The organism is Empedobacter sp. GD03865, from assembly GCF_029840775.1.
GTDB lineage: Bacteria > Bacteroidota > Bacteroidia > Flavobacteriales > Weeksellaceae > Empedobacter > Empedobacter falsenii_B.
Window position 1 is genome coordinate 1 of record NZ_JAOCDF010000011.1, and the last position, 57,671, is coordinate 57,671.

A 57,671-nucleotide genomic window follows, 5' to 3' on the forward strand; every position below is an offset into this window, starting at 1 on the left:
TAATAAGTAAAGAAAAAAAAGATAAAAAAATTCCAGTTCTAGTAACAAATGTTAAAGGTTTATCTGAAAAACTAGTAATACCATCTATAGCAAAACTTAACATTTTACTTAATGGATATCCTGATTTTCCATATTTTCTTTTATCTCGGTTAAAATATACAGCAGTTTGATTAAATCCAATCCAAGATATTTGTCCTCTTAAGAATTTATTTTTTTCAGGCATTTGTTTTAAACATTCGACAATTTTTTTATCAATAAGTCTAAAGTCACCTGTATCTAAAGGAATATCTATAGAAGTTAACGAGCTTAATGTACGATAAAAAAATTTCGCTGATATTTTTTTAAATAAACTTTCACCTTCTCTATTTTCTCTCTTAGCGTAAACTACCTCGAAACCTTCTTTATGTTTTTTATAAAGCTCTGGAATTAATTCGGGAGGATCTTGTAGGTCTCCATCAATAATTACTACAGCATCACCTTTACAATTATCTAATCCTGCACTTACTGCAATCTGATGTCCAAAGTTTCTACTAAAATTAATATAAAAAGATTTTTTATGACTACTAGCTATTGATTGTAACTGAAAGATTGAATTATCCTTACTTCCATCATTCACAAAAATAATTTCATAATCATCTGTTATTACTTCGGCTGATTTGATTATCCTTCTGTGTAATTCAGGTATTATCTTTTCTTCGTTATAAATAGGAACAATTATTGATAGTTTCATTTATTTTATATTTATTATTTTGTATATTTTTATTCCCCAATGTTGCCAATCTGTTTGATTGTCTTCTAAGATTTCAGTAGAATATTTATTTTCAATATTGCTTTTGATTTCTCCAGATTGTCCAACAACAACAATATCTCCAGGAATTAAAGAGTTCCAATCCTTAAGTTTTATATTGAAATTATAATCTTTGTTTAATTGATTGATATAAAACATAGCATTGTATTGAGGAATATCTGCACAATAAAATAAATTATTATCAATAATTCTTTCCCCATATCTAACTTCTTGAAAAAAAAGAGATAAAAGATTCATATTTCGTTGATACTCATCTTGATTAGATGTAATTTTATTATATATATTATAATATGAAAAAGAACTAATTGTAAAACAAGATAACACTAATGAATACATCAATATTTTTTCAAACCTCTTGTTGTTTAAATACACATATATTGTATATACTCCTAAACCAATAATTAATGAAAATAATGGAAACCAAGGTGTATCATACCATTCATACTTTGTAGAAGCTTTTGTTAAAACTAGATAGTGTATTATAATTAATGAAGCTATATATAGAGAGAGTTTTAAAATTTTTTTATTGGGATTAAATAATGATATAATAAAACAAATAGGCAAAAAATAAATCCAATTTTTAAAGCGATCTACATCATTAAATAAATTCTCAAAATAATAAAAAGTGTTTTTTTCTTCTAAACCATCAAGTGTAGTGTTTAACCTTCCTCCAAGTTCATTTTCATATACAGCTTTTATATATCCAGGATTAAGAATCTCTCTTATTGAATAATATGATATGACTATAAATAAGAAAATAAAAATTGCGTAATAAAAATGCTTGTTCTTTAATAATTTGAATAATTGCTTTGTAAATATTATTAATATTAAATAAGCAGGAGTAAACAAAAGTCCAGCAATACCTTTTGTTAGAACAGATAAACTTAAAGAAACAAAAAAAATGTATAACCATTTATTTTGTTTTGTTTCAGTAAATAGAAAAATACTTAACGAAGATATTGTTACGAAAAGAGTTAATAAAGTATCATAATCTCCTGTTCGAGCTCCATGTATAGCTATATAACCATTGGTAGTAATTAATACAGTACTAACAAAGATAGATATCCATTCATTATTTAAAATTTTTTTTGAAAATACATATAATAGGATGCAAGTTAATAAAGCACTTATTATTGTAGGAATACGAATTGCGAGTTCATTAACTCCAACTAAATACATAAAGAAAGTTTGTAACCATATTAATAATGGAGGCTTAGTATTCCACATATCAGGTTCTCCGTTATAGTGTGTTACAATAAAATTATTGTTGTAATACATTTCTAATGCATTTAAAGAATTTCTTCCTTCATCCCAAAGAAAAATAGGATCTTTATTAATGTTAATTAAAGTTATAGGAAGTATTATAAATAAAAGTAATAAAAAGTGTTTCCAAGATATTTTAATATCCATAATTGTAAAGTGAATTAATTCTAATAATTTGATTTTATAAATAATATAAGTAATAAACTCGTATAGTTATTAAATATTGTTGATACTAAGTGTATTTATTCTCTTTAAGGATATGATATAGTAAATTATAAATAAATAACAACCTAGTTGTCTATGAAATACATTTTCAACCGAAAAAAATAAAATAAAAGAAACAATTATACTGAATGAAATAAAGTTACCTTTAGTTATTAATAGAGACATTATACAAAAAGTTGTGAAAATAAAGAGGGCTATATATCCTCCAAATAATAAATAATCATAAAATTGAGAGTGAGTATTAAATTTTTCATTTATAAAGTAATCTTTTTTTTCTTTTTTATTAATTATTTGCTCATAATTAATGACTAAATAATCTTCTATTAATTGATAATTTCCATATCCAATAATATTGTTAAAGTCTTGATTATTTTTAATATTATATACACTTTTCCAAATTACAAATCGAGGTTCTTGATCAATTAAGATTTCTAAATTATCATAATTAAGTCTTTCTTTTACATTCGGATTAGAGAGCACGAGAAAAGTTAAACCTAATGTAGCTAAAGCTCCTATTATAGACTTATTTACAAAATTTAAATTTAAATAAAAGATAATGTAGATAAGGGTAATAATTATAAAGCTAATAATAGATAATCTTGCAGAAATTAAAACTAAAAAAGCAAACATGAAGAGTATAATAATACTATAAATTATTTTTAATCTTTTTTGAAAAGAATTCAGAGTAAATTTAAAACATAATAGAATATTTAAAAGTACATAAAAACCTAAGTAAGGTCGATGAATTTTCAGAATATGCACCATTTCTCCTTCATTTGCAAAAGGAATAAAACTATTTTTATAATAAAATAAAGATGTTCTTATTACACAGATCAATACATAAAAGGCACAACTTATTATAGATATTTTTTCAATTCTATTGATAGGAAGATCCTTCTTTGTATAGATTAATAGACTTCCGATTAATAGAATTGGTAAAAATTTCCATAAACTTTTATTTGCGTCATATGATCCTTGAAATAAACCTATTATTGAGATGTAAAATAGAAAAAAAATAAAAATATAAAGAATATTATTTGATTTGTAAGATTCATTATTTAAAAAATATTCGATTATTGAAGTAGCACAAAAAATAGCAAAAAGAAGGTTACTTAATGCTGATGAAAATGGAAGAATGAGCACTAAACATACTAATGAATATGAATTAAAAATTTTTATAGTTTTTATCATTTTAAAATTATTTTTTTTAAAAAAATCACAAAACGATTTGGAGTATATAAAAGAATATAGCTTTTTAATAAACCTAATATGGAAACATATGAAAAAGTAAAATTCTCTTTAAGAATTCTAACTTTACTTTTTATTTGTCTATTTCTATTTTGTATAGAAATTCCTTTAGTATTAATTTCAATAATTACTAAAACTTGATCAATGTTTTTCCCCTTGTATTTCTTTAAAATATTAGTAAAAAAAGCAAAATCTTCTGCAGCCTTATAATCTGTAGGATACTTTCCTACTTCTTTTATAATATCAGCTTTGAACATTACACTTGGATGAATGAAAGAACATTTAGATTTCATTTCTTTTCTAATTTCTTTATCAATTATAGCAGGTTTAATGTTAAAAAGAAAATTTTTATTTTCATCGACTGCTTTTACATAACTACCTACTAAAGCATAATCGTTATTCTTATTAAGAAATTCTTCTTGTATTTTAAAACGGTTTTCAACACATAAATCACCACAATCTAGTCTAGAAATATATTTATATTTTTTTTCTAGAGCATAGTCTATTGCATCATTTAGAACATATTCAATGCCTCTGTTTCTTATACAATATTGAAAATGTATATCACCTTTGAATTTTTTAGAATTTAAAACTTTAGTTTCTTGTATATTCTGCTGATTACTACCATCATCGATAATCAAGACATCTAATTTTTCATTTTGACCTATCGATTTGATTGAATTAATTAACCCTTGAGGATTATTATAATGTGGAATGATTAATAAATTTTTATTCATTCTTTTGATAATTAATTTTTTGTTGTAAGTATATTAGTATTACAAAATTTAACCAAACACCATAAACTCTAAAAGTATCAATTTGTAACCAATTAATATATAAGCCTATTAGAGAAATAGAAATAGAAATAGATAAAACTCGGGTATGAAAATTATTTGACTTCAAAAATCTGTAGCATAAATGCAAACTATAAATAATTATTGATAACCAACAAATAAAGCCTAAAATACCCATTTCTGCTAAAATTCTTGTATAAATATTATATCCAGGAGGGAATGAAGGTTCTTTTTTATTATTGTATAGTTCTTTAAATTCCCAATTGTTAACTGTAGACCATCTAGGATAATGAAATCTTGAATAGTAAGCTTGTTGCCCAAAACCTACTCCAAAAATAGGATTTTCCTTAAATACTTGTAAAGATGCATATTGCATTCCAAATCTTGTTTTATTGGAAACATCAGTTTTGAGGTTACTAACGAAATCTAGACGTTCTATTTTTTCATTAATGGAATAAATTATTTTTTCGGCATTAAATGTCAAAAGAGATAAAACAGTTATTAATGAACTAAAAAATAAAATACTTAGTTGTTTACGATAGATGTTATTTTTATACAGATATAAAATAAATAAAATAAATATAGAAAATACAACAAGAAGGCCTGTTCTTGATCCCGAAAAGAATGTAAGAATTAATACTAAAATAGAAGGGGAAATTTTTTTTATTAAATTATTTTCCGTTAATACATAGCTGAACATCCAGCCAGATATAGTAATTAAATATATAGCATAAAAAGGAGGTTCATAAGCAAAAGTTGATATTCTACCCCCGCTATGATAAACTGGTTTAATAAAAGGGATAACATAACCTATAAAGTCAGTTATTAATCTTGCAGGATATATACCAAAATATGAATATAGAATTTCAAAGAAACCATATAAAGAAGAAAATAATAACGAACAGAAAAAAATTCTACGGATGGTTATAAAAACTTTTTTTACAGACCAATTTGAAATAACTCTCCAAAAAAAAGGAATGAAAATAAAGAAAGGTATTGATAAAGCAAATAATTGTCTTATTAATCTATTCAGGCCACTTGTTTTTTTGAAATAACTATTATAAATATTATCGATATTAATTAATGAGCAAATAATTGCTATAAAAAAAAATAATATTAATAACCTATAAAAGGTACTATTGACAGGAATATTTAATTTTCCTGTTTTTATTACTTCTAATAACATTAGAAAACCTCCTAAAATAAAAAAATGAGCACCAATTTCTCTTGTATATTCTCCAAGAAAAGGAAATATTTCTATTTGATTAAAAGAAAATAGGAACAATCCTATAGAAAATATCACTAAATATAATCTCTCCAAATTATTCATTGTAAAATGCTTTGTTTTTTAAAATAAGTAAATGTTGGGCAAATGTTCGTATAAACCATAAGAATATTAATGATAATAAAACAATGTTGATTGATACACTATTTAAGAAAATTAAAGTTGTAATGATCAATATTGTGCTAATAATCAATATTATATTGAAGTATTTTAACATCTTTAAATTTGTAGAAACTTCAAATGCAGGACTTATAACCGCTGAGTATAATCTTGTTATTCCTAAAATAATTAAAAGAAACATTTCATATTTGTATTTGAAAAACTTAAATGTCAAAATATTAAACTCTTCAATGAAAAATATTATCATCAATAAAAAAGAACCGAGTATAACACCTAGCAACAGGGATAAATAAACATTTTTGAAAAGAGTATTCAACTCGATGCCTTCCTTATATTTGACTAATTGTTTAAAACCTATATAATTTTGTAAAATTCCATAAGGAGCAATTAAAAAATTGCTTAAGAAGAAATATATTCCAACAGCTTCTAATCCATTTTTTTGTTCAATTATAAATCTGTCTCCAAAAGTTATTATAGAAAAGGATGTAATAGAAATAAAGAAAAATAAAAACGATTTAAGTATAGTTTTTTTATTAATAGATGAAGTATAACAAAATTTAAATTGCTTTATAGTATTTAAAATAATAATAGCAGTACATCCTATTATTAAAAAACATAATATATTAATTAATGATACTATAGAGTCTATTTTAAAAAACAAAAAATAAATACTAATTATTAAAAGTATAAATTTCCAATAATTTGCTATTAATTGAGCAATTTCAAATAGTCCTTTTAACCTTAGAATACTAAAAATAGGCATGCTAATAATTAAACAATAGGATGCAAAATAGAGTAAAATATTAGAATAAGATTTTAGATAAAATGAGTTGAATACTGTGTAGTATAATATGCTAGTTAATAATGAGACTAAAATAATTATTATTAAATTGATTCTAGGTGTCTGTATTATTCCTTTTTTTGTTACAAATGAATATCTTAAAAAAACTTGCTCGAAACCTAGTATACCATAGACATATATTAAGGAAAAATATGTTACTATTAATGAATATATTCCATAGTTAATATCATTTAATACTGTTTTAAATATGATATTAGAAATAAAGAAACACCCAGCTCCTAAAATAATTATTAATAGAGATGAGTGTGTTTTTAATAAATTTTTAAAATAATTAAACTTAATCATTTTTTTAATTACGCAATTAGAAAGCGGTATTTAAAACTTTTTGTAATTCAAGGATAAAATTGTGAGTTGTTGTTAAAAAAGGATCATAATTTTCCCCCTTCGAACTTAAACTTAATTTATTATTTGAATCGTTGTAATTAATAAATTCATTTGGTTGAAAATACTTTGTTAACTCATCGCCAAAAATGTAAAATTCTCGACCTTGATCAGCAATTTTAATAAAATTTATTTTAATTTCTTTTTGATCTTTATTACTACTAATATCTAAACGTAAGTCAGTAGGAATTACATTTTCAGGAAATTTAAATTCTATATTTTGGTGACCTTCAACATCAGAAGAACCTGCATAAATTGTTTTCTCTTCTGTAAACCAGCCTATACTTTTATCTTTCCAAAAAACGATTAGCTCATCACTTTTATTGAAGTCAGCGTTTATTGTAAGAACTAACCCTGTATTAGAATTAGTTATTCTATCTTTATCGTTTGATACATTTGAAATAGTTTGACCATCTTTAGTTCTTGGCTTTTTATCCTCTCCACAACTTTGGAAAATAATAAAGGAACAGAATAATAATAAAGTTAAATTTTTCATGAATAAAATTATTTTTGTTTAGTAAATATTAATCTAATGAATAAAAATATACCTATAAATAGAATTGGTAAAATTATCTTCAATAAATTTCCCTTTGTTTCTGCTTGTACATTGAGAGATTCACTGATTTTCTTTATGATATTTGTAGACAACAATTCGTTTAATTTAATATATTCGTTTTCTTTTATAAGTTCTCTTTTTGTTATTAATAAATCATTAAGTTGATTATTATCATTGACATAAACCAAATTTTTACTTGCTTCTGATTTTGTTGAGTTTTCAACTTTTGAAAAAACAGCATCTATTTGTTTAATAGTACCATCATTTATTCCTAAACGTTGTTTTTCATTTTCTATTCTTATTAAACGAACTTGATTATAATATTCATTTTTATTAAGAAATTTTAATAATTTATCAATATTTGATGTTTGTATGGATGATTTTTTTGTCGTTAGAATAATTTGATGTGTTTTATAATTTTTACTTGTTTTTTCGTCATCAGCTACTTTATTAATATCGCCATCTTCAGCAAAAAGTTTAAGTAAATCAAAATTACTTTCGCTCTCGCCAGCAAACTGATAGATATTAGTAATAGGTTTTATCTCTATTTTATTGATATTAGGGGTAATACCAATTTTATTAAGAAAGACAGTGTCTTTATCAGAAATTTTAGAATTGATTAATTCAATCTCATTGTATAAATAATCTACACTACCATAATTTGGAGTTACAATTACTTTACTTTCATAGTTTTTTAATATTGGGTTTATAAAATAAGCAACTATTAAACCTAAAGCAGCTAATAAGATAATAAATAGAAAGTTTTTTTGTAAAAAAGTTCTAAATTTTTGTAGGAAATTTTTAAATAAAGCTCCAATTTCAATTTCTGAAGATTGTGAATTCATGAGTTAGTTTTATAAAAAGAATTTAGATTTTACATCTTTTTTTAGATGACAACGAAAATATTGATTTTTTATTTCATTTTTACAATAATAATTATAAAAAAACCTCTTATAAACTTATAAGAGGTTTTTCGAATTACTTCGAAAATATATTTTATACAATATAAGATAAATTATCTTTCGTATCTTTTTTCATTTTCGGTTCCAAAGCTAGCGATTTTATATAACCACCATCCCATCAATGCGCATCCGATGAATGTAAATAACCATCCAAAGATAACACCAATTGGAGATAATAAGTTTTCAAAAGTCCATTTGAAAATATCACCAATCGCAAAAAATAAATCAGTTATAACTCCCATATTCTAGTTTATTGCTTAATTTGCATCAAAGTTAATAAAATGTTGGTTAATCTACTTGACAAAAGGAATTTTTTTATACAGATTTTTATCATTGTGCTGTTTACATTGCTTGGAGCAACGAATTTTAACAGTATTGATCTGAGTAATTTAGAAAAATTGGGCGTAGTCCTGACGATTTTGACGATTGCTTTTGTAGGGTATATCGACAATACGAATGATTTAATTTCGACTTCTTCCTATCCAACTTTTGTCTATATTTTATGGATCATGCCTTTTATTGAAGGTTTATCCGATTATCGAATTGCAGGAAGTTTGTTGCTTGTGACTTATGTAACAGTGCAATTACTCTATTTTGAGTCCGAAAAAAACGATACGTACAATGCATTTGATATAGGCGTTTTTATGAGTTTTGCAATTTTATTAAGTCCACCACTTATTTTCTTAGGAATCGTTGTTTTTGCTTATTTTTTAACTTTAAGAGTGGTAGAACCTAAAATTCCAATTCTTGCTTTCTTAGGATTTATTCTTCCAATATTAATCGTTGCTCAAGTTAGTTTTCTGCTCGATTATTACTTTATGTTCGATTTTTATAAAGAACAATTAATGTTTACAATGGTACATTTCGAATGGAAACAATTGTTTTTAGTTCCAATTGCAATTATTCTAATTTATTCAATTATCAATCATTTCAAGAATGTGAATAAATTGACAGCACAAAAGAAACGTATCTTTTTGTTGATGCATTTTATGTTTGGAACAATGCTGATTACGTATATTCTTTACGGAGGAAATAACGATGCTTATCTTGCTTTTTTAGGTTTTAGCATTATGTTGATGTTGACAAGATACTTTAGCGAAAGCAAACCCAAAATAGAATGGCTAAAAGAGGCATTTCTTTGGGTTTTTATGATTTGCTTGCTAATTTATAATTTTTATGATAGAATCCCGAGATTCTTCTCCTTGATTACGGAGGTAAGTTTTTAATTCGAATTCTTTTCCATCAAAAGCACCATAAGTAAAGTAGTTAATCCAATCGCCAAGATTGATGTGACGTGCTTTGCCTATCGCAATTTCCATTGGTAAATGTCGATGTCCGTAAACTAGATAATCGTAGTATTTTCGATGCAATTGCTTGCGGCTATACATGATTAACCATTCGTTGTCAACGCCTAAGAAATTAACATCTTCATCACCCGAAATCATTTTATTTTTTCGCGAAGCTGTAATTCCCAACCACATTGCCAAATCCGGATGAAGTAGATAAAAAAGAAATTGACAAACTTTGTTTGTAAAAACCTTTTTCATGCGTTTGTAGCCTTTATCACCAGGACCTTTTCCATCACCGTGAACAATAAAAAATTCTTTTCCATTGATGATAAAATCCTGCTTATCTCGGAAAACAATCGCATTGATTTGTTCTTCCAAATAATCTTTCATCCATAAATCATGGTTTCCAACAAAGAAATAAATAGGAATTCCACGATCAGAAATTTCGGCTAATTTTCCTAAAACACGCACAAATCCTTTCGGAACAACGTGTTTATATTCGAACCAAAAATCGAATAAATCGCCAATCAAAAATAAAACACCGCAATCGTCTTTTATTTCGTCAAGCCATTTTACAAACAATTTTTCGCGCACCAAACTATCTTTTTCATTCGGAGCACCAAAGTGATGATCCGAAGAAAAATAGGCTTTTTTACCAGCTTCTAACTGAATGTTTATTGGTTGTCCTCCGCTAACCATTCTGCATAAGAATTTTCAGTTTCGTGTAATTTCAAAGCAACCAAATCGATATTCGTTGGTAAAAGAGGTTTGATTTTATCCACAATCCACAAAATCATGTTTTCAGCAGACGGTTGATAATCTGTAAAAACAACATTGTGTCCTTCTGCTAATAATTTTTCACCTAATATTTTGTGAGGTGAATTTTCGTTCAATAAAATAGCGTGATCAAAAAGATTAACAATTTCTTTGTTCACAATTTTTTTCAAATCCCCAAAATCCATCACCATTCCAAGTTTCACATCGGTTGTGTCTTCAGAAGGTGTTCCTTTCACAGTTACAAATAATTTGTACGAATGTCCATGTATATTTTTACACTTTCCGTCATAACCATGCAAAGCATGTGCAGTTTCGAACGTAAAAGCTTTTGTAAGTCGAATGATTTTCATTAAATTTAGTACTAAACTTTAATTTGCAAAGGTAATGGAAATCAAAACAATCGTAAATTCTTTGGCTGATTTATTTTTTCCGATGCGTTGTTTGGATTGTCAAGACGTTATTCAACCTTCGCAATTTCTGTGTGTTTCGTGCTCAACCAAACTCGTTTTTACGCATTTTAATTTCGATCAAAATAATCGTGCTTATGATAAATTGAGAAATTTTTGCGAGGTCGAAAATGCATTTTCTTTGTTAGAATTTAAACATCATAATACCACGCAAGCCATTTTGCATGAAATGAAATACAGGAATCGTCCAGAAATTGGAATTGATTTAGCGCAGATGATTAAGTTTGATTTGAGTCATTATGACGGAATTATTCCGATTCCATTGCATTCAAAACGATTGAAAACAAGAGGCTACAATCAAGTAGAAAATTTTGCACGAACGTTGGCAGAAATCAACCAGATAAATTATTTTTCGGATGGATTAATCCGAACTAAATACAATTCATCTCAAGTAAATGAAGACAAAAAACACCGATTGGATAACTTGAAAGATGCGTTTGAAATCAATCCAAATCTTAAACCTGGACATTATATTTTGATTGATGATGTCTTAACAACTGGTGCAACAATTGCATCGGCAATAAAAAAGTTTAATCTTTCAGAAAATTTTAAGATAAGTGTAATTACCATTGCTTGTGCTTAATAACAAGCTTTTTCTTAACTTGCGCCCATGAATAAGACGACACGTTTTTCGCTTTTGATGTTAACCATTTTGACGGTTATTTCTTGTGCAAGACAAGGTTCACCAACGGGAGGACCTAAAGATGAAACTCCGCCAGTTTTCCTAAAAGCTGATCCAGATACATTGGCTACGAATGTAGATCTTAATTTGCAAGAGGCTACAATCAACTTTGATGAGTACATTCTTCTGAAAGAATACAGCAAAAATGTGGTTGTTTCGCCATCGTTTCAGATTCCCCCAATTGTGACGCCGCAAGCTTTAGCGAAGAAATATATTTCGATTAAATTTCAAGAACCCTTGTTACCAAATACGACGTATAGTTTCAATTTTGGAGATGCGATTCAAGATTTTAACGAAAATAATAAGTTATCAAACTTTCAATATGTTTTTTCGACAGGTAGTTTTATCGATTCGTTGAAGGTAACAGGTCGTGTAAATTCGTCTTATGATTTCAAATTACCAGAAAAGATATTGGTCGGGCTATATAAAGTAGATAGTACATACAAAGACAGTATCATTCTGCAAAAGAAACCATATTACATTGCGAGAGCCAATGATAAAGGAGAATATCAATTAAATTATTTGGCTTCGGGTAAGTATAAATTAATTGCTTTTGAGGATAAGGTAGAAAATGTGATGTACGATTATGGAAAAGAGCGTTTGGCTTTTCATAACGAACCAATTGAGCTGAATGCGAATCAACAAATCAACTTGAATTTATTCAATCAAAAACCAGCTTATCGTAAACCTGAAGCGAGTTTTAAACAAGAAGGTTTAATTGTTTTTAAAACGACTGGCGCAACGGATGATGTTACGATAGCGCCGGTTGGGAAAGAATTTAAAACGGCTTATATTCAGAAGTTTCCAAAACAAGATTCGATTAATTTTTGGTTCAATCCAAAAGTGGATACAATTGTAGGAAGAAGTGCAAAATTGAACTTCAAGGTTCAACATAAAGATCAAATTGATGAAGTAAGTGCATTATACTCAAAATCGAATACTGAACGAAAATTAGAATTTAAAGCAATAAATGATCAAAAATTAGCACCAAATAAACCGTTTAAAATTCAGGCAAATGCACCAATAAAATCATTGGATTTATCTAAAATTTATGTGTTTAAGGATACGGTTTCCATTCCATTCAAAGTTTCGATCGATACAGTGAATGCTCAGAATTTGAATTTTGCTTTTGAGAAAAATTTAGATGAAAAATTTGAAGTTAATATCTATCCAAATGCGTTGACAGACGTGTTAGGAGAGAAGAATGATACACTTGCTTATCCTATAAAAATGGGAACGCGTGGAGATTTTGGACATTTAAAATTAACGCTTCAAAATACACCATCAAAACCATTTATTTTACAGTTTTTAAAGACTGATAAAGATTTTACAGTAATTGAAGAAATTTATAATCCAGCAAATAAAAACTATTTTGAGTTCAATTTTATTGAGCCAGGAGAATATTTGTTCCGTTTATTGGTTGATGAAAACGAAAATGGAAAATGGGATACTGGCGATTATTTATCAGGTAAACAGCCCGAACCAATTTATTTGTATCCAGAGCCAATTAAAATTAGAGCGATGTGGGATGCGACCGAAACTTGGGTTTTAGGAGAGGCAAATCAACCAGTTTCTTTACCAAATGATGACAAAGATTCGGACAAAAATAGAATACGTCGAGGAGAATTGAAAGAAGGCGAGGAGCGTCAAAATCCACGAACAGCAAATAAGAAATCAGAGGAATAGTTCTCTGATTTTTTTAATTTAGTCAATTCGCAAATTTCTCGTAATACTTGCGTATGGTTGTATGTCATAAACTGGACAACCTATTCTGTCCAAAATAATACTTCCTACAATTAAATAAACTTGATATTGAGTTTTAGGTGTATTGTTATCAAAAAGATGTTTACAATTTGTAATTAAAATTGCATTGATAAACTCTTCAACAGTAAGTTCTTCCCATTTAATAAAATGATAATCTAAGAAAATATATTTTAAAATATTAGAATAATTTTTAATTTTTAGATTTAAAAAATTGCTTAAATCTTGAAAGTTATTTATTTGTAAGTAATTTGATATTTTATCTGCTAGTTGAATATGATTTCCAAAATAATCCTGAAATAAAGCATAAAGTGAATTAAATTCTTCTTTGTTTTCGGAAGTAATATCAATCATTTGACAAATTAGGTTTGAAATTTCCTCAACTCGACTTATTTGCTGAATATCTTCATCTTTAAAACGAATATTGAAATGATTTTCAAATTCCATGATTAATTCAACAGTATCTAATCCCATATTTTCTAACTTTCTGGTGCCAAATATATAAAAGGTGAAAGAGGAATGTTTCTCAAAATAGAATAAACCAAAAGGAAGATTAAGAAATTTCTAGCAAAACTTTCGGGAAGATGTAATTTGCCTGACATTGGTTTGCCTAAAAAAATATTTTCAATAATAGCATAATACAATTGTACACAAATGTAAAGTGCAAAAGGCAAAATAAGATTGTATCGTAACGATTGTAAAAAATGTCCGTGAACAAGTAAGGAAAAAGCACGTTGACCGCCACAGCCAGGACACCATAAACCTGTTATTTCATGAAACATACATTTGATAGAAAACGGACTTTGGTTGCTGTAATAACTATAAAAATAGACAATTACCAAAATGGGTAAAAGTGTTGATAGTCCATAAACCAAAATCCGTTTTATCATATGATTAATTTCCGTTAGAGCTTTCTAAAATACTTTTATATTGCTCCATATAAGCATCCATACCTCCTGTAATTAATATCACAACATTTATAATAACACCAATTACACCTAAGCCAATTGCAACGTAAGCTAATATTTTAGAATTTTTAGCTGCTTGTTCAGCTCCTGTAGAATCACCAATATTGTGTTTTGTATTCACTTGATTTGCAAAAACAATCGCGATAATACCCACAATAGTACCGATACAACAAGGAGAACAAAGACCTAAAATAGTTCCGATGATTGCTAAAACAAGGTTGTTTTCTGGTTTTGGTTTAATTTCTTCAAAAGAAGATTGTTGTGGTTGATTAAAATCTTGATTAGATTGGCTAGAATAATCCATAATAATGTTTTTTTAGTTTCGAATAAAAATAGAAAAAATGTTTAAATAAATTTAATAAAATATTTAATATTCTATTGAAATAACATTCGATATAAATCTTCTACTTTTGATATTCTGACGATTCTAATTCCAAAATCTGTATCTTTTATTTTATTGTATTTTGAAACAAAAATTGCATCAAAACCTAGTTTTTCAGCTTCTGTAATGCGTTGTTCAACACGATTCACTGCTCTTATTTCTCCACTTAAACCAACTTCTCCTGCAAAACAACAATTGTCTGGAACAGCAGAATCTTCGCTTGATGAAAGAATTGCTGCAATAACAGCTAAATCAATCGCAGGATCATCCACTCGAATTCCGCCTGTAATATTCAAGAAAACATCTTTCATATTCAATCGGAAACCAGCGCGTTTTTCTAAAACAGCCAGCAACATATTCAATCGCTTGGCATCAAAACCAGTCGCAGTACGTTGTGGAGTTCCATAAACAGCAGTAGAAACTAAAGCTTGAATTTCAATCAACATCGGGCGAACACCTTCCAAAGTTGCTGCAATTGCATTTCCGCTTAGTAATTCATCTTTTTTGGTAATTAATACTTCTGACGGATTTGTGACTTCACGCAAACCCGCTCCTTGCATTTCATAAATTCCGATTTCTGCAGTCGAGCCAAAACGGTTTTTGTTTGCACGTAAAATTCGGTAAATATGGTTGCGATCGCCTTCAAATTGCAACACAACATCTACCATATGTTCCAAAATTTTTGGTCCAGCAATTACACCTTCTTTCGTAATATGTCCAATTAAAATAATCGGTGTGTTGGTTTCTTTTGCGTACTGAATTAGCTCAAAAGTTGTTTCTCGAATTTGCGAAATACTTCCTGGAGAAGACTCTACATAAGTGGTTTGAAGCGTTTGTACAGAATCGACAACAATCAATTGAGGTTGAATTTCTTTGGCGTGAGCAAATATTTTTTGCGTATTAGTTTCGGGTAAAATAAAACATTGATCCGATTCAATTCCGATTCGTTCAGCACGAAGTTTTACTTGCGAAACAGATTCTTCTCCAGATACATATAAGATTTTAATCGTATCTAACTTTAAGGCAACTTGCAACATCAATGTCGATTTTCCAACACCAGGTTCTCCACCAACCAAAATCACTGATCCAGGAACAATTCCGCCTCCTAAAACCCTATCTAATTCTTGGTTTTTCGTTGAAATTCTTATTTCTCCTAATGGATTTATTTCGCGAATATTCAGGGCAAACGTTTTCTCTTTTTTGTCCGATTTATCTTTCCACGATTTTTTTTCGTCGCCTTTGTCTACAATTTCTTCAACAATGGTATTCCATTCGCCACAACTTTTGCATTGTCCCATCCATTGCGCGGTTTGCGTGCCACAGTTTTGGCAGAAATATGTAGTTTTTGTTTTAGCCATAGCTTCAAATTTAGACAAAAATAATGTTTTATCGCGACAAGATATGGAGTTATAAGTGTGAAAAATTTTAATACAATAATCAAAAAACGTTAACAATAATTTACTTTTTTAACAAATTATCAACTTTAGATAAAGTTGAGTTAAATATTGATTTTCAATTATTTTCTCGATTATTTTTAATCATATTTTAAAATGCCAATGAAAAGAACTTTATTTCTTAGCTTTTTTTATATTTTTTGTATTTCTGTCAATGCACAATCGACTTTAATTTCGGGGAAAATTATGGTAGATAATGCGGATGAAATCGTTAATCTTGATGATTTTGTAATCGAAAATTTAACGTCAAATGCACGAACAAAATCAAATGAAAAAGGTCTTTTTTCGATTCGAGTTCAGCCAAACGATGTTTTACTTTTTAAACAAATTGGAATTGAAGAACGTCAGCTTAAGATTTCTGAATCAATGATTAGAAAAGGTTTTATAGACGTTCATCTAAATGTTGAAGTGATAGAATTATCCGAAACGAAAATAAAACCGCTTAAAAAGAATTGGAAAGAAAATATTAGCAAAGAAGAAACGCAAAGCGAAAAAATCAATAAAAGTTTAGGTATTAATGAAGAATTTAAAAATGATATGGTGAAAGCCTATTTTGCTTCGGAATATCTTCGAAAATTAAGAGTTCCCATTCGTTATGAAAATGTGATGGGTTTGATAGAGCAATATTCGGACAAAGAAGTGCAGACGTATAAACATTTTCTGAAAAAGAAAAACCTTGATAAATACGATAAAATCATTCAGCTCAAAGATTATTTCACCGAATATTATTTTGCACATGATTTGAAAATTCCGAAAGGAAATATTCTTGATTTTATTCATTATTGCTTTGTTGAGTTTAAGTTAGAACCACTTTTTAAAGCAAATAATTATGATAAAATCACTTTAATTTTCGAAGAACAAGCACCAAATTATCTTTCTACTATCAACCAAAAAACAATCGAACATGAGTAAAATTTTATTCTTTTTATTCATCATTTCATCAACTTATCTTCAAGCACAAAGCACTTTAATCACAGGAAAAATTATTGTGGATGATGCAGAAGAGGTTATTGATTTGGAAGGAACTTCGATTGAAAATTTAACGACAAAAGCCAAAACAAAAACGAATAATGTTGGCTTATTTTCGATCAATGTGAACTTGAATGATGAATTGATAATCAAACATACGGGAATTGAAGAAAGAAGATTGAAAGTTTCGGAAACTATGATTACAAAAGGTTTTGTGACGATTCATGTAAATATTGAAGTGATTGAATTGAAAGAAGCGAATATCTCGAAATTAGATAAAAATTCGCTCAAAAATTTGGGAAAAGAAAAATCATTTCAAGAAAAATTGAATGATGAAGCGGGTTTTACTTCTCTAGAATTTAAAGCGGAACTGAATCTTAAACATGATGAAGAAAGAGTCAATAGAACGATTAAACAGGTTGGAGGAGTTAATCTAAAAGGGGTATTTGATTTGTTCAAAAACCCAAAAAAACGAATGAAAAATCCAGGTCCAATAAAAGTTGTGAAAGAAGATCAATTATCGGCGTTGCATAAATTTTTTACGACATATTATTTTGTGAATGATTTGAAAATTCCAGAAGGAAAAATAAACGAGTTTTTAGATTATTGTTATTCAAATTTTGATTTTCCGAAATTGTTGCGAGATAATAATTTTGATGAAATTCTTTTTATAATTGAAGAACAAGCGCCGATTTATTTAGCAAAAATGAAGAAAAATGAGTAGAATAAATTACATTATATTATTGAATTTGTTGAGCGTTTTTACATTTGCGCAAACAACCTTGATTACTGGAAAAGTAGTGATTGATGATGGAATTGCTGGGCAAGATGCGGTAGACAATATTTTGGTGACAAACGAATCGACGAATGCGAAAACGTTTACAAATGCGAGCGGAATGTTTTCAATTAAAGCTTCTGTGGGAGATGAATTGGTGATTACACATGATTTTTATATCGAACGAAAAATCAAAATTACATCGGATATTTTAGTAAAAGGAATGCTGACGATTCATTTGAATATTGAAACGATTGAACTTGCTGAAGCGCGAATTAATACGTTGGACAGAAATTTTAAGAATAACATCAAGTTAGAACACGGAAAAGTAGATGAATTGTATGATAATTTGAACTTGGGTTTTAATCCAAATTTGCGTTTCCGAAAGATAAATCCTAACATGACTTCTACAATTAATAATAATGGATTGTTGGATCCGTCGAATTGGATAGCAACTATTTCTGGACAAAAGAAGAAAGATAAAAAACAAAATGAATATTTCAAAAAGGTAGATAAAATCATAGATTTAGAGAATTATTTCACCATAAATTATTTCATCGAAACATTGAATATTCCCGAAAATAAAGTCACCGATTATGTGCGATATTGTTATGCGAATTTTGAATTAGAAAAACTTGTAAAAGAAAATAAATACGATAAAATCACAGAAATTTTAGAGGAACAAGCGCCTAAATATTTGGAAATGATAAAGAAATAAAATGTATATTTAATAAAACTTATTAGCTATGGAAGTACTTTTTGTATTGTTTGTTAATATTATTTTCTTTCTAATTATGAAAATAAGTTATAGAATAAATCCTTGGGAAATCAATAAAATGGTAAAGCTTTGGAATCGTAGTTTTGGAGGTATGAGATTATTGTGTAGAATCTCGTCGAATTCGTGCGATTTTGTAAATAGCAATCAATCCAAAACTAATCATCGATACAACTTGAGCTATATAAAGAATTAACCCAAAATAATCGCCAATTGCTCGTCCTTCGTGCTGATCTCCGCCTTTTGCTAAATAAACGGCCGAAAATGCAATCGACATAATATACGGATAAGCCAAACCTCCCGAAACAGGCAAAATCATTCCCAAAGATCCTGCAATCAATAGAAATAAACCTTCTGGTATACCAAAATTTTTGGTGTCTGGAAAAGCAAAGAAAACAAGGAAAGTCATTAGGAAATAACAAATCCAAAGTGCGAAAGAATAAAAAATGAATAAGCCTCTTTTTTCTAATTTCGAGATTGATTTTATACCTTCCCAAAGTCCAAATAGAAAGGTTTTGATTTTTTCAAAAAACTTTAATTGACTAATTTTTTTCCAGAAAATAGCGATTAATCCAATTCCTAAAACAAGAACTCCAATTGTGATGTAGTATTTTAAGAAAGAAGGTTCTGCTGTTGGTTGATGTGCTTTTTCTTTGTTTCCTAATTCTACAAATTTGATGAATGTTTCATAATTGAAAATAAGTGTTAAACCGAAAAATAATCCCAAAAATAAAACGTCAATTACACGCTCTAAAACTACTGTTCCGAAAGATTTCTCAAACGGGACTTTTTCCATTTTATAGAAACTTGTTGCACGAGCCACTTCGCCACTTCGAGGAATGGTCAAATTCATAAAATATGCAAATGCAATTGCCCAAAAACCAGATGAGGTTTGTGTGTTGTAGCCCATTGGCTTTAGAAGAAGATTCCAACGAGCGGCGCGTATCCAATACGTGAGAATACTGATTGCCATAGATGCAAAAATCCAAAAATAATTGGTTTGTTTTAAAACTTTTGCAACTCGTTCGAAATCAATTTGCTTCACTGTTACCACGACAAAAAATACGGCTAACAATGAAGCAGTGATTAAGAAGAGCGATTGTTTGATCTTACTCTTCATATAAATTGTTGAAAATTAATTTCTTAATCTAAACGATTGTTCTCGTTAGGGAAAACAATTGTTGGTTCGTATGTTTTGGCTTCCTCAAACTCCATCATCGCATACGTAATGATGATAACTGTGTCACCAACTTGTACTTTACGCGCTGCAGGTCCATTCAGACAGATTTCGCCACTTCCACGTTTACCTTTTATAATATAAGTTTCAAATCGTTCGCCATTCTCTTGTACCACGATTTGTACTTTCTGACCCACAACCATATTGGCAGCATCTATCAAATCTTCGTCGATTGTAATACTTCCGATGTAGTTTAATTTTGCGTCTGTTACCTTAACTCTATGTATCTTAGAGTGAAAAACTTCTACCATCATAATCTTGCAAAGTTACACTGAACTTATAAATTTCAAAACCTGTTTCAATATTTTTCTATTGATTTGAGAAATTTATTATATTTAATTAAAACTGAATATTATCGATTAAACGTACATCACCTGCATAGGCAACGACAAATCCACGAATATTATAGGCCTCAGAAAAATGTTCGATAGACAACAAGGTTTCTTCATCTGTTATTTCAAAATATTCTAATTCGAAGGGTGAATTTTTGAATTCATTTTCGACGAAAGCTTTTACTTCAGCAACATCTTTTCCTTCATTTTTTAGCGTTACAGCTTGCGATAAAATTGAATAAATTTGAGGGGCATCCGAAGTTTGTTGCGTTGATAAACGTGCATTTCTTGAACTAAATGCTAAACCAGAATCTGCTCTATGAATTGGCATTGGAACAATTTCGACATCTAAATTTTCTTGTTTTACCATTTCTTGAATGATACGAATTTGCTGAAAATCTTTCTCTCCAAAATATGCTCTTGTTGGTTGAACTGCTTTGAATAATTTGCAAACAATTGTAGCTACTCCATCAAAATGTCCAGGGCGAGAAGTGCCTTCCATCACTTGGTCTATTGTACCAAAATCGTAATGTTTTGCACCTTCATTTGTTTCATATAAATCTTCAACAGTAGGCATATAGACAAAATCACAGCCATTTTTCATTAACAATTCTTTATCATTTTCCTCAGTTCGAGGATATTTTGCTAAATCTTCTGCATTATTAAATTGTGTCGGATTGACAAAAATGCTGACGATTGTGTAGTCGTTTTGAGCTTTAGAAGCTTTGACCAAAGACATGTGACCTTCGTGTAAAGCGCCCATTGTAGGGATAAAGCCAATGGTTTTGTTTTGGTTTTTTAACTCGACGATTGCGGGAGTTAATTTTTCCTTTTCGTTAAATATAACCATAACACTGATTTGTTAAAAAAAAACTAATATCTCGCAAAGCTACTATAAGCAAATAATATATCAACATTTTTTTGTAAATTTGTGCCTTATTATTCATTAGGAAAAGAGAGTAGAAATTATGGAAGGAAAGCGCATATTGTATGTAACAACAGAAATGGTACCTTACGTTCCTGAAAATCCGATGTCTTCACAAGCATTAGATTTGCCAAAAATCATGCAAAGTAGTGGCGCAGATGTAAGAATCTTTATGCCAAGATTTGGAGCAATTAACGAAAGAAGACACCAATTACACGAAGTAATACGACTTTCAGGTATGAACATGATTATTAATGATTTGGATCAACCCTTAATCATTAAAGTCGCTTCTGTTCCAGGAGAAAGATTACAAGTGTATTTTATCGATAACGAAGAATATTTCAAGCGTAAAGAAGTTTATGGAGAAGTTAATGGATTATTTTCTGATAACGACGAGCGTTCTATTTTCTTCGCAAAAGGAGTTTTAGAGACAGTAAAAAAATTAAACTGGAAACCAGATGTTGTTCACGTAATGGGTTGGATGTCTAGTTTAGTACCATTGTATCTAAAAAAATATTATTCTGACGATCCTTTCTTTCAAGATGCAAAAGTTGTTGTTTCTTTATTTGACAACGGATTTGAAGGAGAATTAGATAACGAATTAGTTAAAAAGTTAGCTTTTGATAAAGTAGAAGCTGATGTACAAACATATTTAGAAAAACCTACACATTTGGGTATGATTCAAGCTTCTTTACAATATGCAGATGCAGTTGCGAAAGGGGAAGAGATGATTCCAGAAGATGTGAAAAACTATATCAACCAACAAAATATTCCTCTATTAGACTATTGTTCTAAAGAGCAAGCTAAAGAAGTTTACAACAACTTCTATCTTGAGGAAGTAATGAACTCTAATTAAAATCTGTTTAGATTAATGAAAAAATTTTTGAATGTCCTTTCTGTGTCTGTTGCAATGATGATTGGAATGGGAGCAATTGTTTCGTGTGAGGATGAAACACTAGGATTAGATAACAATGTGATTAGAGGTGAGGCAGAAGGAAATGTAAAATCCTTAGATGTTATTGCTTTTAATGCAAATTTTGATACGCTTCGTACAGATAAATTTGTACTTCAAAATGGAGCTTTTGGTGTGTACAACGAACCAATTTTTGGTTCTACATCCTCTAAGTTTTATACACAAATTAGACCTTCGTCTATTGGTGATCAGGATTTTGGAACAGAACCTAAAGTAGATTCTGTGAATTTGGTAATTCCAGTTTATTACAACACGACTAAAGATCCAATTTCTAAAGATACAATCAATCTTTCTAAACCAGGAGAGAAACCAAAAGATACAGATACAATCCAAATTACAACAAAGTATGCAGTAGATTCTTTGTATGGGAGTAAGGATTTAACAATGACGTTGAAAATTAAAGACATTAATACGGTTTTATACAAAGACACAAAATATTTTTCAACATTAAGTGGACTTGAGACGCCAATTTCTGTTAATTCGAGAGTAATTGGAAAAGCTACAATCGGAAAAACAGTAACAGGAAAAGTTGTTAAACAAAAAACTGAAACTTCTAATATTTCTGAGGTTGTTCCTGGTTACAAAGTTTCTTTAGATCCAGATTATTTTGACGAAAAAATTATTAAAAATGCTAAAACAGGATTACTTGATGATTACGCAACATTTATTCGTGAAAATATCAAAGGTTTAGAGTTTTCTGTTGAAGAATCAAATGGATTTATTGTCAATTTTAATCCAAATAAAATTGACTTGAATATGTATTATTCATACAAAAATCCGACAGCAAAAACAAGTTCAGACACAAGTTACAAAGAACGTTTGAGTGGAACTTATGCATTTGATATGACAAATCAATGGAATTCAGGTACTGCAAATAATGCAAATATTATTGCTTCTCAAATTGTGAATAATACAGTAGGTTCTCTTTATTCTACAATCAAACCTGATGAAGTGAATGGTGATGCAAGATTGTATTTAAGCGGAATGAGTGGAAATTATGCAAAATTAAGAATCAATCAAACGCAATTAGATGAATTAAAATCTGAGATGACAAAAAGTAATATTGTGATTCTTGGAGCAAAATTAAAATTCTATATTGATGGTTCAACTAGTTTTCCAAAACCGCCTTATTTAGTTGCTTGGAATAACTACAAAAAAGATGATAAAGTTATAAATGAATTGTATGCAGACGTTTTAGAATTCTATAATTCATATCCTACATCAGTTCACTTTAATCCTATTGTAAAAGGAGATACTGATTATTATACAATTGATATCACGAAACATCTAAAAAGCATGTTAGAGAAAGGAAATGAGTATAAAGATCAAACGATGTTTATTACAATGGGTAATTTTATAACATCTGTTAGCGATGCAACTACGATTAATAGTACAAATCCTTATCAAAATAATAGAGCTTATAATCCATACAGAATTGTTTTACACGGAAATAATTCGGAAGTAGCGGATAAAAAATTGAAATTATTGGTATATTACTCTCAAAAATAGGGCGTATTATATTTAACGAATTTAACTTAAAATACTATAAAATATTATGTGTGGAATTGTAGGATATATTGGACATCGCGAAGCGTACCCAATTATAATTAATGGACTAAAAAGACTAGAATATCGTGGATATGATAGTGCAGGTTTAGTTCTTTCTACTGGTACCGATTTTGAATTGGTAAAAACAAAAGGAAAAGTTTCAGATTTAGAAGATAAATCAGCAAATTTAGATAAAACACCTCATTTAGGAATTGGGCATACACGTTGGGCAACACATGGTGTTCCAAATGATGTAAACTCTCATCCACATATGTCTAATAATGGACGTTTGGTATTGGTTCATAACGGAATTATCGAAAATTATGAATCAATCAAACAATTATTAAAAGACAAAGGGTACGTTTTTCATAGTGATACAGATACAGAAGTTTTAGTAAACTTTATTCAATTGTTTCAAGAAGAACAAAATTTAAACTTAACTGACGCAGTTCGTTTAGCTTTGAATGAAGTGATTGGAGCATATGCGATAGCTGTTTTAGATAAAGAAGAAGCAAATACAATTGTTGTAGGTCGTTTAGGTTCTCCATTAGCAATTGGTATTGGAGAGAACGAATTTTTCGTTGCTTCTGATGCTTCTCCGTTTATCGAGTTTACAAAAGATGCGGTTTATTTGGAAGATGGTGACATGGCCACAATTACTTTAGATAAAGAAGTTGATGTACGTACAATCCAAAATAACGAAGCGGTTTCTTTAGATGTTCAAGAGTTACAATTAAATATCGAAGCGATTGAAAAAGGTGGTTACGAGCATTTCATGTTAAAAGAAATCAACGAACAACCTCGTTCTATTCGTGATACAATGCGTGGACGTTTATTAGTAGACGAAGGCGTTATTAAAATGGCTGGTATTTGGGATCATCAAGAAAAATTCTTGAATGCAAAACGTATCATCATTGTTGCTTGTGGAACTTCTTACCATGCAGGTTTGGTTGCAGAATACATGATCGAAGATTTCGCTCGTATTCCTGTAGAAGTAGAATATGCATCTGAATTCCGTTACCGCAATCCAATCATCAATAAACACGATGTCGTGATTGCAATTTCTCAATCTGGAGAAACAGCAGATACATTGGCAGCACTTAAATTAGCAAAAGAAAATGGTGCATTTATCTTTGGAATTAACAATGTTGTAGGTTCTTCTATTGCTCGTATTACAGATGCTGGTGCCTATACACATGCGGGACCAGAAATTGGTGTTGCATCAACAAAAGCATTTACAGCTCAGTTAACAATTTTAGCATTGATTGCCTTAAAATTAGGTAAACAAAACGGTGAATTATCAACAGAGAAATTTACATTGTTAACACGAGAATTAGAGCGTATTCCAGATTTAGTTCAACAAATTTTAGACAACTGTGAAGGTGTTGTTGATCAAATTGCAGAAAAATACAAAGATAACAGAAATGCAATTTACTTAGGACGTGGATACAACTATCCTTCGGCTTTAGAAGGAGCATTAAAATTGAAAGAAATTTCATATATCCATGCAGAAGGTTATCCAGCAGCAGAAATGAAGCACGGACCAATTGCCTTATTGGACGAAAATATGCCAGTTATTGTTATTGCAACGAAAAAAGGTTATTACGAAAAAGTAGTTTCTAATATTCAAGAAATTAAATCACGTAGTGCTAAAGTAATTGCAATTGTGAATGATGGTGATGATCAAGTAACTGCTATGGCAGATGATTACGTAGTAATTCCAGAAACAGCAGAAGAATTCTCTCCAATCCTAACAGCTATTCCATTACAATTATTATCGTACTGGATTGCCGTTAAATTAGGTAAGAATGTAGATCAGCCTCGTAATTTGGCAAAATCTGTTACTGTAGAGTAAAAAATTATTACAGCGTTTATATAATTAAGGGATGATGTTTTAAAATCATCCCTTTTTCATTTTATAAGTTTAATTTAATTATTAATTTCACCAAAAATAACATCATGTTTACAGGAATAGTAGAGGGAGTAGGAAAGCTTATTAAAGCGGAAAAAGATCAATCTAATTTACATTTATGGATTGAGGCTGATTTTTGTGAGGAATTAAAAATTGATCAAAGTGTTGCACATAATGGAGTTTGTTTAACGGTTGTTGATTTCAAAGATGGGCTTTATAAAGTTACTGCTATAGAGGAAACTTTGCGAAAAACAAATTTTAACACATTAAAAAACGGAGATTTAATTAATTTAGAACGATGTTTGCAATACAATGGTCGTATCGATGGTCACATTGTGCAAGGACATGTAGATCAAACCGGAAAAGTTGTTTCGATAGAAAACCAAAATGGTAGCTTTTTTGTTACTGTAGAATATGATGAAGTATCGTCTGGAAATGTTACAGTAGAAAAAGGTTCGATTTGTCTTAACGGAATTAGTTTAACAGTTGTAGACAGTAAAGTTGGACAGTTTTCGGTTGCAATTATTCCCTACACTTGGGAGTTTACAAACCTTAATCAAGTGAAAGTGGGCGATACAATGAATTTAGAATTTGATATCTTAGGAAAATACGTCAAAAGATTATTCCAACAATAAAAATGATTAGAAAAAAAAATAACCTATCGCTACCCGTTCGTATTATCATTTATATGGTAACGATTTTGTTATTTACAGCAGGTGCTATCTTGCTGATTACTGCCAATCATTTCAATGAACAAACTAAACAATATCACGAAGATATTCTCAAACGAAAAGTTAGAGCGGTAGAGTCTGCGATAGATTATGAAATGGATAATTATCCTGGAATTGCAACCAAAGATAATATTCACGAGATTTTAGAAGATGGTTTTCTTCGCATCGGTGATATCAATAAAACCGATATTGTAATTTATGATTTACGTGGTAATAAAATTTTAACCACTCAGCCGGTTTCAACGACTTATAATGTTTTGCCTCAAAAAATATTAGACAAACTACAAAAGTCAAATGATTTTATTGTAACGAATAAAGATACCGCTGATGATAACAATCTTTATTCGTCTTATAGTCATATCAAAAATTATTACAATGAAAACATTGCTATTCTCTGTCTACCTTATCAATCTAACCAAGATTTTTTACAACAAGACATGTTTACCTTAATTGGGAGTTATGGATTAGCTTTTGGAGTTATTCTTTTGTTTGGGACGTTAGCGGTTTATTTTGTTACAAAACGTACATTGAATAAACTTTGGTCGTTTGCAGATCGTATTCGAGAAACAGAAGTTATTGTAAACAATATGCCGATTCGTTACGATGGTAACGATGAAATAAAGGTTCTGGTAGATTCTTATAATGATATGTTGTACCGATTGCGGGAACAATCAGATTTATTAGCTAAGCAAGAACGTGAAGAAGCATGGCGAGATTTTGCGAAACAAGTTGCGCATGAAGTCAAGAATCCATTAACACCAATGCGATTAATGCTACAGAATTTTATGCGAAAATTTGATGTAAATGATCCAAATCTTGAAGAAAAGACGATGCGAACAACTAATATTTTATTGCAACAAATTGATACCATCTCTGCGATAGCCGAAGCTTTTTCAGATTTTGCTAAAATGCCTTCTCGTAACGATGAAAAAATCGATGTAGTTGATGTTATAAAAAACACGCTTTATGTTTTTCCAATGGAGTTCATCGAATTTAATTATTCTCCAAACATCATCATGATGCGTTTTGATAAACAATATTTGAATCGAATTATTACAAATATTACAAAAAATGCGTTTCAATCTATTCCACAATCTCGTATTGCGAAAGTTAAAGTAGATGTGTTTTTAGTAGGAGGTTTCTTACATCTAACCATTCAAGATAATGGGGATGGAATTCCTGTCGAATCACAAGATTCTATTTTTATTCCAAAGTTTACAACAAAGAATAGTGGAATGGGAATTGGTTTGCCAATGGTGAAAAAAATTATTGACGATTATGATGGAACCATTCGTTTTGAAACTGAAATTTCTGTTGGTACAACATTCTACATTTTGATTCCTTGCAATGAATAGAAAACCTTTTCGATTCAAACAATTCGAAATTTTTCAAGACAAAACCGCAATGAAAGTAGGCACAGATGGTGTTTTACTTGGTGCATGGGCTACTTTAAAAAGTGGAAATACTATTTTAGATATTGGTACAGGAACTGGATTAATTTCGTTGATGTTAGCGCAACGTTTTCCTCTTTCTATGATTGAGGCAATAGAAATTGATAACGATGCTTTTTTACAAGCAAAAGAAAATTTCGAGAATGCATCTTTTTCAGATCGATTAACCATTTTTAATTCATCGCTTCAAGATTATTCAACCAATAAAAAATATGATTTGATTGTCAGTAATCCACCTTTTTTTGTGGTGAATGATACTGTTGATTTTGATGCGCGTAAACAAGCACGCCAGCAAGAAACCTTGACTTTCGAAGAATTAATAAAAAAAACTGCCGAATTACTACAAAAAGACGGATTAGCGAGTTTTATAATTCCATACGATCAAATGGGTGATTTTTGTATGATAACGGCTCAAAACGCTTTAAAATTATCTAGAGTTGTTTATATCAAAGGGAATTCGACAACGGTTACAAAACGTGTGTTGTTAGAATTTAGTTTTCATGAAAAAGAAGTAGAAGAACAAGAACTAATCATTGAAGTCGATCGCCATCAGTACACAGAAGATTATATTCAGTTGACAAAGGATTTTTACTTGAAAATGTAATTTTCATCAAAGACGAAAAACGATGAGTAAACTACTGATTTTTTATCAAATAATCATCAATTTCTATGTGTCTATGTGGAAAATTATTCAAAGTATAAAAACATAAAAAAAACCGAGCAATTTGCTCGGTTTTGTATTTATTTCTGATTTTCAAAATGAGTTAAAAACTCATTCTCAACCTCAATCTTAACCTTAAATAGTTGGTCCACCAGCTAATAAATCAGCCGTTGCAAACTCTTCAAATTTCTTGAAGTTCGCTTTGAATTTATCTGCTAATTCTTTCGCATTTGCTTCGTATGCTGCTGTAGAATCAAAAGAAGTCGCTGGACTTAATTTTTCTGAAGCAACACCTTCGATTGCAACTGGAACTTCAAATCCGAAATAAGGATCTTTTTTGAAATCTACGTTGTTTAAATCTCCATTTAAAGCTGCATTGATAACGGCGCGAGTGTCTTTTAAAGACATGCGCTCTTTTTTACCATTCCAACCTGTATTGATTAACCAAACATTTACACCAGTTTTCTCAACTTTATCGCTCAACATTTCAGCATATTTTGTTGGATGTAATGGCATAAATGGTGCACCAAAACATGTAGAAAATGTAGTTTGAGGCTCTGTAACACCAGCTTCTGTACCAGCAACTTTAGATGTATATCCAGAGATAAACAAGTAAGCTGCTTGATCTGGGTTTAATTTTGCAATTGGAGGGAAAACTCCGTAAGCATCAAACGATAAGAAGAAAATATTTTTAGGATTCTTTCCTACAGAAGGAACTGCAATATTTTCGATATAATCAATTGGATAAGAAACACGTGTGTTTTCTGTGATAGATGTATCTGTAAAATCAACCTCGTTAGTTCCTGGAATTAATTTACAGTTTTCTAATAAAGCTCCGTCTTTGATTGCTGCAAAAATTTCTGGCTCACCTTCTGGAGATAAGTTGATAACTTTTGCGTAACAACCACCTTCAAAATTGAAAACCGTATTGTCTTCTGTCCATCCGTGTTCATCATCACCAATCAAACGTCTGTTTTTGTCTGCTGATAAAGTTGTTTTTCCTGTTCCAGATAAACCAAAGAACATTGCTGTATCTCCATTTTCACCAGAGTTTGCAGAACAGTGCATTGGTAAAGTATTTCTGAATACTGGCATGATGAAGTTTAAGGCAGAGAAAATACCCTTTTTCATTTCTCCTGTATAACCAGTTCCTCCGTTTAAAACGATTTTACGTTTAAAATTTAAGATAGAGAAATTGTGTTGTCTTGTACCATCTTCATTAGCGTCTGCAACAAAAGTTGGCGCATTGATAATTGTCCATTCAGCATCACCAAAGTTTTTTAATTCTTCTTCCGTTGGACGAATAAACATGTTATAGATAAATAAATTAGCAGCAGGAGTTTCTGTAATTGCTCTAATTTTTGTTTTGTAAGCATCATCAGCACAAGCAAAAGCATCGCGTACATAAATTTCGCGGTTGCTTAAATGCTCCACAACTTTATCATACAAAGCGTCAAATTTATCAGAATCAAAAGGAATATTGATGTTTCCATCCCACCAAACGTTTTCTGCAGTAATATCATCTTTTACAATAAAACGGTCTTTAGGCGAACGTCCTGTAAATTCTCCTGTTAACATATTTACTGCTCCAGAAGATGTAATTTCTCCTTGTCCTAGCTCTACCATTTTCTCCGTAAGCTCTTGAGGAGATAATTGATAGTTAATTTTGGAATTTTTTATTCCGTAAGATGCCAATTCTATGCTCATTTTTGTGATTTTTATAGTATTTTAAAATATTAAAGGTAAAAACTTTGCACAAAGTTACAATAAAAAGAAGCGTGAAAAATTTGACTTATGTCATTCACTTAAACGTTTTCGTGAATATTTATTCACCATATATTTGCAAGTTCTTATGCGTGCATATAAAAAAAAGCTTGTATTTAATATAAGTTTTATATTTTTGCACTAGTTTACAACAATTAAAATTAGAAAATTATGTCTGACATTACATCAAGAGTGAAAGCGATTATCGTAGATAAATTAGGAGTTGACGAAAGCGAAGTTACGCTAGAAGCAAGTTTCACTAACGATTTAGGAGCTGATTCATTAGACACAGTAGAATTAATCATGGAATTCGAAAAAGAATTTGATATCCAAATTCCAGACGATCAAGCAGAAAAAATTTCTACTGTAGGTCAAGCTGTAACATACATCGAAGACTTAAACAAGTAATAGTTCCTATTTTATGGAATTAAAAAGAGTAGTAGTAACAGGTTTAGGCGCGCTAACACCAATCGGAAATACATACCAAGAATATTGGAATGGATTAGTGAATGGTGTAAGTGGCGCTGCGCCTATTACGCTTTTTGACGCAACTCTTTTTAAGACACAATTTGCTTGTGAGATCAAGAACTTCAATATTGAAGATCATTTTGATCGTAAAGAGGCAAGAAAAATTGACCGTTGTGCCCAATTGGGAATTATTGCAGCTAGAGAGGCAATAAAACACAGTGGAATCTTAGAAGATACAAATGTAAACAAAGAGCGTATCGGCGTTATATGGGGATCTGGTATCGGTGGAATTAAAACTTTTGAAGAAGAAGTTTCGAATTACGCGACAGGAAATGGAACACCTCGTTTCAATCCTTTCTTTATCCCTAAGATGATTGCAGATATCACGCCTGGTCATATTTCAATGGAATTTGGTCTTATGGGACCTAATTATACAACTGTTTCGGCATGTGCCTCTTCAACAAATGCAATTATTGACGCTTATATGTTATTAAGACTTGGAAAAGCTGATGCAATTGTTGCAGGAGGGTCAGAAGCTGCGATTACAGCTGCAAGTATTGGAGGTTTCAATGCATTACATGCGTTATCTACACGAAACGATGATCCACAAACTGCTTCTCGTCCATTCGATAAAGACCGCGATGGTTTTGTAATGGGAGAGGGAGCTGGATGTATTGTGTTAGAAGAGTACGAACATGCAATTGCACGTGGAGCTACCATTTATGCTGAATTAGTAGGAACAGGAATGACAGCAGATGCACATCATATTACAGCACCACATCCAGAAGGATTAGGCGCACTTAATGTGATGAGAGAGGCTTTATTAGACGCAAATATCAATGTAGAAGACGTGGATCATATCAATATGCATGGAACATCTACACCATTAGGTGATATTGCAGAATCTAAAGCAATTCAAAAATTATTTGGAGAACATGCTTATAATATTCAAATCAATTCAACAAAATCTATGACTGGTCACTTATTAGGTGGTGCAGGAATTATTGAAGCGATTTCGGCTATTGGAGCAATCAATAACAGTATCGTTCCACCAACAATTAATCATTTTACGGATGATGAAAATCTTGATCCTAAAATTGATTATACATTTAATAAAGCAAAAGAGAAAAATGTAGATTATGCATTGAGTAATACTTTTGGTTTCGGTGGTCACAATGCTTGTGTGATATTTAAGAAGTATAAGTAATGTCTTTCTTAAAAAAATTATTTTCTTTTAAAAATCATCGTGATGATTCAAATTCATCTGATCCTTTTTTGAAATTTTTGAAGTCGATTTTGGGTTATACTCCTCGCAATGTTGAGGTTTTTAAAGAAGCATTTACCCACAGATCTGCACAGAAAAAAGATGAAAATGGAAACAGTATAAACTTTGAAAGATTAGAGTTTTTAGGAGATGCATTACTTGGTGCTTCTGCAGCAATGCACTTATACTACAAAGCGCCAGATCAACAAGAAGGTTATTTGACAAAAATGCGCTCTAAAATTGTTTCGCGTAAACAATTGAATGCCGTTTCCAAACAACTTGGCTTGTTGGATTATTTGGATCCAATGAACAATCACAACAATTTAGGTGAAGATGTAAATGGTGATATGTTGGAGGCGTTGGTTGGTGCAATTTATGTTGATGGAGGCATAGATGCTGTACAAAAATTTATTCAAGTCAAAATTATTGACCCTTATGCGGATTTAGACCGTTTGGAACACACGATTACAAGTCACAAATCGTTGATTTTGGAATGGAGTCAAAAAACGAGAAATACGATAAGATTCAATACATTTGAGGAGCAAAACGCAGAAGATTTGCAGGTTTTTGTATCCGTTATCCGTCTCAATGATAAAGTTATCTCGAAAGGGAGAGGAACTTCTAAAAAGAAAGCGGAGGAAAGTGCAGCAAAACGCGCCTACTATTCGCTACAAAAGAAAATAGAAAAAGTTTAGAAACATGGCAGAATTACTCTTATATGATGATTGGATAGATTTTCATCTCATAGGCGTAAATTCTAGTTTTAACACTTCTACACAATTTATTTTCCATCTCAACTCTACTTTTGATACGCGTTTTGAGCGTATTCAGGATTTGGATATTTGGTTAGATGAGCATACTTATTTTTTCGAAACCTATCAATGGTTAGACGAAGCAAATAAAATAGATTATCATATCATTAAAAATATTCCAAATCAATCCGATTTTAAAAAAAATGAAGTAGATTTATCCAATCTTTTCAAAGAGAGCGTTATTCTTGTGCCAAATTACAAGGATTGCAACTATGTAGTAAAAATCTCTGGTTGGGAAGATGAACTACAATATCTTCAACTACCATTTGTAGAAAAAGATTTTATAAGAACGATCAAAAAAATAGATATCGATTTGATTAGCAATGCAGATCAATTGGTTTTCTAACAAAATATTGTGCATAAAAAAAGGGAAAAATTATGATTTACGATAGACAATATCTTAAAAAGACAAAAATTGTCGCGACTTTAGGTCCGGCAACCGATAGTCCAGAGATTTTATTAGAAATGATGAGAAAAGGAACAGATGTGTTCCGTATCAACTTTTCGCACGCAGACTATGCGGATGTGAAACGTAAGATTGAAACAATTCATCAATTAAATAACGATCATGGCTACAATACAGCAATTTTAGCGGATTTACAAGGACCTAAGTTGCGTATTGGAAAAATGGAACACGAAGATTTCGTAATCAATCCAGGAGATATTTTAACTTTCACAAACGAGGATGTTGTAGGAACGAAAGAAAAAGTTTTTATGACGTACAAAAAGTTTGCGCAAGATGTGCAAGTGGGAGAAAATATTTTGATTGATGACGGAAAATTAATCTTCAAAGTAATCGAGACAAACGGAACAGATACTGTAAAAGCAGAAACGATTCAAGGAGGTCCATTACGTTCTAAAAAAGGAGTTAACTTACCAAATACCAATATTTCTTTACCTGCTCTAACAGAAAAAGATAAAGAAGATGCAAAATTCGCAATCGAAAATCGTGTCGATTGGTTTGCATTATCTTTTGTACGTTCTGGACAAGATGTAAAAGATTTATCAGAATTTATCAAAGAACATGGAACAGTAAAAATTCCAATTATCTCTAAAATTGAAAAACCTGAAGCATTAGAAAATATCGATGATATTTTAGAATTTTCGGATGGATTAATGGTTGCTCGTGGAGATTTAGGTGTTGAGGTTCCGTTTGAAATCGTTCCAAAAGCGCAAAAACAATTAATTGACAAAGCGAAATTAGCGCGTAAGCCAGTTATTGTTGCAACACAAATGATGGAAACAATGATTTCGAGTTTAACACCAACTCGTGCTGAGGTTTCTGACGTTGCAAATGCAGTTTTTGATGGTGCGGATGCGGTAATGTTATCTGGAGAAACTTCTGTAGGGCAATATCCTGTACAAGTTATCGAGAAAATGACGAAGATTCTTCAAACAGTCGAAGATGATGAGCACGTACATGTACCAGAACACAAACCAAAGATCAAAAACGAACGTTTTGTAACCGATATGGTTTGTTATAATGCAGCTAGAATGGCAGAAGATACAGGAGCGAAAGCAATTGCCACTTTAACATATTCTGGTTATACCGCTTTCCAAATTTCTTCTCATCGTCCAAATTCATTTATTTTGGTTTTCAATCCAAGTAAACGTATTAACCGTATGTTGAATTTGTTATGGGGTGTAAAAGCAATTAATTACGATCCTCGCGATACTTCTACCGATCAAACGGTTACTGAGGTCAATATCTTAGCGAAAAATGAGGGTTATGTAGAATATGGTGATTATATCATCAATCTGAATGCAATGCCAGCATTTGAGAAAGGAATTACCAATACACTACGTATTTCGATGATTTAATAAAATCAATACTAATACTTTAAAGCGTTCAATTTTGAACGCTTTTTTTGTGTTTAAAAGAAAAATCATAATAGCATGCTATGATATAGTAGTTTTTAATATCTTTACGAGTTCGAATTAGAAGAATTTATGTGTATTTATAATGTGATCTTATCTGGTGGTGTTGGGAGTAGACTTTGGCCACTTTCACGAAAAAGTCATCCAAAACAATATTTACCTCTGTTTAATGGGCAATCTTTATTTGAGTTAACGATTCAACGTAACCGTCCAATTGCTGATAAATTAATGGTGATTGGGAATAAAGATAATGACCATTTAAGTCAAGAAGTACTTGATAAAATGAATGTTGAATACACGAAAATTGTAGAAGCTGTTCCACGTAATACTGCAGCGGCAATTGCATTTGCAGCTTTAGCAGTTGAGGATGATGATATTCTAATTGTGACACCATCTGATCATTTGATCGAAGATATGGAAGCGTATCAAGTTGCAATGAAAAAAGCGATTGCGTTAGCCGAAAAAGATTATATCGTCACATTTGGAGTGCATCCAACACGACCAGAAACAGGGTATGGCTATATCGAACACAAAGAAGACACTGTGTTATCGTTTCGCGAAAAACCAAATCATATTACGGCGCAAGATTTTATCGAGCAAGGGAATTTTTTGTGGAACAGTGGAATGTTTTGTTTCAAAGCACGTGTTTTATTGAAAGAACTAAAGAAATTTGAGAAAGAAATTTACGAAGCTTCAAAAATTGCTTGGGCAGAAAATATAAACGGAGAATTGAACGAAGAACTTTCAATGAATATTCCATCAAATAGTATCGATTATGCTGTAATGGAACGAAGCAAGAAGATAAAAGTAGTTCCAGCAAAATTTGTTTGGAATGATTTAGGTTCTTTCGAATCCTTGTATGATTATTTTGTGATGAACGGACATTATGTCGATCGTAATGGAAACATGGTGATTGGAACAGATGTTTATACTTCTTTTGTCGGTTTGCAAAACACTATTTTTGTGAATACCCCAACCGCGAATTTAATTCTACAAAAAGAATATTCGCAGGAAGTAAAGAATGTTTATACGCATTTAGAAAAAAGAAATTCTGAATTAATTTAAATACCTAGCACTCGATTTGAGTGCTTTTTTTATGTCATAAAAGCTTACAATTAATTCAATATAAATCCCTAAATTTGTCGCTCCAACAATAGTATTATAAAATGACAACGGGAATTACATTCGGTATATTTGACTTGCTTCATGCAGGTCATGTGATGATGCTCGAAGAAGCCAAAAGACAATGCGACTACTTAATTGTAGGGCTTAATACAGATCCTGCAAGTGTAGATCCTTCAAAAAATAGTCCTACGCAATCCGTCGTAGAGCGCTATATTCAATTAGAAGGTTGTCGATATGTCGACGAAATTATTCCCTACGAAACCGAACAAGATTTGTTTGATATGTTAAGTGCTTTACCAATAAATGTTAGAGTTATTGGCGAAGAATATCGAAATATCGACTTTACGGGAAAACAATATTGTTTAGATAATAATATTCAAATTTACTACAATAAGCGTACACACCGCTTCTCTAGTTCTGGATTAAGAAAAGTAGTTGCGACTTCTGAAAAGGAGAAATAATGAAAACAGTATTAATAACTGGTGTAGCTGGTTTTATAGGTTACCATTTAGCTGAAAAATTAATCGAAAAAAATATCAAAGTTGTTGGAATTGATAATATTAACGATTATTACACTGTTCAGTTAAAATATGATCGATTAAAAGAATTAGGAATCAATCAAGAATTTGCTTCAAATTTTGATCAGAAAGTTCTTTCTTCTAAATACGAAGAAAAGATGATTTTCTATCGAATGAATTTAGAAGATAAAGAGTCATTGGCTCAAATTTTTAAAGAATATTCGTTTGATGCGGTTGTTAATATGGCAGCTCAGGCTGGTGTTCGTTATAGTATCGAAAATCCTGATGCCTATGGACAAAGTAATTTGGTCGGTTTTCTAAATATTTTAGAATGTTGCCGAAATTATAACGTCAAAAAATTATTGTACGCAAGTAGTTCAAGTATTTACGGAAACTCTTCAGATGTTCCTTTTTCAACAAATCAAAATGTTGATCATCCTATTAGTTTATACGCTGCAACCAAAAAAGCAAACGAGCTAATGGCGCATGCGTATAGCCATTTGTACGATTTCCAAACGATAGGTTTGCGCTTTTTCACTGTTTATGGACCTTGGGGACGACCAGATATGGCAATGTTTTTGTTTACAGATGCTATATTGAATCATCAACCTTTAAAAGTTTTTAATCACGGCGATTTATCACGCGATTTCACATATATTGATGATATTATTCAAGGAATTGAAAAAATTCTTGAAGATAAAAATACAAACGAAAAATACCAATTATACAATATTGGGAATAGTAAACCTGTTCAATTAATGGATTTTATCAAAGAAGTTGAGCTTTCGACAGGTGAAAAAGCTATTTTAGAAATGTATCCGATGCAAGCAGGAGATGTCAATCAAACATGGGCAGATGTCCAAGATTTGAAAGATAAATTTGGTTATAATCCTAATTATCCTGTTGACAAAGGAGTGTATAACTTTGTACAATGGTACAGAAAATATTATAATAAATGAATCAACAACATAAAATAGCAGTTATCGGTTTAGGTTACGTAGGTTTACCTTTGGCTCGATTATTTGCAACAAAATACCCTGTTGTCGGGTTTGATATTAATCAGCAACGTATTGCTGAATTAAATAATGGAGTAGATTCAACTTTAGAAGTTGAGAATAATGTTTTACAAAATGTTTTATCAACACAAAATCCTTTTATTCAAGTAGAAAATGGATTGTTTTGTTCATCAGATATGACGGATATTGAAGATGCGACAATTTATGTGGTAACCGTTCCTACGCCAGTGGACAAAAATAATCGACCAGACTTGACTCCTTTGAAAAAAGCTTCGGAAACGGTAGGTAAAGTGTTGAAACCACATGATATTGTTATTTACGAATCAACGGTTTATCCTGGTGTAACTGAGGAAGAATGTATTCCAGTATTGGAACAATTTTCGGGATTGAAGTTTAACCAAGATTTTTATGCGGGATATTCACCAGAGCGAATTAATCCAGGAGATAAAAAACATACGGTTGAGAAAATTTTAAAAGTAACATCAGGTTCAACTCCAGAAATTGGAAAAATAGTTGATGATTTATATAAATCTGTAATTGTTGCTGGGACTCATTTGGCACCGACAATCAAGGTTGCAGAAGCTTCAAAAGTGATCGAAAATTCGCAGCGTGATATCAATATTGCATTTATCAATGAATTATCGAAGATTTTTTCGCTAATGGATATTGATACAAACGATGTTTTGGAAGCAGCTGGAACAAAATGGAATTTTTTACCATTCAAACCAGGTCTTGTTGGAGGACATTGTATCGGTGTTGATCCATTTTATTTGGCTCAAAAAGCACAAGAAATTGGATATTATTCTGAATTAATTTTAGCAGCAAGACGATTAAACGATTCAATGGGAGCGTTTGTAGCTTCTCAGGTTGTTAAATTGTTAATAAATAACGATATCAAAGTAAAGGGCGCAAAAATTCTAAATTTAGGAATTACCTTTAAAGAAAATTGCCCCGATATACGAAATTCAAAAGCAATTGATGTGATTCATGCTTTAGAAGAATATGGAATAGAGGTGACAACGTTAGACCCTTGGGCTAACCCAGATGAGGTAAACCATGAATACGGAATAACTTTTTGTAATACATTGGATCAGGTTTTCCAGTTCACCAGTTCACCAGTTCACCAATTCGACGCCATTATTCTAACAGTATCACACGACGAATTTTTAAATCTTCAGTTAACTGATTATTTAAAAGAAAATGGAGTGATTTATGATGTAAAAGGGGCTTTGCCTAAAGAAGAAGTTGATAAACGACTGTAATGAAAGCAACAGAAACGAAATTAAAGGGTTGTTTTATTATAGAACCTACAGTTTTTGAAGATTCGAGAGGATATTTCTTCGAATCATATAATGAAAACAAAATGGAAGAAATTTTGGGTTACAAACCAACTTTTGTTCAAGATAATCAGTCCAATTCATCTTATGGCGTTGTGCGTGGTTTACATATGCAAGCAGGTGAACATGCACAAGCAAAATTAGTTCGTGTGGTAGAAGGTGCTGTAATTGATGTTGCAGTTGATGTTCGTCCAGGTTCTGAAACCTATGGTCAATCAGTTGCAGTAGAATTATCTGCTGAGAATAAACGTCAATTGTTTATTCCTAGAGGATTTTTACATGGTTTTTCGGTGATTTCAGAAACAGCAACATTTTTCTATAAATGCGATAATAGGTACAACAAAGCATCAGAAAATGGAGTTAATCCTTTAGATCAAGAATTGAATATTGATTGGCATATTCCAACAGATAAAATGATTATTTCTGAAAAAGATCAAGAAGCACAATCGTTTGAAGAGTTTAAAGTTAAGGGGGTAACAAGTGAACAAGTGAAGAAGTGAAGAGGTGAAGAAGTGAAGGAGTGAAGAAGTGAAGAAGTGAAGGAGTGAAAAAGTTAACAAGTGAAGGAGTGAAGGAGTTAACAAGTGAACAAGTGAAGAAGTGAAGAGGTGAACAAGTGAAGGAGTGAAGAGGTTAATAAGTGAACAAGTGAAGGAGTTAACAAGTGAAGAAGTGAAGGAGTGAAGAGGTGAAGAGGATAACAAGTGAAGGAGTGAAGAAGTGAACAAGTTAAGGAGTGAACAAGTGAACAAGTGAAGGAGTGAACAAGTGAACACGTTTCCCAAAATCACATAAAATATAATAGATGAAGAGCCATAAGGATTTATTAGTATATCAGAAATCATTAGATCTGGTCACAAATATTTATTCTATTACAGATTGCTTCCCAAAAGAAGAGCAATTTGGTTTGACAAATCAATTAAGAAGAGCATCAGTATCTGTCCCTTCTAATATTGCGGAAGGAGCTGGAAGAAAAAGTAAAAAAGAATTTATTCATTTTTTGTACATCGCTTTAGGCTCATTGAATGAAATTGAAACACAATTAGAAATATCTAAAAGATTAAATTATATAAGTAATTTAGATGATTTTGATACACAATTTTTACACATCAAAAGAATGCTCTTAAAATTAATCGAATCATTGAAAAGGGATATTGAAGAAGGTTAACAAGTGAAGAAGTGAAGGAGTGAAGAGGTTAACAAGTGAAGGAGTTAACAAGTGAAGAAGTAAAGAGGTGAAGAGGTTAACAAGTGAAGGAGTTAACAAGTGAAGAAGTTAACAAGTGAAGAGGTGAAGGAGTGAACAAGTGAAGGAGTGAAGAAGTTAACAAGTGAAGGAGTTAACAAGTTAACAAGTGAAGAAGTTTACATGATCACACGTTTACAAGTTTACAAGTTCACAATTTGACAAGTGAAGGAGTGAAGGAGTGAAGAAGTGAAGAAGTGAAGGAGTGAACAAGTGAAGAAGTGAAGGAGTGAAGAAGTGAAAGAGTTAACAAGTGAAGAAGTTTACATGATCACACGTTTACAAGTTTACAAGTTCACAATTTGACAAGTGAAGAAGTAAACAAGTGAAGAAGTGAAGAAGTAAAGAAGTGAAGGAGTGAAGGAGCTAACAAGTTCACAGGTTCACACGTTTACAATTTGACAAGTTCACACGTTTACAAGTTCACCCTTTAACCATCTAACCATATAACCATATAACCATATAACCGTTTTAACAACAAAAAAAAACATGAAAGGAATAATATTAGCAGGAGGCTCAGGAACAAGATTACACCCTTTAACGTTGGCTGTAAGTAAGCAATTGATGCCGGTGTATGATAAACCCATGATTTATTACCCTTTGTCAACGTTGATGTTGGCAGGGATTAATGAGATTTTGATTATATCTACTCCTCATGATTTACCACATTTTGAAAAATTATTAGGTGACGGTTCTCAAATCGGATGTAAATTTTCGTACAAAGAACAACCAAGTCCTGATGGTTTGGCACAAGCATTTATTTTGGGAGAGAAATTTATTGGAGACGATAAAGTAGCCTTAATTCTTGGAGATAATATATTTTATGCTTCTGGAATGTCAAAACTTTTACAAGATACTGCAGATCCAAATGGTGGCGTAGTTTTTGCTTATCAAGTGAGCGATCCCGAACGATATGGAGTGGTTGAGTTTAATCAGAACAATGAAGTGGTTTCGATTGAAGAAAAACCAAAAGAACCAAAATCAAATTATGCAGTTCCTGGGTTGTATTTTTATGATAATGATGTAGTAGAAATTGCTAAAAATATAAAACCTTCTCCACGAGGAGAATTAGAAATTACCGATATTAATGCGGAATATTTAAAGAGGGGAAAATTGAAAGTTGGCGTTTTTGACCGTGGTACCGCATGGTTAGATACAGGTACTGTTAATTCGTTGATGCAAGCTGGGCAGTTTGTACAAGTGATTGAAGAACGTCAAGGAATGAAGATTGGTGCGATAGAAGAAGTAGCTTACCGTATGGGATACATTAACAAAGAACAATTAATCAAAATAGCCGAACCATTGAAAAAAAGTGGGTATGGTGAATATTTGATGAAAATTATAAAATAATATTTAATTAATATAGAATATAAATAATTATATAATGAATAAACCACATAAAATTGCGTTAATAGGATTAGGGTACGTAGGTTTACCTTTAGCTCGATTATTCGCAACAAAATATCCTGTTGTTGGATTTGATATTAATCAAAAACGTATTGAAGAATTAAACCAAGGAGCAGATTTAACATTAGAGGTTTCTGATGAAGTATTACAATCAGTTTTAGTTACTGAGAATCCAATTAATCAATTAAACGATTCAACAGTACAACCAACCCATGGTTTATACTGTTCAGCAAATTTAGACGATATCAAAGACGCCAATATCTATATAGTAACGGTTCCTACACCAGTAGACAAAAATAATCGCCCAGATTTAACGCCTTTATACAAATCATCTGAAACAGTTGGTAAGGTTTTATCAAAAGGAGATATTGTCATCTATGAATCAACGGTTTATCCAGGTGTAACAGAAGAAGAATGTATTCCTGTATTGGAAAAAGTCTCTGGATTGAAGTTTAATCAAGATTTCTTTGCAGGTTATTCACCAGAACGTATTAATCCAGGAGATAAAAAGCATACCGTTGAAAAAATATTAAAGGTCACTTCAGGGTCTACACCTGAGATTGGAGAAGTTGTTGACAATTTATACAAATCAGTGATTAAAGCAGGTACGCATTTAGCTCCAACGATTAAAATCGCGGAAGCTTCTAAAGTGATTGAAAATGCACAACGCGACATCAACATAGCATTTGTAAATGAATTGGCTAAAATATTCTCATTAATGGATATTGACACGCATGAAGTTTTAAAAGCTGCTGGTACAAAATGGAATTTCTTACCCTTCAAACCAGGTTTAGTTGGCGGGCATTGTATTGGAGTAGATCCATTTTATTTAGCTCAAAAAGCACAGGAGATCGGATATTATTCAGAATTAATTTTAGCTGCTCGTCGTCTGAATGATTCAATGGGACCATTCGTAGCTTCGCAAGTCGTTAAGTTGATGATCAATAAAGACATCAAGATTAAAGGTGCCAAAGTGTTAAACTTAGGAATAACATTTAAAGAAGATTGTCCCGATGTTCGCAATACAAAAGCGGTAGATGTTATAAATTCTTTAAATGAATATGGTATTGATGTTACAACTTACGATCCTTGGGCAAATCCTGCGGAAGTACAGCATGAATATGGTATTACTTCTTATAATTCGTTAGATGATGTTCACAACTTCACAGCTTCACAGCTTCACGCTTTTGATGCCATCATTCTTACAGTTGCTCACAAAGAATTTGCAGACTTAGATCTAAACCAATACCTAAAAGAAGGTGGAGTCATTTACGATGTGAAAGGGATTTTGGAACAAGCAGATAATCGCTTATAAGATTAATATGAAAATAGCAATAGTAGGAACAGGCTATGTAGGTTTATCAAATGCCATATTACTTGCCCAACATCACGAAGTGGTGGCCTTAGACATTGTACCAGAAAAGGTAGAAATGTTGAACAATAAACAATCTCCAATAGAGGACAAAGAAATTACAGCTTTTTTAACAACGAAAGAGTTAAATTTCAAAGCAACTTTAAACAAAGAGGAGGCGTATAAAAATGCTGATTTTGTTATCATTGCAACCCCTACAGATTATGATTCACAAACAAACTATTTCAATACCAAAAGTGTTGAAGGAGTACTGAAAGAAGTCATTCAGTATAATCCGACTGCAGTTGCAGTTGTTAAATCAACGGTACCAGTTGGGTTCACTAAAAAGATTAAAGAAGAATTAGGAACAACTAATGTCTTATTTTCACCTGAATTTCTGAGAGAAGGAAAAGCGTTGTATGATAATTTATACCCCTCTCGTATTATTGTAGGAGAGCAAAGCGAAAGAGCAGAGAAATTTGCCAATTTGTTAAAAGAAGGAGCAATCAAAGAAGATATCCCCGTGTTGTTTACAGATTCTACAGAAGCAGAGGCAATCAAGTTATTTTCAAACACTTATCTTGCTATGCGTGTATCTTATTTTAATGAATTGGACAGTTATGCCCAAACATTTGGTTTAGACAGCAAACAAATTATAGAAGGTGTTGGCTTAGACCCTCGTATTGGATCGCATTACAACAATCCCTCATTCGGATATGGCGGATATTGCTTGCCAAAAGACACCAAACAGTTATTAGCAAATTATGATCAAGTACCAAATAACCTGATACAAGCCATTGTTGATTCTAATCGCACTCGAAAAGATTTCATCGCTGATTCTATTTTAGCGAAAAACCCTAAAAAAGTTGGGGTTTATCGTTTGATTATGAAATCAGGGTCAGATAACTTCCGCGCTTCTGCTATACAAGGAATCATGAAACGTATCAAAGCAAAAGGAGTCGAAGTAGTGGTGTATGAACCAGTGTTGAAAGAAGAAACATTTTTTGGTTCTACGGTGATGAAAGATTTTACACAATTCAAGCAAGAATGCGATGTAATCATCTCGAATAGAAATGCGCCTGAATTGGCCGATGTACAAGAGAAAATTTATACACGCGATTTGTTTGGAAACGATTAAAAAGAACAAACTATACTATGAAAACAATATTAATTACAGGTGGAGCTGGTTTTATCGGTTCGCATGTTGTAAGAGAATTTGTCTTAAAATACCCAGAAACAAAAATTATCAATCTTGATGCGTTGACATATGCTGGGAATTTGGAGAATTTGAAAGATATCGAATCTTATCCAAATTACGAATTTGTAAAAGCGGACATTGTTGATGCAAAACATATTTTAGAAATTTTTGAACACTATCAACCCGATGGTGTTATTCATTTAGCTGCCGAATCGCATGTGGATCGTTCGATTACGAATCCATTAGAATTTGTGATGACCAATGTGATTGGAACAGTTAATTTATTGAATGCTGCAAAACATATTTGGAAAGATAATTTCGAGGGGAAACGTTTTCATCATGTTTCGACAGATGAGGTGTTTGGTGCTTTGGGAGACGAAGGGTTTTTTACAGAAGAAACTTCTTATGATCCGCATTCACCTTATTCGGCATCCAAAGCGTCTTCAGATCATTTTGTAAGAGCGTACCATGATACCTATGGATTACCAATTGTGATGACGAATTGTTCAAACAATTATGGGCCAAATCATTTTCCAGAAAAATTGATTCCATTGTGTATTCACAACATCTTAAACGGAAATCCACTTCCAATATACGGAGATGGAAAATATACGCGTGATTGGTTGTTTGTGATTGATCATGCGAAAGCGATTGATTTGGTTTTCCACGAAGGTAAAAATGGAGAATCTTACAATGTAGGAGGTTTCAATGAGTGGCAAAACATCGACTTGGTGAAAGAATTGTGTAAGCAAATGGATGAAAAATTAGGGAAAGAAGCAGGAACTTCGGAGCAATTAATCACCTTTGTAAAAGACCGTCCAGGACATGATTTACGTTATGCGATTGATGCAACAAAAATCAACGAAGAGTTAGGATGGAAACCAAGTGTGACATTTGAACAAGGCTTATCCAAAACAATTGACTGGTTTTTAGAGAACCAAGAATGGTTGGATAATGTAACCTCTGGCGATTACCAGAATTATTATAAAAAACAATATAATTAAAATGAAGGGGATAATATTAGCAGGAGGATCAGGAACACGACTTTATCCTTTAACCATATCTGTAAGTAAGCAGTTAATGGCAGTCTATGATAAACCGATGATTTACTATCCTTTATCAACTTTATTATTAGCAGGAATTAGAGATATATTAATCATTACAACTCCTCATGACTCTGAACCGTTTCAACGGTTATTAGGAGATGGAACTCAAATAGGATGTAATATACAATATGCAGTACAACCAAGTCCTGATGGATTAGCTCAAGCATTTATAATTGGGGAAGAATTCATTGGTGATGATTCTGTTGCACTTGTTTTAGGAGATAATATTTTCTATGGAACAGGCTTAGAGCAATTATTAGAAAGTAAAACATCCGTGAAAGGAGGTTGTGTATTTGCTTATCAAGTTTCAGATCCTGAAAGATATGGTGTTGTAGATTTTGATGAGAATCAAAAAGCAATTTCTATTGAAGAGAAACCTTTAGAGCCAAAATCAAACTATGCAGTTCCAGGATTGTATTTTTACGATAATCAAGTCGTAGAAATAGCCAAAAATTTAAAACCATCTCAACGTGGTGAACTTGAAATTACAGACGTTAACAAAGTTTACCTTCAAAATGGTCAATTAGAAGTTGGTATCATGGATAGAGGAACAGCTTGGTTAGATACTGGAACTTTCGAGTCTCTTCATGAAGCTTCTGAATTTGTTCGTGTGATAGAAAAGCGTCAAGGAGTAAGTGTTTCTTGTATTGAAGAAATAGCATATAAAAAAGGATTTATTAATAAATATCAATTGTTGGAAGCTGCTGAAAAATACGGAAAAAGTGGATATGGTACTTATTTAAAATCAATAATTGATGTCACTGGGTAAACAAACTATATTTGGATTATTTTGGACTTTTGGTCAACAATTTGGTCAACAAATAGTTTCATTTATAGTGCAAATAGTTTTAGCAAGAATTTTATTACCAGAAGATTTTGGTACTATAGCTTTATTCACTGTACTAATATCAGTTGCTAACTCATTAGTTGATTCTGGATTAACTAATTCTCTCATCAGATCAAATGATATTGATAATGAAGATTATTCAACTGTATTTTATTTTAATATTGTAGCTAGTTTAATTATTTACGGAATTATCTTTTGTATATCTCCTTATGTGGCAAACTTCTATAATATTAAGATATTAGATAATATTATAAAAGTTTTTAGTGTAGTTATTATAATTAATTCATTATATGCTGTTCAAAAAACAAAGTATACTAAAGAATTAAAATTTAAAAATCAATTTTTAATTGAACTTCCTTCATTAATAATTGCTGGTTTAATAGGAGTTTGTTTTGCAAAGTTAGGGTTCGGAATTTGGAGTTTAGTATTTATGGGGTTAATACAGTCCTTTTTACAATGCATTCAATATTGGTTTTTTTCTGATTTTCGCCCTACTAAGCATTTTGATAGGAAAAAATTTAATTATCATTTCAATTTTGGATATAAAATAACATTATCGGGAGTTATAAACTCTATTTTTGATAATATTTACCCTATAATAATAGGTAAATTATTTAGTGTTAACCAATTAGGTTATTATAATAGAGCAGATAGTTTAAAACAATTACCAATATCTAATATATCTAAAGCCTTAAATAAAGTTACATTTCCCTTATTTGCAAAATATCAAGATAATAATGAAACTCTTAAAGATTTTTATAAAAATTTATTGGGATCAGTTTTATTTGTTATTTGTCCTGTAATGTTATTAGCTATAATTAATAGTAAAGAATTAATAGAGATACTTTTAACTGAAAAATGGTTGCCAATTGTACCATATTTTAAGATTATGTGTTTAATAGGTATTCTATATCCACTTCATTCTTATAATTTAAATATTCTGCAAGTAAAAGGAAGAAGCGACTTATTTCTACGTTTAGAAGTAATTAAAAAGATACTTTTAATCGGAATTATTTTTCTATCATTTCAATATGGGATTATGGGATTATTATGGGGTAATTTAATTCATTCAATACTATGTTTTTTTATTAATACCTACTATTCAGGTAAATTTTTAAATTATGGGTCTTTTCAACAAATAGCAGATTTAAAATTTATCATCATAATAAATTTAATAGCATTTATATCAACCTATTTATTATTTGATAATTTTGTAATGAATGCTTATTTAAAAATAGCAAGTTCAAGTTGTATGTTTGTAATAATCTATCTTGGAATAAGCTATGTTTTTAAAATCGAACAAATTAAATATATTAATAAAATATACAAAAAAATAATATGATACCAGTTACAAAACCTTTTTTACCTCCCTATGAAGAATATGAAAAATATTTAAAAGGTGTATGGAAAAGACAATGGCTTACAAATATGGGACCTTTAGCATCTGACTTAGAAATTCGGTTAAAGGAGTTTTTAAAAGTTGATCATTTATTATTTGTAACGAACGGAACTGTTGCTTTACAAATGGCAATTAAAGCTTTGGATTTAAAAGGTGAGATTATTACAACGCCATTTTCTTTTGTAGCGACAACGAGTACAATTGTGTGGGAAAATTGTCAACCGGTTTTTGTAGATATTGATCCTTATACACTAACGATTGATGTAAATAAAATAGAAGCATCAATTACAGAACATACTTCTGCAATTTTAGCAACACATGTATATGGAAATCCATGCGATGTTTTAGCTATAGAAAAAATTGCAAAGAAGCATAACCTTAAAGTAATCTATGATGGTGCCCACGCGTTTGGAGTTGAAATAAATGGTATACCTATCTTTGATTATGGTGATATTACAACTTGCTCATTACATGCTACAAAATTGTACCATAGTGTAGAAGGAGGATTAATAGCTACTAAAGATTCATCTCTTTTAAAAAAATTGGCAAGTATTCGAAATTTTGGTATTTCTGGGCATGATAGTTTTTCAGAATTAGGAATTAATGGAAAAAACTCAGAATTTCATGCTGCGATGGGGTTAGTTAATTTAAATTATATCATGTCTATACACAATAAAAGAAAAGAATTATCAGAATATTATGATGAAAAGTTAAAAAACTTTAAAGCATACAAACCGTCTTGGTATAATGGAGCAAGCATAAACTATTCTTATTACCCAATTGTTTTAGAATCAGAAGAATTATTATTAAAAATAAAGACAGAATTAGATTTGAATGAGATCTTTACAAGAAGATATTTCTATCCCTCTTTAGCCAGTGCTCTTCCTTATTTAGAAACAGAAATATTACCTGTAACAGAAGATGTATCCAAACGTGTTTTATGCTTACCTCTTTATTATGATTTAACTCTTGAGGAAGTGGATTTAATCACACGTTTAATGTTAAGAGTTCAAAATAACTAAAATATGTTAATAGTAGGAGCAAAAGGTTTTGCTAAAGAAATTTTAGAAATTTGTCATCAATTGGATCAATTAGAAGATCTCTATTTTTTTGATAATATTTCAACAGATATAGAAGATAAACTTTTTTCGACGTTTCCAATTTTAAAATCTTTTGAAGAAGCTAAAAATTATTTTAAAAATGTAAAGCCACAGTTTACTATAGGAATTGGTAATCCTATTTTAAGGCTTAAGCTTACAGAACAATTTTTACAACTTGGAGGTGAATTGACATCTGTTATCAGTAATAAAGCTGATATCGGATCCTATGATGTAAATATAGGTGTGGGAGCAAATATATTAGATGGGGTTAAAATTTCTAATAGTGTTAACATAGGTAAAGGAGTATTGATTTATTATAATTCAATTATTACCCATGATTGTGAAATTGGTGAATATGTTGAAATATCACCTAATGCAACTATTTTAGGACGTGTAAAGATTGGTAGCTATACACATATTGGAGCAAATGCTACAATACTTCCTAATCTTGTTATAGGTGATAATGTTGTTGTAGGAGCTGGTGCTGTTGTCACAAAAGATATACCAGATAACTGTATTGTAAAAGGAATACCTGCAAAATAAAATGATAAAATAATGAATGTTTTACATATTATAGATGACCAAAAGTTTATAAGTATTTGTCAAGATACTTTTAATATAGACGGCTTAAATAATACTTATATAAAAAGTTCTGAAATATCTGTAGATTATCTAAAACAGAATAATATTCAGATTATTTTTGTACATTTTTTAAGGATTCCAGAGATTAATTTTTTCTCTAATAATAATATTTCAATACCCAAGGTGTGGATGTTTTGGGGAGCTGATGGGTTTAGTTTACCGCTATTTTATAATAATTTTTTAGATAAGCAAACCCAAAAATCAAGACAGATTATTGAAAAAAAACAAGGATTAAAAAGACTTTTTGTACATAATGTAAAAATTTTATTTAAAGATTTTATTAATAAGATAACTACTACAAAAACTGTAAGAGTAATAAATTCTTTTGATTATATAGTCCCGATTGTCCCAGGTGATTATTATTTATTAAAAGAAAAATACAGTATAGTACCACCAATGTTTCATTTTAATTATGTAACAAAATTATTTAAAAATGATAATATTGAAAAAAATCGACAAAATATAATTTTAGGAAATTCTGCTACTTACTCAAATAATCATATATCGATTATCAATAATTTAAAAAATATAGACATTGGTAAAAGAAAAGTTTATATCCCTTTAAATTATGGAAATAAATTTTATACTGAATATATTTTGAATTATATAAAAGATGATAATCGATTTATTCCAATGACAGAATTCTTAAAACTAGAAGATTATAACAAAATAATTAATTCTTGTGAAATAATGATTATGAACCATGAAAGGCAGCAAGCGCTAGGTAATGTTATTCTTGGGTTAATGTCAGGTAATAAAATTTACTTAAACAATAAGTCAACATTATATACTTATTTAATCGAGTGTGGATTTAAAGTATTCGATGTTAATAATTTTAATATAAATATAGCCATGAGTAAAGAAATTATTGATAAGAATATTGCATTAGCCGAATACTATTTTGGAAAAGAATTACAAACGAATAAAATCAAAGAACTTTTATTATAATATTATGCGAAATATCGGTTTTAATTATTTGTTCTACACTCTTTTTTTTATTGGCTTTTGTTTACCAACAAATTCAAATTTTTACATCCCTTTGCCAGGGGTTTTACTTAAATTTAATGAGTTAGCTTTAGTTTTATTGCCAATTGTTAATGAGTTTTGCACTAGTAAATATTCATTTAAAATAAGAAATAAAAATTTAAGATTAAAATGTATATTATTAATTATAACAATCTTTATTTCAGAATTAATTTTTAAAAAAATAGTTTTTAATCAAAATATTGGTGATAGCATAAAATCAATAAGATTAGGGTTATCAATGATAACAACAATATATTTTATTTTCAGAGGAATAAATGTTGATGTCAAAAAATTATTTAATGTTTTTATTTGGACAATGTTGACTTCATATTTTTTGACTTTTATATCTATGTTTGTTTCTTTACCAATTTATTATAATCTTGATAGTACTGAAGATTCAATCTCTGGTTTTGGAGGTAGAATTATTAATTCTAATTTTACTTTTGGATTAATTGGTCTTTATTTAATTTTTAATAAAAAAGGAAGTTGGTTTAATTCTTCTAAAATTCATAGGATTACGTATATATTGAGTGTTCTAATTATGATATTATCATTTAATAGAACTTTATTGGCTGCAAGTAGTTTAATGTTGTTAATAATTTTATATAAACAATTTAATATAAAGTCAATATTAACCATACTATTTTGCGTAATTTCATTAATAAGTGTTATATCTTATTTGTATAATTCAAATGATAGCATTAAAAGACAATTAGATAAAAGAATTATAAATGTGGTTTTTGAAAATAAGTCTTTATCTGAAGAGGTAATTGAAAATAACCGTGATCAAATATATGAAGGAATAATATTAAAAATTACAGAAGGTAATTGGATGATAGGGATGGATTTTAAAGATAGTATATTTTCTATATATAATAATAATAATCTTTTATATTTAGCAAAAAAAACAGATATAAGTTTTATAAATGTATTATTACGGTATGGTTTTGTTCCGCTGTTATTATATGGGTCTATTATTATAACTATTTTTAAGAAAAATTATTTCTATAGGTTGGTCTTAATCTTCTATATTATTTGTTCATTAAATATAGATTTATTAATGAATCAAAATTCTATATTTTTTATAGGATTGTTTATAGCGTTTGAAAATTTAGAAAAAGTTTTCAATATGAAATATACTAAATGAATAAATAATGCATAGAATATTAGTCTTAACTTCTATTTTACCAATAGAAAAATTATCTCATAAAAAAGATGAGAACGATATATTATTAATTACAGAACAAAAAATTAAAGAATATCATAAAGACATAACTTTCGAATATGTTTATGTGCAAACCTATGCCAACGATTTTCTAGGATTATTTTCAAAACGATGGAAAGAATTTGCTTCAATTTGTAAATTAGATAAAATTACATTAAAAGATAAAATTGTAACTATATTTCCGATTATTCAAATACCAAAAAAAATCTCATTTAGAAATATATTATATCGTTTCTCTATATTTCAAAATAAAGAAAGATTAGATAAATTGATTAAAGAATTTAATCCAACGATTATACATGCTCAAAATGCTGATGAATCTGCTTATTTGGCAAAATATATTAAAGAAAAGTATGATATACCCTATATTATAACAGTACGAGGACTCAATCGCGGTATTGATAATATTATTCATAATAATTTAATTAATGCAAAAAGTTTAATTGCTATTTCTCCTACTCAAATAAAACAATTAAACAAAGTTGAGAAAAATGTAAATTTGATACCTCATGCTGTTGAGGATAAATTCTTTATAAAAAATATTAAAAACAATGATTCAAGTAAAATTAAATTAGTTATTATAGCTAGGTTGATAAAATTAAAGAATATAGATATTATAATTAATGTTTTAGTCAATTTTAAAAATTTTGAATTACATATTATAGGTGATGGACCAGAGAAGGAGAGTTTAAGTAAACTAGTAACAACTTTAGATATTGTACACCAAGTATTTTTTTTAGGAAGAAAATCTCATGATGAGATTTTAAATCTTTTACCTAATTATGATTTATTTGTAATGCCAAGTTTTCCAGAAACTTTAGGACGTGTGTACTTTGAAGTAATGGCTTCAAGTATTCCTATTGTTGCTGCGAAACATACAGGTATTGATGGTATTATTACTAATGGGAAGGAAGGTTTTCTTATTGATCATAAATCAACACAACAGCTAGCAAATTGTTTTTCAAAAATAGAAACAAATCCAGGATTATTATTAGACATGAGTAGGAATGCAAGAGAATTAGCAAAAAAATATAGATGGAATGAAACAGTTAAAAAATATTATAACATTTATACTGCTTAATATTATAACATTATTTGTTTATAAAGTAAGTGCTCAAAATTATTTCAATAAATACAATGATTTGGTATATAAATCATCCGAAAGAAATAGTTGGAACTCTATTATAGAAATTTCAAGAAAAGGAAATTCATTAGATTTTATTATTTTAAGTTTAAATATTGACAATAGAAATCAATTATATTGTGCTTTTAATGATACCAAATATTTAGAAGAAAATAGGTTGATAATTAGCAATATCATCAATGCCGGAGTAAAAGATGCGAAAGATAATTTAACTTGGATTACACGATCAAAAGATAAAGGTACTAATGGTAAACAAATACAACTTTATGAAGGGTATTTGATCAGGTATTTAGCTGAATTTTGTTACATTGCAGATCAGGCTAATCTTGATTATAAGAAGGAGTTGGATTTAGTTAAAAATATTTTTTTTAAATGGTATAATTCTTCTATTAATAAATATGGCGATAATACAGGTATGATTACTGGGAGACTTCACATGGGAAGCCATTGGAGCATTGCAGCTCAATATTTATTAAAATTAGATAAAAATATTACTAATCAAAATATTTATTCTCAACTAATTAATCAATACGACAAGCTTGTTCGTTTGAATCTTAAAAAAGTAGACAATTATTATAATTGGAATTCTACTTTTGATAACCTTGTAGGTAATATGGCTAAGAATAAAACAATTGAAAATCAGGATGTAGCACATGCGAATCATGTTGTACTATACATTATTACAGCATATAATTTAAAGAATAATTCTTTTTGGAAAAAATCAGATATTACAAGATTAGTAAATACAGTTAAATACAGCATTTATAACAAAAAAGATCATTATTTCTATGATCAAGTCAATCAAAAAAAATCCAATAGTTTAGAATTACAGAATACAGGGATAAGACAAAGTGATGGTTGGATGAAATTAATGCAATATGACAAATCTTTATATTCAATTTATGAAGATTTTTATACATACAATTCTAAAATAACGTATAAATCAATATACAACTCACAGTTTTATGTCCAAATGTTGATAAATAGACAATCATGATTCTGCATATAACAAATGACTATTCAGGTTCTACGGTTTACAAAAATTTAGTTGGTGAACTTGATAATCTTAATTTAGGACAAATTGTTTACAATCCAATTAGAGAAGCAAGTCGTATTGGGAAAAATAAAATAGATTTTAAAAATAAAAAATCTAAAATATTTTACAGTAAAATTTTAAATAAATACACCGATCGTATTTTATATAAAAAGAAGATAAATAAAATTGTAAAAGACATAGAGTCAAAAGTTGATTTAACAAAAATCACTTACATCCATGCGCATACCTGGTACAGTGATGGTGGTGCAGCATATATTTTATCACAAAAATATAACATACCATATATTGTAGCAATAAGAAATACAGATCTAAATTTATTTTTTAAGTATTTTATTCACGAACGAAATTTCGGTAAAAGAATATTAAAAAATGCACAAAAAATCATCACAATATCAGAAGTATACAAGAAACGTGTTTTAGAGTCCGATAAATTGACATCTCTAAAAAGTAGTTTACTTGATAAGGTAATGGTAATCCCAAATGGGGTAGATTCTTTTTGGATTGAAAATAATACTTCGAATAAAAATAATACTATCTCAAATGATGTTAATGCACTTTATATAGGAAAATTTGATAAAGGGAAGAATGTACTAAATTTGGTAAAAGCGGTAAAGAATATCAATCATAAAGGAAAACATAAAGTTCATTTAACTTTAGTTGGAGGAGGAGGATCTGATCATTTACAAATACTTGAAAATATTAAGGAATGTAATCTAATTTCTTTTACAGGAAAAATTACTGATAAACGAAAATTATTAGATATATATAGAAGTAATCAATTGTTTACAATGCCATCAAAAGCAGAAACATTTGGTTTAGTTTATGTAGAGGCAATGCTACAATGTTTACCAATTTTATATACTTCAAATGAAGGTATAGATGGTTTTTATGAAGAAAATATAGGAGAAAAAATAGAAAGCTTAGATGAAATTGAAATAGAAAATAAGATACTAAAATTAATAACTTGTTTTTCAGCATATCATATTCCTACAGAAAAATTAATAGTTAATCACGATTGGAAATTGATTGCAAAAAAATATAAAGAATTATATAACGCATAAGATGAATATTTTATACATACATCAATATTTTATAACACCAGATAAACCAGGTGGCACACGATCGTATTGGATTGCTCAAGAACTTATAAAAAATGGACATAAAGTCACGATGATTACAGCAGACCCCAAAGCAACCATGAAAAGAAAAGAAGTTATGGTTGATGGAATTAATGTAATCTATTTAAAAGAAGCTTACACACAAGATATGTCTATCATAGCAAGATTAAAAGCATTTTTAGGTTTTGTGTGGAAAAGTATAAATGAAGCTAAAAAACAAAAAAATATTGACTTAGTTATTGCAACTTCTACTCCTCTCACAGTTGGTATCACAGCTTTATATATGAAATGGCTGAAAAAAATACCTTATATTTTTGAAGTACGTGATTTATGGCCAGAAGTTCCTATACAAATGGGTGCTTTTAAAAATCCATTAATTGTAAAATCTACGCGTTGGTTTGAAAAAACCATCTATAAAAATGCGATACACGTTATCGCCTTGTCGCCAGGTATGCAAGACGGTGTGATAAAATATATTTCTAGAGATAAAACTACTATGATTTCTAATATGTCTAAAATAGATGAATTTTGGTCAAGAGAAAAGAATATAGATTTTGAAAAAGAATTAAAACTAAAGCCTTATAGTTTTAAAATAATACATTTTGGCTCTTTAGGTTTCGCTAACGGAGCAGAAACTATTATAGAATCTGCAAAATTAATGAAAGATATTGACGATGTCGAATTTCTATTCATTGGTGGTGGTTCAACTGAAGGTATTTTAATTGCAGAATGCCAGAAATATGGTTTGAAAAATGTTAAATTCTTAGGTAGATTTCCAATGAAAGAAACTTCTGAAATTGTAAATTTCTCTGATGTGTCAATAGTAAGTTTCAAAGACTTACCTATTCTATATACGAATTCACCCAACAAATTATTTGATTCGCTATCTGCCGGAAAACCAATTATAGTAAATTCAGCAGGTTGGACAAAGGATATGGTTGAAAAATATAATTGTGGTTATTATGTTAAGCCGAATAAACCCCAAGAATTAGTAGATAAAATATTATTCCTTAAAAATCACCCTGAAATAGTGAAAGAAATGGGACAAAAGTCAAGAAATTTAGCAGAAACAGTTTACGACAAGTCCATTTTAACGAAACAGTTTGTAGAAACAGTAGAAAATTCGTTTAAAAATATTTAGTTATGTATAAAAATTATATAAAACGTTTTTTTGATTTTGTCATTGCCTTTGTTGGATTGATTATTTTGTCGCCACTATTTATCGTTGTAACAATCGGTTTGTATATTGCAAATGATGGCAAACCTTTTTTCTTTCAGGCTCGACCAGGACTGAATGAAAAGATTTTTAAAATCATTAAGTTCAAAACAATGAATGATAAAAAAGATGCACAAGGAAATCTTTTGCCAGACGCCGAGCGTTTAACACCCATTGGAGCATTTGTACGTAAAACATCGTTGGATGAAATTCCTCAATTAATTAATGTATTGAAAGGGGATATGGCGATTATAGGTCCACGTCCACTTTTACCACAATATTTACCTTTGTATAACGAAAAACAAAAACGTAGACATAATGTAAGACCAGGGATTACAGGATGGGCACAAGTCAATGGACGAAATGCTATCTCTTGGACGAAAAAATTTGAGTTGGATGTAGAGTATGTAGATAATTTATCTTTTATGATGGATGTAAAAGTGTTTTTTATGACTTTCAAAAAAGTGTTTAAATCGGAGGGGATATCTCAAGTGGGGCAGGCAACTGCGGAAGCGTTTAATGGTAAAAATTAAAAAAATAATATGAAAAAAATTGCAATTTTTGGTGCTGGCGGTTTTGGTCGAGAAGTGAAGACTATAATTGATAAGATTAACATTGTCAATCCCAATACATACGATTTTATAGGGTTTTATGATGATGGTAAAGAAAAAGACTCTATTGTGAATGGATATCCTGTTTTAGGAGGAATTGAAGAGTTGAACGAAGTAAATGAAGAGTTGTGTTTGGTAATTTCCATTGGTGACCCAAAAATTAAACAAATTATATTAAATAAAATTACTAATCCTAATATTCACTATCCTTCTATTGTGCATCCTAATGCTTCAATATCTAAAGATGATGTGAAGATAGGAAAAGGTTGTATTATTTGTGAAGGAAATATTATTACTTGTAATATAGTCATAGGAGACTTTGTTATTTTAAATTTAATGTGTACAGTAGGGCATGATACTATAATTGATGATTATTGTGCGTTCATGCCTTCGGTCAATATTTCAGGAGAAGTACATATTCATAAAGGAGTTTATGTAGGAACTGGAGCTAAAATTATCAATTTATTAGAAATTGGAGAAAATACAATTCTAGGAGCAGGAGCAGTTGTTTCCAAATCATTACCAGCTAACTGTACAGCAGTTGGGATACCTGCAAAACCAATTAAATTTCATTGATAAATTATTTTTTGCTGAAAAATGAAAATAGATATTTATGGAGCAAAAGGTCATGCAAAAGTTATTGTTGAATTATTAGAAGAAATTGAATATAAGATTAAAAATATATATGATGACGATTTTTCTATAATATCACTTTTCAATTATTCAGTAATTCACGAATTTACAATGAGTTCTAATTTAATAATTTCGATTGGAGATAATGAAATTAGAAAGAGACTAGTTGATAAATTAAATGTAGATAATTATCCTACTCTTATTCATCCTAAAACAGCTATATCTAAGCGAGCAAAAATAGGAGAGGGAACGGTTGTAATGGCTGGCGTTTCAGTGAATTCAGAAGTCAATATAGGAAAACATTGTATCATTAATACCAATGCCTCTATCGACCACGAATGTATAATTAGTGATTATGTGCATATTTCGCCTAACGTTTCTTTAGCAGGAAATGTTGAGGTAGGAGAAGGGACACATATTGGGATTGGGGCTTCTATTATTCAAGGTATAAAGATTGGTAAATGGTGTACTATTGGTGCAGGAGCAGTTATCATAAAAGATATTCCAGATGGAGCCACAGTTGTAGGAAATCCAGGAAAAATTATTAAAATTAAAGATATTTCAAATTTATAATTAACTAAATTTGTACA

At 30.1% G+C, this 57,671-nt stretch carries 59 protein-coding genes; 40 read left to right on the forward strand and 19 right to left on the reverse strand.

The features are described 5' to 3' along the window. The 9 genes from N5D46_RS05900 to N5D46_RS05940 form a co-directional block, all read right to left on the reverse strand. The coding region (locus N5D46_RS05900; protein ID WP_280049438.1) for a glycosyltransferase family 2 protein at positions 1-730 on the reverse strand (730 nt) is incomplete at its 3' end. Next, positions 731-2,218: a glycosyltransferase family 39 protein gene (locus N5D46_RS05905; protein WP_280049439.1), complete on the reverse strand. Its 1,488-nt coding sequence runs from the start codon at positions 2,216-2,218 to the stop codon at positions 731-733. A gap of 69 nt (positions 2,219-2,287) precedes the next feature. Continuing rightward, entirely contained in the window at positions 2,288-3,487 is a 1,200-nt protein-coding gene (locus N5D46_RS05910; protein ID WP_280049440.1) for an O-antigen ligase family protein, read from the reverse strand. Next, positions 3,484-4,281, reverse strand: coding sequence for a glycosyltransferase (locus N5D46_RS05915; RefSeq protein ID WP_280049442.1), 798 nt, complete (start codon positions 4,279-4,281; stop codon positions 3,484-3,486). Before N5D46_RS05915 ends, N5D46_RS05910 begins: the two co-directional genes overlap by 4 nt. After that, entirely contained in the window at positions 4,274-5,668 is a 1,395-nt protein-coding gene (locus N5D46_RS05920) for an O-antigen ligase family protein (RefSeq protein ID WP_280049443.1), read from the reverse strand. The genes N5D46_RS05915 and N5D46_RS05920 overlap by 8 nt, the downstream gene beginning before the upstream one ends. Next, complete coding sequence (locus N5D46_RS05925; protein ID WP_280049444.1) at positions 5,661-6,890, reverse strand: hypothetical protein; 1,230 nt, start codon at positions 6,888-6,890, stop codon at positions 5,661-5,663. Before N5D46_RS05925 ends, N5D46_RS05920 begins: the two co-directional genes overlap by 8 nt. A 16-nt stretch (positions 6,891-6,906) precedes the next feature. Then, the gene (locus N5D46_RS05930; protein ID WP_280049445.1) at positions 6,907-7,482 is read right to left on the reverse strand and encodes a hypothetical protein; all 576 of its coding nucleotides are present in this window, start codon (positions 7,480-7,482) and stop codon (positions 6,907-6,909) included. Between the two features lie 8 nt (positions 7,483-7,490). Beyond that, positions 7,491-8,387, reverse strand: coding sequence for a hypothetical protein (locus N5D46_RS05935; RefSeq protein WP_280049446.1), 897 nt, complete (start codon positions 8,385-8,387; stop codon positions 7,491-7,493). A 170-nt stretch (positions 8,388-8,557) separates the two neighbouring features. After that, a complete protein-coding gene (locus N5D46_RS05940; RefSeq protein ID WP_125349128.1) occupies positions 8,558-8,746 on the reverse strand; it encodes a hypothetical protein in 189 nt (62 codons plus the stop codon). Positions 8,747-8,839: 93 nt separating this feature from the next. Between N5D46_RS05940 and N5D46_RS05945 the strand changes: the two genes are divergently transcribed. Further along, a complete protein-coding gene (locus N5D46_RS05945; protein WP_280049447.1) occupies positions 8,840-9,730 on the forward strand; it encodes a DUF6427 family protein in 891 nt (296 codons plus the stop codon). On the opposite strand, the gene N5D46_RS05950 is transcribed toward N5D46_RS05945, so the two are convergent. After that, positions 9,665-10,492: a UDP-2,3-diacylglucosamine diphosphatase gene (locus N5D46_RS05950; RefSeq protein ID WP_280049448.1), complete on the reverse strand. Its 828-nt coding sequence runs from the start codon at positions 10,490-10,492 to the stop codon at positions 9,665-9,667. The two genes, N5D46_RS05945 and N5D46_RS05950, sit on opposite strands and share 66 nt — an antisense overlap. Continuing rightward, complete coding sequence (gene queD, locus N5D46_RS05955) at positions 10,468-10,920, reverse strand: 6-carboxytetrahydropterin synthase QueD (protein ID WP_280049449.1); 453 nt, start codon at positions 10,918-10,920, stop codon at positions 10,468-10,470. Before queD ends, N5D46_RS05950 begins: the two co-directional genes overlap by 25 nt. Before the next feature lie 34 nt (positions 10,921-10,954). Here queD and N5D46_RS05960 point away from each other — a divergent pair, with 34 nt between their 5' ends. After that, positions 10,955-11,620 carry a hypothetical protein gene (locus tag N5D46_RS05960; protein WP_280049450.1) on the forward strand — a complete coding sequence of 222 codons (666 nt, stop codon included), beginning with the start codon at positions 10,955-10,957 and terminating at the stop codon, positions 11,618-11,620. Between the two features lie 27 nt (positions 11,621-11,647). Further along, complete coding sequence (locus tag N5D46_RS05965; RefSeq protein WP_280049451.1) at positions 11,648-13,405, forward strand: Ig-like domain-containing protein; 1,758 nt, start codon at positions 11,648-11,650, stop codon at positions 13,403-13,405. Between the two features lie 18 nt (positions 13,406-13,423). Here the strand turns inward: N5D46_RS05965 and N5D46_RS05970 are convergent, their stop codons facing one another. The 4 genes from N5D46_RS05970 to radA form a co-directional block, all read right to left on the reverse strand. Next, the gene (locus N5D46_RS05970; protein WP_125349133.1) at positions 13,424-13,954 is read right to left on the reverse strand and encodes a hypothetical protein; all 531 of its coding nucleotides are present in this window, start codon (positions 13,952-13,954) and stop codon (positions 13,424-13,426) included. Between the two features lie 5 nt (positions 13,955-13,959). Continuing rightward, positions 13,960-14,370 carry a DUF2752 domain-containing protein gene (locus N5D46_RS05975; RefSeq protein ID WP_125349134.1) on the reverse strand — a complete coding sequence of 137 codons (411 nt, stop codon included), beginning with the start codon at positions 14,368-14,370 and terminating at the stop codon, positions 13,960-13,962. Positions 14,371-14,374: 4 nt separating this feature from the next. After that, positions 14,375-14,752 carry a CD225/dispanin family protein gene (locus N5D46_RS05980; protein WP_125349135.1) on the reverse strand — a complete coding sequence of 126 codons (378 nt, stop codon included), beginning with the start codon at positions 14,750-14,752 and terminating at the stop codon, positions 14,375-14,377. A 71-nt stretch (positions 14,753-14,823) separates the two neighbouring features. Continuing rightward, entirely contained in the window at positions 14,824-16,188 is a 1,365-nt protein-coding gene (gene radA, locus N5D46_RS05985; protein WP_125349136.1) for a DNA repair protein RadA, read from the reverse strand. Positions 16,189-16,386: 198 nt separating this feature from the next. On the opposite strand from radA, the gene N5D46_RS05990 reads away from it, so the two are divergent. The 3 genes from N5D46_RS05990 to N5D46_RS06000 are packed head-to-tail and all read left to right on the forward strand — an operon-like array spanning position 16,387 to position 18,746. Then, positions 16,387-17,196, forward strand: a complete 810-nt coding sequence (locus N5D46_RS05990; protein ID WP_280035038.1) for a hypothetical protein — start codon at positions 16,387-16,389, stop codon at positions 17,194-17,196. Further along, a complete protein-coding gene (locus N5D46_RS05995; protein WP_280049452.1) occupies positions 17,189-17,977 on the forward strand; it encodes a hypothetical protein in 789 nt (262 codons plus the stop codon). The genes N5D46_RS05990 and N5D46_RS05995 overlap by 8 nt, the downstream gene beginning before the upstream one ends. Next, positions 17,970-18,746: a hypothetical protein gene (locus tag N5D46_RS06000; RefSeq protein WP_280049453.1), complete on the forward strand. Its 777-nt coding sequence runs from the start codon at positions 17,970-17,972 to the stop codon at positions 18,744-18,746. Before N5D46_RS05995 ends, N5D46_RS06000 begins: the two co-directional genes overlap by 8 nt. Before the next feature lie 157 nt (positions 18,747-18,903). Here the strand turns inward: N5D46_RS06000 and N5D46_RS06005 are convergent, their stop codons facing one another. The 3 genes from N5D46_RS06005 to panC all read right to left on the reverse strand — a co-directional run bounded on the left by N5D46_RS06005 (position 18,904) and on the right by panC (position 21,222). Next, a complete protein-coding gene (locus tag N5D46_RS06005) occupies positions 18,904-19,923 on the reverse strand; it encodes a lysylphosphatidylglycerol synthase transmembrane domain-containing protein (RefSeq protein WP_280035043.1) in 1,020 nt (339 codons plus the stop codon). A gap of 23 nt (positions 19,924-19,946) precedes the next feature. Continuing rightward, entirely contained in the window at positions 19,947-20,294 is a 348-nt protein-coding gene (panD, locus tag N5D46_RS06010; RefSeq protein ID WP_038336011.1) for an aspartate 1-decarboxylase, read from the reverse strand. Positions 20,295-20,379: 85 nt separating this feature from the next. Then, positions 20,380-21,222, reverse strand: coding sequence for a pantoate--beta-alanine ligase (gene panC / locus N5D46_RS06015; RefSeq protein ID WP_038336010.1), 843 nt, complete (start codon positions 21,220-21,222; stop codon positions 20,380-20,382). A 118-nt stretch (positions 21,223-21,340) separates the two neighbouring features. Here panC and N5D46_RS06020 point away from each other — a divergent pair, with 118 nt between their 5' ends. The 6 genes from N5D46_RS06020 (at position 21,341) to N5D46_RS06045 (ending at position 28,516) form a co-directional block, all read left to right on the forward strand. After that, positions 21,341-22,153: a glycogen/starch synthase gene (locus N5D46_RS06020; protein WP_280049454.1), complete on the forward strand. Its 813-nt coding sequence runs from the start codon at positions 21,341-21,343 to the stop codon at positions 22,151-22,153. Positions 22,154-22,168: 15 nt separating this feature from the next. After that, positions 22,169-23,779: a DUF4270 family protein gene (locus tag N5D46_RS06025; protein ID WP_280049455.1), complete on the forward strand. Its 1,611-nt coding sequence runs from the start codon at positions 22,169-22,171 to the stop codon at positions 23,777-23,779. A gap of 46 nt (positions 23,780-23,825) precedes the next feature. After that, on the forward strand, positions 23,826-25,673 hold the full coding sequence (gene glmS, locus N5D46_RS06030) for a glutamine--fructose-6-phosphate transaminase (isomerizing) (protein ID WP_280049456.1): 1,848 nt from the start codon (positions 23,826-23,828) through the stop codon (positions 25,671-25,673). Between the two features lie 104 nt (positions 25,674-25,777). Beyond that, entirely contained in the window at positions 25,778-26,365 is a 588-nt protein-coding gene (locus N5D46_RS06035; RefSeq protein ID WP_280049457.1) for a riboflavin synthase, read from the forward strand. A 2-nt stretch (positions 26,366-26,367) separates the two neighbouring features. Beyond that, positions 26,368-27,816, forward strand: a complete 1,449-nt coding sequence (locus tag N5D46_RS06040) for an ATP-binding protein (protein ID WP_280049458.1) — start codon at positions 26,368-26,370, stop codon at positions 27,814-27,816. Positions 27,817-27,865: 49 nt separating this feature from the next. Then, a complete protein-coding gene (locus N5D46_RS06045) occupies positions 27,866-28,516 on the forward strand; it encodes a methyltransferase (RefSeq protein ID WP_280049459.1) in 651 nt (216 codons plus the stop codon). A gap of 192 nt (positions 28,517-28,708) precedes the next feature. Here the strand turns inward: N5D46_RS06045 and pckA are convergent, their stop codons facing one another. Next, positions 28,709-30,280 (reverse strand): phosphoenolpyruvate carboxykinase (ATP), encoded by a 1,572-nt coding sequence (pckA, locus tag N5D46_RS06050; RefSeq protein ID WP_280049460.1) that lies wholly within the window; start codon positions 30,278-30,280, stop codon positions 28,709-28,711. Between the two features lie 228 nt (positions 30,281-30,508). Here pckA and N5D46_RS06055 point away from each other — a divergent pair, with 228 nt between their 5' ends. The 28 genes from N5D46_RS06055 to N5D46_RS06190 all read left to right on the forward strand — a co-directional run bounded on the left by N5D46_RS06055 (position 30,509) and on the right by N5D46_RS06190 (position 57,654). After that, positions 30,509-30,745: an acyl carrier protein gene (locus N5D46_RS06055; protein WP_038336002.1), complete on the forward strand. Its 237-nt coding sequence runs from the start codon at positions 30,509-30,511 to the stop codon at positions 30,743-30,745. A 13-nt stretch (positions 30,746-30,758) separates the two neighbouring features. Next, positions 30,759-32,012 (forward strand): beta-ketoacyl-ACP synthase II, encoded by a 1,254-nt coding sequence (gene fabF / locus N5D46_RS06060; RefSeq protein ID WP_280049461.1) that lies wholly within the window; start codon positions 30,759-30,761, stop codon positions 32,010-32,012. Further along, complete coding sequence (gene rnc, locus N5D46_RS06065; RefSeq protein WP_038336000.1) at positions 32,012-32,764, forward strand: ribonuclease III; 753 nt, start codon at positions 32,012-32,014, stop codon at positions 32,762-32,764. The genes fabF and rnc overlap by 1 nt, the downstream gene beginning before the upstream one ends. Positions 32,765-32,768: 4 nt before the next feature. Continuing rightward, positions 32,769-33,227 carry an IPExxxVDY family protein gene (locus N5D46_RS06070; RefSeq protein ID WP_280049462.1) on the forward strand — a complete coding sequence of 153 codons (459 nt, stop codon included), beginning with the start codon at positions 32,769-32,771 and terminating at the stop codon, positions 33,225-33,227. Between the two features lie 32 nt (positions 33,228-33,259). Continuing rightward, positions 33,260-34,702 carry a pyruvate kinase gene (pyk, locus tag N5D46_RS06075; RefSeq protein WP_280049463.1) on the forward strand — a complete coding sequence of 481 codons (1,443 nt, stop codon included), beginning with the start codon at positions 33,260-33,262 and terminating at the stop codon, positions 34,700-34,702. Positions 34,703-34,831: 129 nt separating this feature from the next. Further along, positions 34,832-35,824: a mannose-1-phosphate guanylyltransferase gene (locus N5D46_RS06080; protein ID WP_280049464.1), complete on the forward strand. Its 993-nt coding sequence runs from the start codon at positions 34,832-34,834 to the stop codon at positions 35,822-35,824. Positions 35,825-35,925: 101 nt separating this feature from the next. After that, positions 35,926-36,345: an adenylyltransferase/cytidyltransferase family protein gene (locus tag N5D46_RS06085; protein WP_280049465.1), complete on the forward strand. Its 420-nt coding sequence runs from the start codon at positions 35,926-35,928 to the stop codon at positions 36,343-36,345. After that, positions 36,345-37,361: an NAD-dependent epimerase/dehydratase family protein gene (locus N5D46_RS06090; protein ID WP_280049466.1), complete on the forward strand. Its 1,017-nt coding sequence runs from the start codon at positions 36,345-36,347 to the stop codon at positions 37,359-37,361. Before N5D46_RS06085 ends, N5D46_RS06090 begins: the two co-directional genes overlap by 1 nt. After that, positions 37,358-38,680: a nucleotide sugar dehydrogenase gene (locus N5D46_RS06095; protein ID WP_280049467.1), complete on the forward strand. Its 1,323-nt coding sequence runs from the start codon at positions 37,358-37,360 to the stop codon at positions 38,678-38,680. Before N5D46_RS06090 ends, N5D46_RS06095 begins: the two co-directional genes overlap by 4 nt. Further along, a complete protein-coding gene (rfbC, locus tag N5D46_RS06100; RefSeq protein ID WP_280049468.1) occupies positions 38,680-39,255 on the forward strand; it encodes a dTDP-4-dehydrorhamnose 3,5-epimerase in 576 nt (191 codons plus the stop codon). Before N5D46_RS06095 ends, rfbC begins: the two co-directional genes overlap by 1 nt. Positions 39,256-39,560: 305 nt before the next feature. After that, complete coding sequence (locus tag N5D46_RS06105) at positions 39,561-39,923, forward strand: four helix bundle protein (protein WP_038335987.1); 363 nt, start codon at positions 39,561-39,563, stop codon at positions 39,921-39,923. Between the two features lie 567 nt (positions 39,924-40,490). Beyond that, positions 40,491-41,351, forward strand: a complete 861-nt coding sequence (gene rfbA, locus N5D46_RS06110; protein WP_280049469.1) for a glucose-1-phosphate thymidylyltransferase RfbA — start codon at positions 40,491-40,493, stop codon at positions 41,349-41,351. Between the two features lie 34 nt (positions 41,352-41,385). Further along, positions 41,386-42,723, forward strand: a complete 1,338-nt coding sequence (locus N5D46_RS06115; RefSeq protein WP_280049470.1) for a nucleotide sugar dehydrogenase — start codon at positions 41,386-41,388, stop codon at positions 42,721-42,723. Between the two features lie 7 nt (positions 42,724-42,730). Beyond that, complete coding sequence (locus N5D46_RS06120; RefSeq protein WP_280049471.1) at positions 42,731-43,897, forward strand: nucleotide sugar dehydrogenase; 1,167 nt, start codon at positions 42,731-42,733, stop codon at positions 43,895-43,897. Positions 43,898-43,914: 17 nt separating this feature from the next. Beyond that, positions 43,915-44,961, forward strand: a complete 1,047-nt coding sequence (rfbB, locus tag N5D46_RS06125; RefSeq protein ID WP_280049472.1) for a dTDP-glucose 4,6-dehydratase — start codon at positions 43,915-43,917, stop codon at positions 44,959-44,961. A 1-nt stretch (position 44,962) separates the two neighbouring features. Then, positions 44,963-45,832 (forward strand): glucose-1-phosphate thymidylyltransferase RfbA, encoded by an 870-nt coding sequence (rfbA, locus tag N5D46_RS06130; protein WP_280049473.1) that lies wholly within the window; start codon positions 44,963-44,965, stop codon positions 45,830-45,832. Continuing rightward, positions 45,819-47,252, forward strand: coding sequence for a lipopolysaccharide biosynthesis protein (locus tag N5D46_RS06135; protein WP_280049474.1), 1,434 nt, complete (start codon positions 45,819-45,821; stop codon positions 47,250-47,252). Before rfbA (N5D46_RS06130) ends, N5D46_RS06135 begins: the two co-directional genes overlap by 14 nt. Next, a complete protein-coding gene (locus tag N5D46_RS06140) occupies positions 47,249-48,331 on the forward strand; it encodes a DegT/DnrJ/EryC1/StrS family aminotransferase (RefSeq protein WP_280049475.1) in 1,083 nt (360 codons plus the stop codon). The genes N5D46_RS06135 and N5D46_RS06140 overlap by 4 nt, the downstream gene beginning before the upstream one ends. Before the next feature lie 3 nt (positions 48,332-48,334). Continuing rightward, entirely contained in the window at positions 48,335-48,952 is a 618-nt protein-coding gene (locus tag N5D46_RS06145) for a NeuD/PglB/VioB family sugar acetyltransferase (RefSeq protein ID WP_280049476.1), read from the forward strand. 12 nt (positions 48,953-48,964) lie between these two features. Beyond that, the gene (locus N5D46_RS06150) at positions 48,965-49,999 is read left to right on the forward strand and encodes a TDP-N-acetylfucosamine:lipid II N-acetylfucosaminyltransferase (RefSeq protein WP_280049477.1); all 1,035 of its coding nucleotides are present in this window, start codon (positions 48,965-48,967) and stop codon (positions 49,997-49,999) included. A 4-nt stretch (positions 50,000-50,003) separates the two neighbouring features. Beyond that, positions 50,004-51,224: a hypothetical protein gene (locus N5D46_RS06155; protein ID WP_280049478.1), complete on the forward strand. Its 1,221-nt coding sequence runs from the start codon at positions 50,004-50,006 to the stop codon at positions 51,222-51,224. Positions 51,225-51,231: 7 nt separating this feature from the next. Further along, on the forward strand, positions 51,232-52,383 hold the full coding sequence (locus N5D46_RS06160; protein ID WP_280049479.1) for a glycosyltransferase: 1,152 nt from the start codon (positions 51,232-51,234) through the stop codon (positions 52,381-52,383). After that, a complete protein-coding gene (locus N5D46_RS06165; protein WP_280049480.1) occupies positions 52,343-53,443 on the forward strand; it encodes a hypothetical protein in 1,101 nt (366 codons plus the stop codon). The genes N5D46_RS06160 and N5D46_RS06165 overlap by 41 nt, the downstream gene beginning before the upstream one ends. Further along, entirely contained in the window at positions 53,440-54,564 is a 1,125-nt protein-coding gene (locus N5D46_RS06170; protein WP_280049481.1) for a glycosyltransferase family 4 protein, read from the forward strand. The genes N5D46_RS06165 and N5D46_RS06170 overlap by 4 nt, the downstream gene beginning before the upstream one ends. A 1-nt stretch (position 54,565) precedes the next feature. Then, positions 54,566-55,762, forward strand: coding sequence for a glycosyltransferase family 4 protein (locus N5D46_RS06175; protein ID WP_280049482.1), 1,197 nt, complete (start codon positions 54,566-54,568; stop codon positions 55,760-55,762). Positions 55,763-55,764: 2 nt separating this feature from the next. Next, positions 55,765-56,370 (forward strand): sugar transferase, encoded by a 606-nt coding sequence (locus N5D46_RS06180; protein ID WP_280049483.1) that lies wholly within the window; start codon positions 55,765-55,767, stop codon positions 56,368-56,370. 9 nt (positions 56,371-56,379) lie between these two features. Continuing rightward, entirely contained in the window at positions 56,380-57,024 is a 645-nt protein-coding gene (locus tag N5D46_RS06185) for an acetyltransferase (RefSeq protein WP_280049484.1), read from the forward strand. A 27-nt stretch (positions 57,025-57,051) separates the two neighbouring features. Continuing rightward, positions 57,052-57,654 carry an acetyltransferase gene (locus N5D46_RS06190; RefSeq protein WP_280049497.1) on the forward strand — a complete coding sequence of 201 codons (603 nt, stop codon included), beginning with the start codon at positions 57,052-57,054 and terminating at the stop codon, positions 57,652-57,654. Positions 57,655-57,671: the final 17 nt, after the last annotated feature.

Bases quoted from the DNA above. Each gene is read 5' to 3' on its own strand.
- glmS (WP_280049456.1), top strand. From the start codon at position 23,826: ATGTGTGGAATTGTAGGATATATTGGACATCGCGAAGCGTACCCAATT.
- N5D46_RS06090 (WP_280049466.1), top strand. From the start codon at position 36,345: ATGAAAACAGTATTAATAACTGGTGTAGCTGGTTTTATAGGTTACCAT.
- N5D46_RS05940 (WP_125349128.1), bottom strand. From the start codon at position 8,746: ATGGGAGTTATAACTGATTTATTTTTTGCGATTGGTGATATTTTCAAA.
- N5D46_RS05965 (WP_280049451.1), top strand. From the start codon at position 11,648: ATGAATAAGACGACACGTTTTTCGCTTTTGATGTTAACCATTTTGACG.
- N5D46_RS05910 (WP_280049440.1), bottom strand. From the start codon at position 3,487: ATGATAAAAACTATAAAAATTTTTAATTCATATTCATTAGTATGTTTA.
- N5D46_RS06160 (WP_280049479.1), top strand. From the start codon at position 51,232: ATGCATAGAATATTAGTCTTAACTTCTATTTTACCAATAGAAAAATTA.
- rnc (WP_038336000.1), top strand. From the start codon at position 32,012: ATGTCTTTCTTAAAAAAATTATTTTCTTTTAAAAATCATCGTGATGAT.
- N5D46_RS05950 (WP_280049448.1), bottom strand. From the start codon at position 10,492: ATGGTTAGCGGAGGACAACCAATAAACATTCAGTTAGAAGCTGGTAAA.
- N5D46_RS06055 (WP_038336002.1), top strand. From the start codon at position 30,509: ATGTCTGACATTACATCAAGAGTGAAAGCGATTATCGTAGATAAATTA.
- N5D46_RS06115 (WP_280049470.1), top strand. From the start codon at position 41,386: ATGAATAAACCACATAAAATTGCGTTAATAGGATTAGGGTACGTAGGT.
- panC (WP_038336010.1), bottom strand. From the start codon at position 21,222: ATGGTTATATTTAACGAAAAGGAAAAATTAACTCCCGCAATCGTCGAG.
- N5D46_RS05990 (WP_280035038.1), top strand. From the start codon at position 16,387: ATGAAAAGAACTTTATTTCTTAGCTTTTTTTATATTTTTTGTATTTCT.
- N5D46_RS05995 (WP_280049452.1), top strand. From the start codon at position 17,189: ATGAGTAAAATTTTATTCTTTTTATTCATCATTTCATCAACTTATCTT.
- N5D46_RS06145 (WP_280049476.1), top strand. From the start codon at position 48,335: ATGTTAATAGTAGGAGCAAAAGGTTTTGCTAAAGAAATTTTAGAAATT.
- N5D46_RS06175 (WP_280049482.1), top strand. From the start codon at position 54,566: ATGAATATTTTATACATACATCAATATTTTATAACACCAGATAAACCA.
- rfbA (WP_280049473.1), top strand. From the start codon at position 44,963: ATGAAGGGGATAATATTAGCAGGAGGATCAGGAACACGACTTTATCCT.
- N5D46_RS06150 (WP_280049477.1), top strand. From the start codon at position 48,965: ATGAATGTTTTACATATTATAGATGACCAAAAGTTTATAAGTATTTGT.
- N5D46_RS05975 (WP_125349134.1), bottom strand. From the start codon at position 14,370: ATGATAAAACGGATTTTGGTTTATGGACTATCAACACTTTTACCCATT.
- N5D46_RS06045 (WP_280049459.1), top strand. From the start codon at position 27,866: ATGAAAGTAGGCACAGATGGTGTTTTACTTGGTGCATGGGCTACTTTA.
- rfbA (WP_280049469.1), top strand. From the start codon at position 40,491: ATGAAAGGAATAATATTAGCAGGAGGCTCAGGAACAAGATTACACCCT.
- N5D46_RS06080 (WP_280049464.1), top strand. From the start codon at position 34,832: ATGTGTATTTATAATGTGATCTTATCTGGTGGTGTTGGGAGTAGACTT.
- N5D46_RS06085 (WP_280049465.1), top strand. From the start codon at position 35,926: ATGACAACGGGAATTACATTCGGTATATTTGACTTGCTTCATGCAGGT.
- pyk (WP_280049463.1), top strand. From the start codon at position 33,260: ATGATTTACGATAGACAATATCTTAAAAAGACAAAAATTGTCGCGACT.
- N5D46_RS05925 (WP_280049444.1), bottom strand. From the start codon at position 6,890: ATGATTAAGTTTAATTATTTTAAAAATTTATTAAAAACACACTCATCT.
- N5D46_RS06140 (WP_280049475.1), top strand. From the start codon at position 47,249: ATGATACCAGTTACAAAACCTTTTTTACCTCCCTATGAAGAATATGAA.
- queD (WP_280049449.1), bottom strand. From the start codon at position 10,920: ATGAAAATCATTCGACTTACAAAAGCTTTTACGTTCGAAACTGCACAT.
- N5D46_RS05970 (WP_125349133.1), bottom strand. From the start codon at position 13,954: ATGGGATTAGATACTGTTGAATTAATCATGGAATTTGAAAATCATTTC.
- fabF (WP_280049461.1), top strand. From the start codon at position 30,759: ATGGAATTAAAAAGAGTAGTAGTAACAGGTTTAGGCGCGCTAACACCA.
- N5D46_RS06040 (WP_280049458.1), top strand. From the start codon at position 26,368: ATGATTAGAAAAAAAAATAACCTATCGCTACCCGTTCGTATTATCATT.
- radA (WP_125349136.1), bottom strand. From the start codon at position 16,188: ATGGCTAAAACAAAAACTACATATTTCTGCCAAAACTGTGGCACGCAA.
- N5D46_RS06070 (WP_280049462.1), top strand. From the start codon at position 32,769: ATGGCAGAATTACTCTTATATGATGATTGGATAGATTTTCATCTCATA.
- N5D46_RS05915 (WP_280049442.1), bottom strand. From the start codon at position 4,281: ATGAATAAAAATTTATTAATCATTCCACATTATAATAATCCTCAAGGG.
- N5D46_RS06005 (WP_280035043.1), bottom strand. From the start codon at position 19,923: ATGAAGAGTAAGATCAAACAATCGCTCTTCTTAATCACTGCTTCATTG.
- N5D46_RS06120 (WP_280049471.1), top strand. From the start codon at position 42,731: ATGAAAATAGCAATAGTAGGAACAGGCTATGTAGGTTTATCAAATGCC.
- rfbB (WP_280049472.1), top strand. From the start codon at position 43,915: ATGAAAACAATATTAATTACAGGTGGAGCTGGTTTTATCGGTTCGCAT.
- N5D46_RS06020 (WP_280049454.1), top strand. From the start codon at position 21,341: ATGGAAGGAAAGCGCATATTGTATGTAACAACAGAAATGGTACCTTAC.
- N5D46_RS05960 (WP_280049450.1), top strand. From the start codon at position 10,955: ATGGAAATCAAAACAATCGTAAATTCTTTGGCTGATTTATTTTTTCCG.
- rfbC (WP_280049468.1), top strand. From the start codon at position 38,680: ATGAAAGCAACAGAAACGAAATTAAAGGGTTGTTTTATTATAGAACCT.
- N5D46_RS05935 (WP_280049446.1), bottom strand. From the start codon at position 8,387: ATGAATTCACAATCTTCAGAAATTGAAATTGGAGCTTTATTTAAAAAT.
- N5D46_RS06095 (WP_280049467.1), top strand. From the start codon at position 37,358: ATGAATCAACAACATAAAATAGCAGTTATCGGTTTAGGTTACGTAGGT.
- N5D46_RS06025 (WP_280049455.1), top strand. From the start codon at position 22,169: ATGAAAAAATTTTTGAATGTCCTTTCTGTGTCTGTTGCAATGATGATT.
- pckA (WP_280049460.1), bottom strand. From the start codon at position 30,280: ATGAGCATAGAATTGGCATCTTACGGAATAAAAAATTCCAAAATTAAC.
- N5D46_RS06000 (WP_280049453.1), top strand. From the start codon at position 17,970: ATGAGTAGAATAAATTACATTATATTATTGAATTTGTTGAGCGTTTTT.
- panD (WP_038336011.1), bottom strand. From the start codon at position 20,294: ATGATGGTAGAAGTTTTTCACTCTAAGATACATAGAGTTAAGGTAACA.
- N5D46_RS06105 (WP_038335987.1), top strand. From the start codon at position 39,561: ATGAAGAGCCATAAGGATTTATTAGTATATCAGAAATCATTAGATCTG.
- N5D46_RS06180 (WP_280049483.1), top strand. From the start codon at position 55,765: ATGTATAAAAATTATATAAAACGTTTTTTTGATTTTGTCATTGCCTTT.
- N5D46_RS05920 (WP_280049443.1), bottom strand. From the start codon at position 5,668: ATGAATAATTTGGAGAGATTATATTTAGTGATATTTTCTATAGGATTG.
- N5D46_RS06185 (WP_280049484.1), top strand. From the start codon at position 56,380: ATGAAAAAAATTGCAATTTTTGGTGCTGGCGGTTTTGGTCGAGAAGTG.
- N5D46_RS06165 (WP_280049480.1), top strand. From the start codon at position 52,343: ATGAAACAGTTAAAAAATATTATAACATTTATACTGCTTAATATTATA.
- N5D46_RS06135 (WP_280049474.1), top strand. From the start codon at position 45,819: ATGTCACTGGGTAAACAAACTATATTTGGATTATTTTGGACTTTTGGT.
- N5D46_RS06155 (WP_280049478.1), top strand. From the start codon at position 50,004: ATGCGAAATATCGGTTTTAATTATTTGTTCTACACTCTTTTTTTTATT.
- N5D46_RS05905 (WP_280049439.1), bottom strand. From the start codon at position 2,218: ATGGATATTAAAATATCTTGGAAACACTTTTTATTACTTTTATTTATA.
- N5D46_RS05930 (WP_280049445.1), bottom strand. From the start codon at position 7,482: ATGAAAAATTTAACTTTATTATTATTCTGTTCCTTTATTATTTTCCAA.
- N5D46_RS06035 (WP_280049457.1), top strand. From the start codon at position 25,778: ATGTTTACAGGAATAGTAGAGGGAGTAGGAAAGCTTATTAAAGCGGAA.
- N5D46_RS06170 (WP_280049481.1), top strand. From the start codon at position 53,440: ATGATTCTGCATATAACAAATGACTATTCAGGTTCTACGGTTTACAAA.
- N5D46_RS05980 (WP_125349135.1), bottom strand. From the start codon at position 14,752: ATGGATTATTCTAGCCAATCTAATCAAGATTTTAATCAACCACAACAA.